This is a genomic window from Sporosarcina ureae (assembly GCF_029267015.1).
Lineage (GTDB): Bacteria > Bacillota > Bacilli > Bacillales_A > Planococcaceae > Sporosarcina > Sporosarcina ureae_D.
Window position 1 is genome coordinate 1 of record NZ_JARIEA010000014.1, and the last position, 50,265, is coordinate 50,265.

The 50,265-nt window shown below is 41.3% G+C and carries 49 protein-coding genes and 3 pseudogenes; 45 read left to right on the forward strand and 7 right to left on the reverse strand.

Annotated elements, in window-relative coordinates:
* Positions 1-9: 9 nt before the first annotated feature.
* Together Q7P97_RS02190 and Q7P97_RS02195 are read left to right on the forward strand one after the other, a co-directional pair.
* Positions 10-159 (forward strand): MepB family protein, encoded by a 150-nt coding sequence (locus Q7P97_RS02190; protein WP_303966072.1) that lies wholly within the window; start codon positions 10-12, stop codon positions 157-159.
* Between the two features lie 496 nt (positions 160-655).
* A complete protein-coding gene (locus Q7P97_RS02195) occupies positions 656-3,298 on the forward strand; it encodes an AAA family ATPase (protein ID WP_303965924.1) in 2,643 nt (880 codons plus the stop codon).
* Positions 3,299-3,461: 163 nt separating this feature from the next.
* Here Q7P97_RS02195 and Q7P97_RS02200 read toward each other — a convergent pair whose 3' ends face one another.
* The 3 genes from Q7P97_RS02200 to Q7P97_RS02210 form a co-directional block, all read right to left on the reverse strand.
* Positions 3,462-6,047, reverse strand: a complete 2,586-nt coding sequence (locus Q7P97_RS02200) for a hypothetical protein (RefSeq protein WP_303965927.1) — start codon at positions 6,045-6,047, stop codon at positions 3,462-3,464.
* A gap of 19 nt (positions 6,048-6,066) precedes the next feature.
* Complete coding sequence (locus Q7P97_RS02205; protein WP_303965930.1) at positions 6,067-6,381, reverse strand: hypothetical protein; 315 nt, start codon at positions 6,379-6,381, stop codon at positions 6,067-6,069.
* Positions 6,382-6,723: 342 nt separating this feature from the next.
* Positions 6,724-7,341 carry a recombinase family protein gene (locus Q7P97_RS02210; protein WP_303965932.1) on the reverse strand — a complete coding sequence of 206 codons (618 nt, stop codon included), beginning with the start codon at positions 7,339-7,341 and terminating at the stop codon, positions 6,724-6,726.
* 669 nt (positions 7,342-8,010) lie between these two features.
* Between Q7P97_RS02210 and Q7P97_RS02215 the strand changes: the two genes are divergently transcribed.
* The gene (locus Q7P97_RS02215) at positions 8,011-8,508 is read left to right on the forward strand and encodes an RNA polymerase sigma factor (protein WP_303965934.1); all 498 of its coding nucleotides are present in this window, start codon (positions 8,011-8,013) and stop codon (positions 8,506-8,508) included.
* Positions 8,498-9,229: a hypothetical protein gene (locus Q7P97_RS02220; protein ID WP_303965937.1), complete on the forward strand. Its 732-nt coding sequence runs from the start codon at positions 8,498-8,500 to the stop codon at positions 9,227-9,229. Before Q7P97_RS02215 ends, Q7P97_RS02220 begins: the two co-directional genes overlap by 11 nt.
* Positions 9,230-9,424: 195 nt before the next feature.
* On the opposite strand, the gene Q7P97_RS02225 is transcribed toward Q7P97_RS02220, so the two are convergent.
* Both Q7P97_RS02225 and Q7P97_RS02230 read right to left on the reverse strand, forming a co-directional pair.
* Positions 9,425-10,690, reverse strand: a complete 1,266-nt coding sequence (locus tag Q7P97_RS02225; RefSeq protein ID WP_303965940.1) for an ATP-binding protein — start codon at positions 10,688-10,690, stop codon at positions 9,425-9,427.
* Between the two features lie 60 nt (positions 10,691-10,750).
* Positions 10,751-11,101, reverse strand: a complete 351-nt coding sequence (locus tag Q7P97_RS02230; RefSeq protein ID WP_369823308.1) for a rhodanese-like domain-containing protein — start codon at positions 11,099-11,101, stop codon at positions 10,751-10,753.
* Between the two features lie 181 nt (positions 11,102-11,282).
* Here Q7P97_RS02230 and Q7P97_RS02235 point away from each other — a divergent pair, with 181 nt between their 5' ends.
* The 4 genes and pseudogenes from Q7P97_RS02235 to Q7P97_RS02250 form a co-directional block, all read left to right on the forward strand.
* On the forward strand, positions 11,283-12,116 hold the full coding sequence (locus tag Q7P97_RS02235; RefSeq protein WP_303965944.1) for a lipoate--protein ligase family protein: 834 nt from the start codon (positions 11,283-11,285) through the stop codon (positions 12,114-12,116).
* 163 nt (positions 12,117-12,279) lie between these two features.
* Positions 12,280-13,722 (forward strand): annotated as a pseudogene (locus Q7P97_RS02240) (vitamin B12-dependent ribonucleotide reductase); the annotation flags it as partial.
* Positions 13,723-13,811: 89 nt separating this feature from the next.
* Complete coding sequence (locus Q7P97_RS02245) at positions 13,812-14,297, forward strand: HNH endonuclease (protein ID WP_303965947.1); 486 nt, start codon at positions 13,812-13,814, stop codon at positions 14,295-14,297.
* Between the two features lie 207 nt (positions 14,298-14,504).
* Positions 14,505-15,623: pseudogene (locus Q7P97_RS02250) on the forward strand (ribonucleotide reductase barrel domain-containing protein); the annotation flags it as partial.
* A 117-nt stretch (positions 15,624-15,740) separates the two neighbouring features.
* On the opposite strand, the gene Q7P97_RS02255 reads toward Q7P97_RS02250, so the two are convergent.
* The gene (locus Q7P97_RS02255) at positions 15,741-16,730 is read right to left on the reverse strand and encodes a DUF1385 domain-containing protein (protein ID WP_303965950.1); all 990 of its coding nucleotides are present in this window, start codon (positions 16,728-16,730) and stop codon (positions 15,741-15,743) included.
* 122 nt (positions 16,731-16,852) lie between these two features.
* Between Q7P97_RS02255 and Q7P97_RS02260 the strand changes: the two genes are divergently transcribed.
* From Q7P97_RS02260 to Q7P97_RS02385, 26 genes are all read left to right on the forward strand, one after another.
* On the forward strand, positions 16,853-17,278 hold the full coding sequence (locus Q7P97_RS02260; protein WP_303965954.1) for a hypothetical protein: 426 nt from the start codon (positions 16,853-16,855) through the stop codon (positions 17,276-17,278).
* 70 nt (positions 17,279-17,348) lie between these two features.
* Positions 17,349-17,795, forward strand: coding sequence for a type II 3-dehydroquinate dehydratase (gene aroQ / locus Q7P97_RS02265; RefSeq protein WP_303965957.1), 447 nt, complete (start codon positions 17,349-17,351; stop codon positions 17,793-17,795).
* Positions 17,789-18,850, forward strand: a complete 1,062-nt coding sequence (locus tag Q7P97_RS02270) for a M24 family metallopeptidase (RefSeq protein ID WP_303966075.1) — start codon at positions 17,789-17,791, stop codon at positions 18,848-18,850. The genes aroQ and Q7P97_RS02270 overlap by 7 nt, the downstream gene beginning before the upstream one ends.
* A 24-nt stretch (positions 18,851-18,874) precedes the next feature.
* Positions 18,875-19,432, forward strand: coding sequence for an elongation factor P (efp, locus tag Q7P97_RS02275; protein ID WP_085426098.1), 558 nt, complete (start codon positions 18,875-18,877; stop codon positions 19,430-19,432).
* Between the two features lie 640 nt (positions 19,433-20,072).
* Positions 20,073-20,282, forward strand: a complete 210-nt coding sequence (locus Q7P97_RS02280) for a hypothetical protein (RefSeq protein WP_029054553.1) — start codon at positions 20,073-20,075, stop codon at positions 20,280-20,282.
* Positions 20,283-20,660, forward strand: a complete 378-nt coding sequence (locus Q7P97_RS02285) for a stage III sporulation AC/AD family protein (protein ID WP_085426100.1) — start codon at positions 20,283-20,285, stop codon at positions 20,658-20,660.
* A 35-nt stretch (positions 20,661-20,695) separates the two neighbouring features.
* A complete protein-coding gene (locus Q7P97_RS02290) occupies positions 20,696-21,595 on the forward strand; it encodes a stage III sporulation protein AE (RefSeq protein WP_303965996.1) in 900 nt (299 codons plus the stop codon).
* 9 nt (positions 21,596-21,604) lie between these two features.
* Complete coding sequence (locus tag Q7P97_RS02295) at positions 21,605-21,772, forward strand: hypothetical protein (RefSeq protein WP_157129904.1); 168 nt, start codon at positions 21,605-21,607, stop codon at positions 21,770-21,772.
* A 64-nt stretch (positions 21,773-21,836) separates the two neighbouring features.
* Positions 21,837-22,259, forward strand: a complete 423-nt coding sequence (locus Q7P97_RS02300; RefSeq protein ID WP_303966001.1) for a SpoIIIAG-related protein — start codon at positions 21,837-21,839, stop codon at positions 22,257-22,259.
* Positions 22,246-22,797 carry a SpoIIIAH-like family protein gene (locus tag Q7P97_RS02305; RefSeq protein ID WP_099693653.1) on the forward strand — a complete coding sequence of 184 codons (552 nt, stop codon included), beginning with the start codon at positions 22,246-22,248 and terminating at the stop codon, positions 22,795-22,797. The genes Q7P97_RS02300 and Q7P97_RS02305 overlap by 14 nt, the downstream gene beginning before the upstream one ends.
* 270 nt (positions 22,798-23,067) lie before the next feature.
* Positions 23,068-23,568: an acetyl-CoA carboxylase biotin carboxyl carrier protein gene (accB, locus tag Q7P97_RS02310; RefSeq protein ID WP_303966006.1), complete on the forward strand. Its 501-nt coding sequence runs from the start codon at positions 23,068-23,070 to the stop codon at positions 23,566-23,568.
* 13 nt (positions 23,569-23,581) lie between these two features.
* The gene (accC, locus tag Q7P97_RS02315; protein ID WP_303966009.1) at positions 23,582-24,928 is read left to right on the forward strand and encodes an acetyl-CoA carboxylase biotin carboxylase subunit; all 1,347 of its coding nucleotides are present in this window, start codon (positions 23,582-23,584) and stop codon (positions 24,926-24,928) included.
* Positions 24,929-24,944: 16 nt separating this feature from the next.
* A complete protein-coding gene (locus Q7P97_RS02320; RefSeq protein ID WP_099625168.1) occupies positions 24,945-25,331 on the forward strand; it encodes an Asp23/Gls24 family envelope stress response protein in 387 nt (128 codons plus the stop codon).
* A 480-nt stretch (positions 25,332-25,811) separates the two neighbouring features.
* Positions 25,812-26,186 carry a transcription antitermination factor NusB gene (gene nusB, locus Q7P97_RS02325; RefSeq protein WP_085426107.1) on the forward strand — a complete coding sequence of 125 codons (375 nt, stop codon included), beginning with the start codon at positions 25,812-25,814 and terminating at the stop codon, positions 26,184-26,186.
* Between the two features lie 77 nt (positions 26,187-26,263).
* Positions 26,264-27,133, forward strand: a complete 870-nt coding sequence (folD, locus tag Q7P97_RS02330) for a bifunctional methylenetetrahydrofolate dehydrogenase/methenyltetrahydrofolate cyclohydrolase FolD (protein ID WP_303966016.1) — start codon at positions 26,264-26,266, stop codon at positions 27,131-27,133.
* Between the two features lie 62 nt (positions 27,134-27,195).
* A complete protein-coding gene (gene xseA / locus Q7P97_RS02335) occupies positions 27,196-28,545 on the forward strand; it encodes an exodeoxyribonuclease VII large subunit (protein ID WP_303966020.1) in 1,350 nt (449 codons plus the stop codon).
* A gap of 2 nt (positions 28,546-28,547) precedes the next feature.
* Positions 28,548-28,790 carry an exodeoxyribonuclease VII small subunit gene (locus tag Q7P97_RS02340; RefSeq protein ID WP_099625171.1) on the forward strand — a complete coding sequence of 81 codons (243 nt, stop codon included), beginning with the start codon at positions 28,548-28,550 and terminating at the stop codon, positions 28,788-28,790.
* Positions 28,783-29,667 carry a polyprenyl synthetase family protein gene (locus tag Q7P97_RS02345; RefSeq protein ID WP_303966023.1) on the forward strand — a complete coding sequence of 295 codons (885 nt, stop codon included), beginning with the start codon at positions 28,783-28,785 and terminating at the stop codon, positions 29,665-29,667. Before Q7P97_RS02340 ends, Q7P97_RS02345 begins: the two co-directional genes overlap by 8 nt.
* A 137-nt stretch (positions 29,668-29,804) precedes the next feature.
* Positions 29,805-31,703, forward strand: a complete 1,899-nt coding sequence (dxs, locus tag Q7P97_RS02350) for a 1-deoxy-D-xylulose-5-phosphate synthase (protein WP_303966078.1) — start codon at positions 29,805-29,807, stop codon at positions 31,701-31,703.
* A complete protein-coding gene (locus Q7P97_RS02355) occupies positions 31,700-32,524 on the forward strand; it encodes a TlyA family RNA methyltransferase (RefSeq protein ID WP_303966025.1) in 825 nt (274 codons plus the stop codon). The genes dxs and Q7P97_RS02355 overlap by 4 nt, the downstream gene beginning before the upstream one ends.
* A 77-nt stretch (positions 32,525-32,601) precedes the next feature.
* A complete protein-coding gene (gene ahrC / locus Q7P97_RS02360; protein WP_085428934.1) occupies positions 32,602-33,051 on the forward strand; it encodes a transcriptional regulator AhrC/ArgR in 450 nt (149 codons plus the stop codon).
* Positions 33,052-33,068: 17 nt separating this feature from the next.
* Complete coding sequence (gene recN, locus Q7P97_RS02365; RefSeq protein WP_303966029.1) at positions 33,069-34,769, forward strand: DNA repair protein RecN; 1,701 nt, start codon at positions 33,069-33,071, stop codon at positions 34,767-34,769.
* A 109-nt stretch (positions 34,770-34,878) separates the two neighbouring features.
* On the forward strand, positions 34,879-35,832 hold the full coding sequence (locus tag Q7P97_RS02370; protein ID WP_303966033.1) for a SpoIVB peptidase S55 domain-containing protein: 954 nt from the start codon (positions 34,879-34,881) through the stop codon (positions 35,830-35,832).
* A gap of 228 nt (positions 35,833-36,060) precedes the next feature.
* Positions 36,061-36,855, forward strand: coding sequence for a sporulation transcription factor Spo0A (gene spo0A, locus Q7P97_RS02375; protein WP_085426115.1), 795 nt, complete (start codon positions 36,061-36,063; stop codon positions 36,853-36,855).
* Between the two features lie 781 nt (positions 36,856-37,636).
* Positions 37,637-39,190 carry a flagellar assembly protein A gene (locus Q7P97_RS02380; RefSeq protein WP_303966039.1) on the forward strand — a complete coding sequence of 518 codons (1,554 nt, stop codon included), beginning with the start codon at positions 37,637-37,639 and terminating at the stop codon, positions 39,188-39,190.
* The gene (locus Q7P97_RS02385; RefSeq protein WP_303966042.1) at positions 39,183-39,902 is read left to right on the forward strand and encodes a glycerophosphodiester phosphodiesterase; all 720 of its coding nucleotides are present in this window, start codon (positions 39,183-39,185) and stop codon (positions 39,900-39,902) included. Before Q7P97_RS02380 ends, Q7P97_RS02385 begins: the two co-directional genes overlap by 8 nt.
* 19 nt (positions 39,903-39,921) lie before the next feature.
* Here Q7P97_RS02385 and Q7P97_RS02390 read toward each other — a convergent pair whose 3' ends face one another.
* The gene (locus Q7P97_RS02390) at positions 39,922-40,164 is read right to left on the reverse strand and encodes a DUF2627 domain-containing protein (protein WP_085426118.1); all 243 of its coding nucleotides are present in this window, start codon (positions 40,162-40,164) and stop codon (positions 39,922-39,924) included.
* 211 nt (positions 40,165-40,375) lie between these two features.
* On the opposite strand from Q7P97_RS02390, the gene Q7P97_RS02395 reads away from it, so the two are divergent.
* The 11 genes and pseudogenes from Q7P97_RS02395 to Q7P97_RS02445 all read left to right on the forward strand — a co-directional run.
* Positions 40,376-41,470: a Leu/Phe/Val dehydrogenase gene (locus tag Q7P97_RS02395; protein ID WP_483315729.1), complete on the forward strand. Its 1,095-nt coding sequence runs from the start codon at positions 40,376-40,378 to the stop codon at positions 41,468-41,470.
* Positions 41,471-41,572: 102 nt separating this feature from the next.
* A complete protein-coding gene (gene lpdA, locus Q7P97_RS02400; RefSeq protein ID WP_303966046.1) occupies positions 41,573-43,000 on the forward strand; it encodes a dihydrolipoyl dehydrogenase in 1,428 nt (475 codons plus the stop codon).
* A gap of 13 nt (positions 43,001-43,013) precedes the next feature.
* Complete coding sequence (locus Q7P97_RS02405) at positions 43,014-44,018, forward strand: thiamine pyrophosphate-dependent dehydrogenase E1 component subunit alpha (protein WP_303966049.1); 1,005 nt, start codon at positions 43,014-43,016, stop codon at positions 44,016-44,018.
* The gene (locus tag Q7P97_RS02410; RefSeq protein ID WP_303966051.1) at positions 44,018-45,001 is read left to right on the forward strand and encodes an alpha-ketoacid dehydrogenase subunit beta; all 984 of its coding nucleotides are present in this window, start codon (positions 44,018-44,020) and stop codon (positions 44,999-45,001) included. The genes Q7P97_RS02405 and Q7P97_RS02410 overlap by 1 nt, the downstream gene beginning before the upstream one ends.
* 18 nt (positions 45,002-45,019) lie before the next feature.
* A complete protein-coding gene (locus tag Q7P97_RS02415; protein WP_303966054.1) occupies positions 45,020-46,342 on the forward strand; it encodes a dihydrolipoamide acetyltransferase family protein in 1,323 nt (440 codons plus the stop codon).
* Positions 46,343-47,453: 1,111 nt separating this feature from the next.
* Entirely contained in the window at positions 47,454-47,822 is a 369-nt protein-coding gene (locus Q7P97_RS02420) for an ATP synthase subunit I (RefSeq protein WP_303966056.1), read from the forward strand.
* Positions 47,823-47,854: 32 nt separating this feature from the next.
* On the forward strand, positions 47,855-48,565 hold the full coding sequence (atpB, locus tag Q7P97_RS02425; RefSeq protein WP_029053448.1) for a F0F1 ATP synthase subunit A: 711 nt from the start codon (positions 47,855-47,857) through the stop codon (positions 48,563-48,565).
* A gap of 70 nt (positions 48,566-48,635) precedes the next feature.
* Positions 48,636-48,848 carry a F0F1 ATP synthase subunit C gene (gene atpE / locus Q7P97_RS02430; RefSeq protein ID WP_029053447.1) on the forward strand — a complete coding sequence of 71 codons (213 nt, stop codon included), beginning with the start codon at positions 48,636-48,638 and terminating at the stop codon, positions 48,846-48,848.
* Positions 48,849-48,993: 145 nt separating this feature from the next.
* Positions 48,994-49,545: a F0F1 ATP synthase subunit B gene (gene atpF / locus Q7P97_RS02435; protein ID WP_369823302.1), complete on the forward strand. Its 552-nt coding sequence runs from the start codon at positions 48,994-48,996 to the stop codon at positions 49,543-49,545.
* A complete protein-coding gene (locus Q7P97_RS02440) occupies positions 49,542-50,078 on the forward strand; it encodes a F0F1 ATP synthase subunit delta (RefSeq protein WP_303966070.1) in 537 nt (178 codons plus the stop codon). The genes atpF and Q7P97_RS02440 overlap by 4 nt, the downstream gene beginning before the upstream one ends.
* 24 nt (positions 50,079-50,102) lie before the next feature.
* Positions 50,103-50,265 (forward strand): annotated as a pseudogene (locus tag Q7P97_RS02445) (F0F1 ATP synthase subunit alpha); the annotation flags it as partial.

The window sequence follows — 50,265 nt, forward strand, 5'->3', positions numbered from 1 at the left end:
AAAGGGAAAATGGCTTTGCGTGTCTATCCTGCTTGGGATCAGCCGACAAGCAAGCAAGCGATGAACACACAGAAGTGGCAGTTGCCTTATTTTGTAGATATGCGTATTGCGGAACCTTTGCAAAGTAAACAGGTGTTGGCGTTGTATGGTTTTGTGTAATCTGAATTACGCGACTTATGTAAGTATTTTACTTGATTTGCAGTACAAGTAGGTTGTTCTAGTGTGTGTAAATCATCTAGTTGAGTGGTTCAAAAGCTGAAATAGTAATAAAGTTAATACCGAATTAAAACATCAAGTGGCATTGGAATTAACCATGCCATTTTGTCGTATGAACAGAGTATAGGATTTATTATGCTATACTAATGATAATTTAAGTTGAGCTTTATTTTTTAACAAATTGACTATTAGTTGCTTTGTGTAGAGCTATTCAACAATCCAGGTGGAGTTAGGATATTAAATAGTGTCAATAGGGAAATGGATATCAAAGATTTAATAATTATGTGATTTGAAAATCATTCCGATTTTTATCAGCTTTTTACGTACGAACTATTGGTTAAGGTAATAGAGGATTGTCTTAACTAATAGGAATGCTACAATTTGATGTATGAATATGTATGGTGATAAAAAGGAAATAACTAACGAAGGAGGAAAAGATATGTCTAAATCTTTAATGGAATTCAAAAGGTTTATAAAAGATACTGAAGCCCAACTTACTGAGTACGAAAAGAAAATAATAGAAATCATTTTGAATAATTTCTCAATGATTTCGACAGTTGGAAGTCCGGGAGGAAAACGTGGGAAACTTCTAGCAGATTTGATAACTAGGTATGATGATTCGAAGAAAGTAGACTTTGTTTTTAATGACTCAAGAATTCAAGCAGAAGAAGGACAGTTTATTCGACTCTCAAAGCTAATCGTTAAGAACTTTCGTGGTTTTACTAATGAAATCGTGTTGGAATTTAAAAACCCCTATACATTCGTATATGGACCGAATGGAACTGGGAAATCAAGTCTCTGTGAATCATTAGAGTATTCTCTCCTTGGTACAATACATGAGGCAGAAGCAAAACGTATAGATATAGGAAGCTATATCAAGAATGTAAATACAGGGAAAGCCGATCAACCGATTCTTAAAGGTATTGATATCAACGGTAAAGAGTTTTCAGTCAAGGCTGATCCAAATAATAATCAATTTTGTTTTATTGAGAGAAATAGAATAGAAGGGTTTTCTCGCGTTTCTGCAAATACGCCTCAAGCCCAGCAACTAAGATTAGCAGCCTTATTTGGTTTAGAAGAATTTAATAACTTTGTTATAAACTTTAATGAGAAACTTGATAATTATCTGGATTGTGTTGGAGAAAAAGCTGAACAACTTGCAATAAAAAGGAAAGAAGTGATGGTACATACAGAGCACTTAGAAAGTATCCCTGGAGAAAAAGATATAATTGATTGCCGAATATCATTATTGCTGTCGAATCATTCAGGATTTGAGAACATAGATGAATTAAAAAGAAAGATTTTAGGTGATGAAGATAGTAAAGGTACTATTCAAAAAAACAATATTGAAATTGCAAAACTAGAAGTTCTTAAAAAAATCACAGATCCGGGAATACATGAATTTCTTGAAGATGCAAAACGCTTAAATTCATTAGTGCTAAAACAGATCAAAGCACAAGAAACACTAATGACTTATAAAGATGAATTATCGTTAAAAGATATGTATGTAGCTATTCTACAAAACAAAGAAAAGTATAAGGATTATTGTCCTGCATGCGAATCTGAATTGTACATTGAAGGAAATCTTGTTGTTCCAAAGAACCCTTTTTCCCATGCCGAGGTTAAAATTAAAGAATTTGAAGCTGCGATAAAATTAGAAAACGAGTTATTGGAGCTTGATAGTGAAATTAATAAGGATTGGCCGCTTCTGGGGAATACACTTTTTCAAATCCTGAAGATGGCTGAGTCCATTAACTTTTCTAATGAAGCCCTCATTGGAACACTATATCGAAAAGTCCTAGAAGATAAAGAAAATGAACAAAGATTAAATGATCTAACAACTATTAACGTTTGCTACGATGATGTATGGCTGGATTTAATAGAACAACACAGCAAATATAACCGAGAAGTTGAGGTTGCTGAAGAACGAATCAATGTAATAAAAACTGAAAATAGTGAGCTTGAAGGGATCTTAGAGGAAATAGCTGCTATTACAGCAACTAAAAAATCTCTAGATGATCGTGAGCGAGTAGGGAAAAAAGCCATTTTGAAATTTGACCAGGTAAATAAGGAGCTTATTGAACAGGCGGAACAAGAGAAGTCCAAAATTGAACGTAATAAGAAGTATAATGAAGCATACATTTCTTTTAAGTTACGTTTAGAAAAATATAATAGACAGCTTCCCACTACTTTAGCGGCTAATCTAAATACTAAATCTCTGGAGTTCTACAATTCAATTAATAGGAATGATCAACCTTTTGATCAGCTCGTAGGGTTAAAACTTCCAGAAAATTCTGGTGATAAAATAATGATTCGCTTTAGGGATGGACAAGATTTAGATGCATTACATATCCTTAGTGAGGGACACATTCGATGTTTAGGACTTGCTATACTTTTGGCTAAAAATGTACAAGATAATCTTCCCATCATAATATTTGATGACGTCGTAAATGCAATTGATGACGAGCATCGGCGGGGGATTGTAGAAACAATATTAGAACATCAGGATATTAAAATTAAGCAGCTAATTATCACGACTCATGGTGAAGAGTTTATGAAGCAATTAGAAAATAGCATTTCCCCTAAAGAATACTCAAAGAAAGTTACGCGCATTGATTTTATTGAATCTTATGATCAAAAGAAGATTACTATAAAATTGGATCTACCCAGAAATTATTTAATGGTAGCAAGGCGAAGATTAGAAGAAGGTCAGGTACGTGATAGCCTAGCAAACATGAGAAGAGGGTTTGAAAATCTTATAAATACTCTTTGGATTCGAATCGCAAAAAAGTATAATGTGCAATTGTCTGTCTCAATGCGTTCACCAGGAAGGCCTCCTGAGTTGATGAGTACTGTTCATGCTTTAAGAGGTTATATTTCAAAAAATGAGATTGAAATTTATTCTGCTCTAATACCACTGTTTGATGAAATGTTGGGGAAACAGCAAAAGTATCCAGTAGAGTGGAGTTATTTAAATAAAGGTACTCATGATGAAGAAAGAAAAGAGGATTTTGACAAGTCAGTTGTAAAAGCGATTTTAGAAATATTAGAGGAAGCAAGCGATATTATAATAAAAAATTAAAATACCTCATACAGTCCATGACTGTATGAGGTATTTTTATGAATTGAAACAATTGCAGAGTCTTATAGGCTTATTTTGTTTTCTGAACTTTACGTTTCACTGGTAAGCTTTGTATGAGGTTTTTTGAATTATTAATAAAAAACGTGATTATCTCTTTTTTAAATTATTTACTTAGCATTCCAAAGTCATAAACCTTTTTCTCTATTTTCAGTTCTAAATTAGTGAATTTATTTCTAAATTCATCTAAACCGTCTATATCATATTTATCGACAATTTTATAAATTTGATAAAAACCAGCATCCCATTGTTCAACATTCCATTCGGGATGTTCTTGATTTGCTATAAAACGATATTTAAATGATTCCTTTAATAGATATACTGCTTGATCATAAACTTCTCTGGCTTGTTCGCTGAAATCAGTGTTTTGAATTTTATTATAAACGAATCGTTCTTCCTTTATAAAACGTAATTGTTCTTCTGTGCTATTTGCTAAATTTTGTTGTGATAATACCAAAATATCCTTGTAGCTCATAAAAAACCATTCATTTTCAATATCGTATAAGTCATCGTGATACCTAACATTAGATAATGACGATTGATAGCTGGCATTGATGTTAAACAGTGAGTAAATTAAACAGTCATTAACAAACTCACTCCATACATCTATATCTATGTCTTCGAGATTAGGGCTCTTAAAGTTATCCATATCATTTAACCAAGAATGCTGTACTGATTTCCTTGCAGCGAATGTGACTATTACACGTTCGAAATTTTCTGGAGTGATGGAAACTCCATTAGCCATATATGCAGATCCACTTAGTATAAAGACATCTCTCTGAGATTTATAAATATTATTTGCTACAGAAACAAAGTAACCTATTGAATTAGAAAGTAATCTCCCACGAAATCCTTTATTTTCATTAACATTAAAGACAGAACTAAATTGAGGGTATGGCATTTCTTTATAATCTCTTCGTCCTTGATTTGGTTCCCTTAACCATTTGGATAAAAATTCATCATTAGAGACTAGTTGGATTGACTTGTTTTCTTTATGAACAATACCACTTTCGGTAGATTCCTCAACGGTGAACTCAAATAGTTCATTATAGTCTTTTTCAACTTTATCTCGTTGCTTATAAACACTGAAAGTTACTGCCCAAATATTTCTAACATCGGAAAACTCTCCTGCATTGAACAACATACCTTTTTTATACTCGAACTGGGAATGCAATTTCTGATTAAAACCTTCCCAGTAACTTCCACCGGCTAAAAATTGTGTTTTACTGAAGAAGGCTATATATACATTGGATAAATTAAAGTCGTCCTTTAATTTTAAAATACGATAAAAGAACTGAGCGTATAGTTGTTGCGAGGCAGCTCCCATTTTGTCATTCAACATGATTTTATTTATTTCTGTTTGTGCTATATTTTCTTTAGATGTTCCACTTGCCCCTGCATCATTCGCTGTAGCGTAGGGGGGGTTAGCAAAAAAGATAATAGGTTTATCATTTTTTAAGTCTTCAAATAATTGCTTAGACATCTTAACTTTATTCGGATCGGTATCAGGATTAATTTCAACATCATCATTCAAAAAATCGTACTGAAAGCTGATTGAGCCTTTGTTGTAGTTACTACCAATGTCTAGCTCTTCTTGATGTAGTGTTGAACTATATAGATTACTGAATTGATAGTCCCTAGTTAGGTTCTTAGCTCCTGCTGCAGGATCCCATACAGTAAAGTCCTGTCGCCAATTATCTCCAATAATCTCAGAAATTATTTCATTTGCTCGGTTTGACCAAATAGTGGGTGTCCAGAAGTCACCTGAAAAACGTCTAGTTGTTTCTTCAATGAGTCTATCTGCTATAGCTCTTAATCTGTCCTGCTCTGCAATTGTGTATTTACGCTCATATCTAGAAAAGAAAGAACTAAAAGCAACAGTATCCAACTTGACTAATCTTCCGTTAGGTAAGTGTAATGTGTTTTTCATTTTTGGTACAGGGTACAAGTGTTTGTCTCCTAGGATTGATTGGATAAATATAGATACTAAAAGGTGAGGTTCTTTAGCAGGATCTAACCCTATTTTAATTTTACGACTGTCAGAGAAAATCATCCTAATAAATTCATCGAACACAATTCTTATGTTTGCTTCAGCTACTCTAATTTTGAACATTTCTCCATCATTGTTTACTAAACTATCAATAGCTTCGAGCACTTCATTAATGTTAAATTGTGGTGCTGCAATATCGAATACAAATGATGATAAATTAGGATCTTCATTTAACTTTCTTAATAAATCGATGTTATGATTTGGGGCATCACTTGGAGCGATATTCCAGTCATAATCTTCATTTAAATAATGATAAAGAACAGGGGCATAGACAACAAACATTTCTTGTTCGTCCCCACTAAAGATAACGTTCGGTAGTTCTTCTCCATTTTGTTCGAATTTTTTTAGATAGTAGACAACTTGTGCTATGATTCTCGCTCTTGTTGTTATCTGTGTAAGAGTTGTCCCCTTTTTGAATTCCATTAGCATTCGTAATACTAAAACAAATCCCCCTGAACGTAGGTAACCATCACTCCCAAAGGGTCTGTTCATTATAGCTCCTTGAGTACCATCAATGTATTTCTTTTGGAAAATCCTTTTGTAGGCTTGTTCTACATCAGCTTCATCTTTAGCATTTTTTAATGATCTTAAAAACTCTTTGTTATCATTTCCCGTTATTTTATTTGTAGATTTTTTATACATTATATTCCCCACTTAGAGTTTATTTTCCTCTTTTTCCGTTTCTACCAAAAGCTTCTTGCATTATCATATTGCTGATTTCTGGTTTATCCAAAAGCTTTTCTATAAAGTTCCCAGCTAGGTCTGTTTGTTTTGTCTCTTCATAAAGTTTAGCTTGTCCAGCAATTTCAGCTTCCATCTTTTCTAAATTATATCTATGCTCCTTTTCAATCTTTTCTAAATCCTTTTCGTGCCTTGCTTCTAGTTTTCTTAGTTCACCTTTACCTTTCCTAACCGCTGCAATGTAGGACGAGAATGAAGTTAAGATAGCTACAATAACTGGAATCCATATATCCAAGTGATACACCTCATTTCTAATGCTTTAAATATACCATTTTATTAATCATACAGATTATATACTTAAAGAGGGGAACCTTTATTTATTACGTAGTGATACCATTCATGAAAATAATTCGAAAGTTAATAATAGAATAAAGGTATTCCTTGGTTACCGTTTGTGACGAGACAAGGTGTTCCGTTAATGGCAGATAAAACAGCATAATGTTGTACTGGCTAATGCAATGAATGCTGGGTATCCCTTACGCCGCAATAGCTCTCGATAATTCAACACGGTTATTTTTTCTGTTCATTTGAAAGACTTAATCATTCTCGATAAAGGAGCTTTTAGGTGCTTCTTATATTATAATGTGCTAGATGTTTCTTCTTCGAGTACTTTCACTAATTTATAAAAACTAGTTTTCTTAACTCCAGATTCCCTCATAGCTTCCACAGCTGTTATTTCTCTAGCTTTCCATTTTCTATAAACCTCTTTAAACTCTTCTGAAAGCAGAACTTTAGGTCTTCCAAACTGAACCCCATTTTGCAATGCCAAATCAATACCTTCACGCTGCCGTTTTCGAATGCGTTCTCGTTCCTCTTCAGCCATCCAGGAAAGGATCTGCAAAACCAGATCTGCAATAAACGTCCCCATACTATCTTTGTATTGCGTCGTATCGAGTAACGGCATATCCATCACAATAATATCGGCTTCGATGTTTTTCGTCAGGTCATTCCATTCCTGTAGGATTTCTTCTTTGTTCCGACCAAACCGATCCAGCGAATGGATATACAATATGTCGCCTCTTCGGATGATTTGTTTAAGCAATTGATAGTTTACACGTTCAAAGTTCTTTCCGCTTTGCTTATCCAAATAAATATCGCGTTCATTAATACCCAATTTTTTCATAGCTTCCAATTGCCGACCTTCATTTTGATCTTTACTACTGACGCGTATGTAACCAAATTTACGTTGCTCCATAATCCACCTCGAAAAGAAATTCTTTTCCCTCATTATACCTGAAAAGCGTCCGCAAAAGTATGTGCAAATTAATGAACGTTCGTAAAGTGTTTCGATACATTTGCGGACAATCTTTTCGCTGTTTTTGAATCCTTTTTAAAGCGTTCATAAAAGTGTACTTTTAGGAACGTGAAGGTTCCGAATTTTTTGTGGATTTGAGAACAATGATAAATCTGAACAGCATCGGAATTTACAATTACAAATATTATACTTAGAAGTTGCAAAAAACTTATTTGCTAGAAAGAGCGAATCTATTAAAAGAACATTACGAAAAAGAATCTGCATTATACGCTTATAGTGCGTATAATTCTAAAACTAAACTATACTTAACCCGAGAGAGATTTGGTAATTAAATTTAACCTAAAGCAATCTAGTGCAAAGATAGTTGAATACTTGAATACCGATATACTAAAGAAGTGCTTAGTTTCTCATTAAACTAAGCACTTCTTTATGTAAAAATAACATATCTAAGTTGTTGTGTTGACGTTTTTCTAATTTTAACACAATTTCATATATTTATGTCTTGATCACTAGTCTAAACGCAGATTATATTAAGTAAAATATAGTTTTTGAAAAATCAAGTCACCATTTCGTATGTTCAAGTGTGTTAGTAGTGAAGGGAGTTGAGGGATGTTGCGACAAAAGTGGTCGGATGAACGAGATGCAAATCGAATGGTTGATACATATGGCAATATGTTATTTAGTATTTGCCTGGTTATTTTATGTAATGAGAAAGATGCAGAGGATGCCGTACAAGATACTTTTATGACGTATTTAACGAAATCTCCAACTTTTAATGATTCGGAACATGAGAAGGCTTGGTTGATAACGATTGCCACGAATCGCTGTAAGAATATGAGAAGGTACAATATTATTCGTAAGCATTTAGATATCAATGATTTACAACTATATTCCAAGAATAATCAAAACCATGATCTACTCGACTACTTAATGAGATTGCCAACTAAACATAAAGTGGTCTTGTTACTTTATTATGTGGAAGGTTATAAAGTCGATGAAATAGCAAAAATCCTTGTCATTACTACGTCAGCCGTGAAAAAGCGATTACAACGGGGAAGAGAGCTTCTTCGAGAAAGATATCGAAAGGAGAATGAATATGGATTTTGAGAAGATTAAAGATGCCGTTACTTCTATTGAAATGTCAAAAGCAATGGAAGATCGTATAAAAGAGAATATGGGAAAGAAAAAACCGAGTTCAGGGAATTATATAAAGTGGATTTCGGTAGCATGTGCATTTGGAATCCTTCTATCTATACTAATCAGCACTTCATTTTTTAATGAAAATGGTAATTTTACGATTACTGCTTATGCATCTACCAATGATGGAAATCAACGTAACACAAAACTCTCATCAGAAAAAGCTACTTTTAAATTATCAACTGAAGATAGAACAGACGGTAGTTTAATTAGTATAAGTGGTGGTGGAGCTAATTTGATATTTACAGATGTCAGACTAGAAATAACTGGAGAACAGATTGAATCCATCACGTATGCGTTAAGCGAAGGCACTTTTGTGGAGGATGTTACATTTACATCTAAAGAGTATGTAGACACAAATTGGTTAGAATCGGAAAAGATAAACTTTATTACTACTGAGCCGGGTTCTGGGCAATTCCAAGGGATAAAGGAAATCGGAAATACGTATACAGTTCAGTATAATGAGCAGGACAAATATGAATATACACTTGCCATTCCTCATGATGGTAAAAATATACTAACTGATGACAAAATAATCGAAGTAGTTGTTAACTATACAGACGGAAACTCTGATCAACAAGATATTGCGGTAACTCAAGAATCAGACTCTATTTCATTAAAACTCCATTAAATTAATGGAATCTTTTAAGACGTGTAGTAGCAGTGCTAAACTGGTTTTTTTATGACTGTTGAATAATCTGCTGAAAAGCTCTCAGAGGATTGATGAATGAAAGAACTAAGACACCGAATTCTTAGGCGAATTCGGTGTCTTTTTGATTTTGGTCACTAAATTGATTACTAGTAATGGCGACATATTTTATGTGTTTCAATACCCAATCGTCGAATCTGTTTCCCAATCATGCCGTGTGGCTTGTCTGTGCTGTTTCTGCAACTGGCGTATACGTTCTTCGTATTGAATAGTTGCTTCATAATGATAGGTTAACGCAATTGACATGTATAGTTCATTCAGCTGTGAAACTGAAAGACCTTTCGCTTGCTTCGCTATTTCCTCGACTTGGTCAGTTGAGAGAATTTTTTTGCGGTCCAGTTTTTCGATATATTGCTTACGCACTGATTCTGTCGGAGACTTGATTTCATACGTGCTGTCAAAACGGCCTGCGCGGTTGATGAGAGCGGGGTCGATACGTTCGGGATAATTGGTCGTCCCGATGATGAACAAGCCGTCACGGACATGTACGCCGTCGAGGATGTTCAAAAATGTGCTTCTCATATGTTCCGGCATCGAGTCGATGTCTTCAATCACGAGAATGGCAGGCGCTAAACGTTCGACGGTATTAAATACTTCCTGAACTGAATGGCTGCCGGTGTATTCTGTAATTTGCCAGTAGACGACAGGTGCGTCGGTTGTTCCCGTAATTGAGCGAACGAGCGTTGTTTTACCGTTACCAGGCGAGCCATATAATAATATTCCGCGCTTATAAGGTAGACCGTATTCTTTAAAAAATGCGCCTCCATCTCGGAAGAATTCATCGATCGAACGGAATAGATCGTTTTTTAAATCTTCATCCAGTAAGACGTCGCTACGTTCGATTTGTGTGCCTGCCGCATATGTCTTTTTCTCCATACCTTCTTCGGTGTCCACCAAATACGTAATATTCGACTTCATCGCGTTCCGCTGTAATTGATTGAGTGACTCGATGAATTCTTTTACATGAGTGGCGGATGGGGCGAATACGGTATGTTCCGACCAGGTGGAGCCAGTTGCCACGTAATAGCTGATGTTGGCGATGGCGATTTCATGTTCGGGAAAGTAGATCAACTGATTGTCGATCGTGTCAGCACTCTGCAACGAAAATGCATTGGCGTCAGGGTCTTGCTGGATTTTTTGAGTCGGAAGCGTCGGGTATATGTGACTGAGTGACTCGAATGGCAATTGCTTGCGTTGAATCAGTTCTGGTAACATCGTTTCAGTGTATGAAGCGAATTCATCGACTTGGATGATTTGCCAGTCTGCAGGTGAACGCTGTTGAAGTGTGTCGAGTATAGCTTCAATGACGACACCATAATATTGGTAGTGTGTCAGTTTTTCGTATTGTGTGGGGTGAAGAGGAACTAAAAAATCTGGTTTCATTACGTAACACTCTCCTTATAAATAAGTAGATCCCCCTTAAAAAAGGAGGATCCATGATGATTATTTTGTTTTAATTTTACCTGACCATTGCTTGAAACCGCCGCGAAGTTGATAGATTTCCGTGCATCCTTTTTTCTTCAGGAATAATGCAGCACGGCCAGTACGGCTTGTGTTTTGATCGTAAAGATAAACCGGCTTATCGGGACGAATTTCTTTATAGCGCTGTGAAAACTGTGTGAATGGGATATTACGAGCGCCTAAAATATGTCCTGCGTCAAAATCTTTCGGTTCGCGCACATCGATTAATTGTGCTTTACGATACCCTTGAATAAATTCTTCTTGTGTTAAAGTAGTCAATGCTTTTCCGACCCGTATGTATGTGATGACAAAATACAAGATGACCGCGAGCACAGCTGCCCCTAAAACATAGTAATTTAAATAACTCAACAAACTTCCTCCTTCATCAATATCTCTATTATAAAGATTATCTAGCATCAGTTCAATCCTAATGATAAAATGAAAGGCGTTATTGTTTTTTTCATTGACGAATTCCTATACTATAAGTGAAGTATGAATACGAAGGAGAATGAATATGACAAAATCCATATGGCATTACGTGGACTCTGGAAAATGCAGTCCATCCTTCAATATGGCACTGGATGAAGCGCTTCTTGACTTGCATAGTCGCGGAGAAATCGGTCCGGTTCTGCGTTTTTACGAATGGGAACCTGCCACATTATCGATTGGCTATTTCCAGCAGATAAAAAAAGATATCGATATGGAAAAAGTAAAAGAATTAGGACTCGGTTTCGTCCGCAGACCTACAGGGGGCCGTGGTGTCCTGCATGAACATGAACTTACATACAGTGTTATTGTCAGCGAAGAATATGAAGGTATGCCCGAAACCGTAACGGAAGCGTATCGTGTCATATCAGGCGGATTGCTCGAAGGGTTCCGCAACTTGGGACTTCAGGCAGAGTTTTCGATTCCTGACAAAGAGGTAACAGAACAGCTACGCAGTCCTAAAAGTGGTGTGTGTTTTGATGCGCCGAGCTGGTATGAGTTGGTCGTCGAAGGAAAGAAAGTGGCGGGCAGCGCACAAACACGTCAAAAAGGTGTCATTTTACAACACGGGGCTATTTTGATGAGTTTAGATGTCGATAAATTGACATCGATCTTCACCTATTCATCTCCTGCACTGAAAGAACGTGTCCGTAGAACGTTACCAGATCGTGCGATTGCGATTGATCGTTTGACCGATCGTGACATTTCAGTGAATGAATGCAAAGAAGCCTTTTCGAAAGGGTTTGAAAAGTCCCTTGATATTTCATTGGAACCACTGGAATTAACCGCTGAACACCTTGCATTGGTTCACAAGATTGAGAAGGAAAAGTATGCGAATGATGACTGGAATTACAAAAAATAAAATTGGTGCTTTGGTTTTATTTTTTTGGGCAAAATGGTATGACATCAACGATTTTAGAATTCTGATGAAAACTGTCGATTGATATACTATTCAATATGTAGTAGATTATTTAATAAGACAAACACTATATGTAGTGTTTGATGCTGTAGAAGGAGGATGTTATATGGTTACGATGTCGAAACAAGGCGAACCATCTTTGAACAAACAACAACTGAATGAGGACATTGCAACGTTTCCTCAAGTGCACCCGATTACAGATGATATGAAGTTGACTCACAGTGGGGTATCACGTCTGGTGATGATCGATCGATATTCATTTAAGGATATGGAAAAGAAGACACTGAAAGAAGGCGATTTCGTCGTTCTGACAGTGAGGGAAGATCCGAAGTTTCCGGCGCGAGGGTTAGGTTATATTACGAAGCTCGACCTAGAGAACAACATAGCGGATATTTGGATTGAGGAAGAGTATCGTTCATCCATCGAAGATATGGACGCTCAATCTAAAGGAATTATTACGCGTCCGCTTGATGTGCTTGAAAAACCTCTTGAAGTGTTCTACGAGCAGATCGCGAAACGTAATGCGACAGGTCTTGCTTCCGTTGAGAAATCGGAAGATCGACGTACAGAGTCGTATAACAAGTTTTATGATCAGTTGAGCGCATTGAACTTCATCCCGGCGGGTCGTGTGCTGTATGGGGCAGGGTCAGATACGGACGTTACGTTCTTCAACTGTTACGTTATGCCGTTTGTTCCTGATTCACGCGAAGGGATTTCTGATCACCGCAAGCAAGTGATGGAGATCATGAGTCGTGGTGGCGGTGTAGGAACGAATGGTTCGACATTGCGTCCACGCAACACATTGGCGCGCGGTGTCAACGGTAAATCATCTGGTTCGGTTTCATGGCTTGATGATATTGCGAAGCTGACTCATTTGGTTGAGCAGGGCGGATCAAGACGTGGAGCACAAATGATCATGTTATCCAACTGGCACCCGGACATTTATGAATTTATCATTTCCAAGATGCAAAATCCGCGAATTTTGCGTTATTTGATCGAAAACACAGAAGATGAAATGATTAAGAAGCTGGCACATGAAAAATTGAATTTCAAACCATTGACAGCACAAGAAGAAGCGATGTATCAAGGTGTTGCAAATTATAAAGAAATCCCCGGTCAAGGTGGATTTAACGCAGCGATCATTCGTGACGCGGAGTTGAAACTCCAAGATGGCGGAACGTATACTGTTCATAATCCAGAATTCCTGACAGGTGCGAACATTTCTGTCACATTAACGGATGATTTCATGAAAGCTGTAGAAGAGAACGCGGAGTATGACTTGCGCTTCCCAGCAGTCGAAAATTATTCACCTGAACAAATGAAACATTATAACGAACAATGGCATGAAGTCGGTGATGTTCGCGAATGGGAACGTCAAGGACATGAAGTGCGTGTCTATCGTACGATCAAAGCCCGTGCATTATGGGATTTAATTAATATCTGTGCTACGTATTCAGCAGAACCTGGCATTTTCTTTATTGATAATGCTAATAATGAAACGAATGCGAAAGCGTACGGACAGCAAGTTGTAGCAACGAATCCGTGTGGTGGACTTCGCCTCACGTTAAAAATTGCGGGATGAAGCGGGAAAGCTGAGAAATAGTATAATTAAATAAATATTAAATTGACGAGGGGCTTATGAAAAAAATATGTAAAGCGTGTGGTATTACTAAATCTGTTAATGAGTTCGAAAAACGAAAAGATAGCAGAGATGGATACAGGCAACAATGTAAAGTATGTAAAAAAAGCCATTCGACTTATTCTAAAGCAAAGTGGGCGGAAGACGATCATATTTCATTTTGGAGAGTTAGATCGTACAGTCTTAACAATGCAAAGGGAAGAAGAACTGGAATTGCCGCGGAAGTAATTATTAACTCTGAGCCGATTTCAGGAGTGGAATTAAAGTTACTCTATGATACTGATCCATGTTGTCATTATTGCAAAATACCACTAAAACGTGAAAACATTGTGTTTGATCATATGCAACCACTATCTAGAGAAGGAAGACATGAAATTAATAATATCGCCATTTCTTGTAGCGATTGTAATAATTTAAAAGGAATTAGAGATATGAAAGAATTCCATGAGTTTCTTCTAGATTATGTAAGTCGATTTTCAAATTAATTATACTTGCCAATCCGAACCGAAGGCTGGAAGTAAAATTCTAGTCAGGGGCAACGCATACCTGGTGATCCTGATTGATAATAATCAGACTATAATCCAGGCACGAGACCGCAACACTGTATGAAAGAAACAGTGAAAATGTATGCTGAACTTACAGGAAGACAACTGTAAGAACTAGAGGATAAAAAGCCTTTAGGATAACAACTGGAACAACCACTTGCACCATATTCTGTCTGTAACTTAGCTGCTGTGAACCTAGCTGAAATGACAGACAAAGAAACTAAAACAGTGAACTTTAAGAAATTAATAGAAACAGTTAAAACAGGTGTACGTATGCAGGATAACGTCATCGACGCGACACCGTATTTCCTTGAAGACAATAAAGTACAAGCCCTTGGCGAACGCCGTGTGGGACTTGGGGTCATGGGACTTGCCGATCTTCACATCTATTGTGAAAAAACATATGGCTCCCCTGAAGGAAATCAATTAGTGGAAGAAGTATTTGAAACAATTGCAACCACTGCTTATCGTGAATCCATCGAATTAGCGAAAGAAAAGGGAAGTTTCCCATTCTTAATCGGTAAAACAGATGAAGAAACGAAAGCATTGCGTCACGCGTTTATCAATTCGGGCTTCATGAAACGCATGCCTGAAGATATCCGTGAAGCGATTCTTGAACATGGTATTAGGAATTCCCATTTACTTACAGTTGCACCTACGGGATCTACAGGAACCATGGTAGGCGTTAGTACAGGCCTTGAACCATATTTTTCCTTTACCTACTACCGCAGTGGCCGTCTAGGGAAGTTCATCGAAGTAAAAGCAGAAATCGTGGAAGAGTATTTGCAAGCTAATCCAGATGCAGATCCAAACAACTTGCCTGATTGGTTTATTTCTTCAATGGAACTAGCACCAGAAGCACATGCGGATGTACAATGTATCATTCAACGCTGGATTGACAGCTCTATCTCTAAAACTGTTAACGCGCCGCGCGGTTACACAGTGAAGCAGGTCGAGAGTGTCTATGAGAGACTGTATAAAGGCGGAGCGAAAGGCGGTACAGTATACGTCGATGGTAGCCGTGATTCACAAGTACTCACTCTAAAAGCGGAAGATAATATCCCCGACACAGGAGAAGAAGTCGAAGTGGCGGAACAGCCAAAAGTTGTGCTCGTCAATACGATTCAGGCACTGCGTTCTACAAATGTTACGATCGGTTCAGAAGTGGGCGATACATGCCCGGTTTGCCGACAAGGCACAGTAGAAGAAATTGGCGGATGTAATACATGTACGAATTGCCAAGCGCAATTAAAGTGTGGATTATAATAAAATGATAGTGAAAAACCCGAATGCGCTTATGCATTCGGGTTTTTATGTAGTGTAAGTACATGTAGATACCAAAGAAAGCCCCAAATGCATAACGCATTCGGGGCTCGTTTTCTCTTATGAAAGAAGAGGTTTCGGCTCATTTGCTTCTTCTACTTTTACTGCAACTTCAGGATTCAGCACTCCGACTCCATGCTCTTCGACTTCCAGTAACTTTTCGAATGAAGCAATGGCAACTTCGACTTGCTTGTCGTCTGGCTCTTTTGTTGTCAGTAATTGCAACCAAAGTCCAGGATAGCCTAGATAACGAAGCACCGGCACGTTACGCACCGCATTCGTCAACTGCAATACTTCAAATGACACACCAAGCACTACAGGAATCAATAAAATCCGGTTCAGAACACGTAACCAAAGCGGATCAGTCGGAACTAGGAAGTAGATGAACATTCCGACAATCACTGTAAACAAAATGAAACTACTACCGCATCGGTAATGTAAACGAGATTGCGATTGAACGTTTTCTACTGTCATTTCCATATTGCTTTCGTAGTTATTGATGACTTTGTGTTCCGCTCCGTGATACTGGAAAACACGTTTGATAAGCGGTGTCAGTGAAATCAATCCAATATAGGTCAGCAACAAGAATAGTTTGAAGAAACTTTCAATCATGATTTGCGCCGTTTTGCCAGGTGCTACAGATTGGAATAACTCTGCTAAGAAAACCGGCACGAGAGTAAAGACGAATTTACCAAATATAAATGATAAAACGCCAACTGCTGCTACTCCGAGAATCATCACAAGTTTCGACGTCTCTTCTTCTTTCGCATGATCCTCTTCTTCGCCAGGCATCACGTCGAAGCGATCACTCGCGAACGTCAAATGCTTGGAACCATTTCCAGCGGATTCAATCAATGCTACAATTCCACGGATTAAAGGAATTTTCTTTAATTTAGTACGAACAGGATGTGATTCTCTCGGTACATGGTAGTACTCGATCGTATCATCTTTACGGCGAATTGCAGTGACCGTATCCTTCTTTCCACCGAACATTACACCTTCTATAAGTGCTTGACCTCCGTATGCTGGAGGAGTTTTCTGTTGGCTCATAACATACCCACACTTTCTGTCGTAAGAAACGATATTCTTATTGTACTAAAAAAACTGAAGTTGCACCATTGAGATGTTTAAAAATGTGTAAATAACCCGACACTGGAAGGGGAGGTATTGTCATGAAAATTACATCAACACATGTTTGGACAGCTGTCATGGCGGCTGTACTAGCTATCATCTCGTTAAAATTCCTTAAAGTATTTAAATTTATAAAATGGTCGCCGATCGGCTGGACTAAGAAATTTCATATGTTTGCAACCTATCCTAGTTGGCTTAAATGGATCATATTGTGGGCAATCTGCTTTTTGCTATTTTTCATTTTATACTATCTCGCACGTCTAACGTTCAAGATTCCGCCCTCGGTGTCTTCATTAATCGTCACAGTCATTGCGATTATTTTCATTGAATGGATAATTCACGTAAAAGCGGATTTGACGATGACGCAGTACATTAAAAAAATATCGATTCCGTTTGCTTGTCTGTTTGCGATGATCTTCCGTTTCGTGATAGGAACGTCTGTCTACATGAAAAAAACATTTGGTTAGAACGGTATTAGTTTGTCCCGCTACCTCATTGTGCTAAAATAGGAAAGAAAAATGAGTGGGAGGGGATTAAGTGGAGCTGTTACTCTTAAATGGTCCAAACCTGAACCGGCTGGGCAAGAGAGAACCGGATATTTACGGTGCGGAAACATTAGCGGATATAGAGAGCCGAATCGAGCGTCTAGCGAATGAGTCAGATGTTACGCTTTCATGTTTCCAATCCAATATTGAAGGTGAGTTAATCAATCGAATTCATGATGCAGGCGATCAAGAAATTGATGGCATCATCTTTAATCCGGGCGCGTTTACACATTATAGCATTGCGCTGCGTGACGCGATCGCATCGATTTCTGTTCCGGTAATTGAAGTCCATATCTCGAATATACATACTCGTGAAGAGTTTCGGCACACCTCTGTCATTGCGCCTGTCGCAGCAGGACAGCTTTGCGGCTTTGGAACAGCGGGCTATGATCTCGCTTTCCAAGCGTTCTTGTTACAACGAGAGGAGAGAAAATATTGAAAATAGAGCAATTAAGAAAGCTATTGGAAGAACAGCAACTCGATGCATTATTAATCACGAACTCATACAACCTTCGTTATATGACGGGTTTCACGGGATCAGCGGGAACTGCCATCATTTCAAAAGATGACGCAGTCTTCATTACAGATTTCCGTTATATGGCGCAGGCTAATGACCAACTAACGGGTTATCGTATCGTCCAACACACGGAAACGATGATTCAAGAAGTTGCGAATCAAGTGAAAGAAATGAAAATCGATACACTAGGCTTCGAGAAAGAAGATCTTAGTTATAGCCAGTTTGAGATGTATGACAAGCAAGTTGACGCAAAACTAGTGCCTGTCGCTGGTTTAGTAGAGAAGTTGCGTTTGATTAAAAACCCTGAAGAAATAGAAGTGCTTAAGCAAGCGGCAGCGATTGCGGATGCAGCATTTGTCTATATTTGTTCAGTCATCCAAGCGGGTAAAACAGAGCTTGAAATCGCTAATGAACTAGAATTCTTCATGCGCAAACAAGGCGCGACGTCTTCTTCATTCGACATAATTGTCGCTTCAGGCGAAAGAGGGGCTTTACCACATGGGGTTGCTTCTGATAAAGTGATTGAGACTGGTGATTTAGTTACAATGGATTACGGTGCCCTCTATAATGGGTATATCTCTGACATCACAAGAACAGTTGCGATCGGCGAACCTTCTGCTAAACTTCGTGAAATTTACGAGGTAACGTTACATGCCCAAGAATTGGGTGTGGAACTGATCAAACCTGGTATGACAGGTATCGAAGCCGATGCAATTACACGCGATTATATTAAGTCCAAAGGCTATGGCGAAGCATTCGGTCATTCAACTGGTCATGGTATCGGAATGGAAGTCCACGAAGCTCCATCGTTATCATTCCGCTCTAACACAGTGCTTGTACCGAATATGGCTGTAACCGTGGAACCGGGAATTTATCTTCCTGGAATTGGCGGCGTGCGGATCGAAGATGATATACTGATCACAGAAACAGGTAACGAACGTTTGACAAAGTCTACTAAAGAACTGCTTATATTATAATCGGTTAAAAATGGAGGAATACGAATGATTTCAGTAAACGAGTTTCGTACAGGATTAACAATTGAAGTGGATGGAGACATTTGGCGTGTAATGGATTTCCAACACGTAAAACCAGGTAAAGGTGCAGCGTTCGTTCGTTCGAAGTTGCGTAATCTTCGCTCAGGTAACGTCAATGAAAAGACATTCCGTGCGGGAGAGAAAGTAGCAAAAGCACAAATTGACAACCGTCGTATGCAGTATTTGTATGCGGATGGCGAGATGCACGTATTCATGGATAATGAGTCATACGAGCAAATCGAACTTTCCGAAAAGCAATTGGAGTATGAGCTGAAGTTCTTGAAAGAGAATATGGAAGTTCACGTAATTACGTACAAAGAAGAAGTACTTGGCGTTGAGTTACCAGTGACGGTTACGCTTGAAGTAGCTGAAACAGAGCCAGGTATTAAAGGTGACACAGCTAGTGGTGGTTCGAAGCCAGCGAAAATGGAAACGGGCGTTGTGGTTCAAGTACCATTCTTCGTTAACCAAGGCGATATGTTGATTATCAACACAGAAGAAGCGGAATACGTTTCCCGCGCGTAAATAAATAGGTAAAACGAGGATGTCCCAGGAATGGGGCATCCTTTTTTGCGTGGAATTAAATTCAAATTCTAAAGTGCTTGTGAATAGTGAGTGAATTTGAGAGTACGAGGGGATTGAAGCTCCAGTTGGGGACGCTTTCCGGTGGGCGTGGCTTGAGCCTCCTCGTCCGCTTCGCTTCCTGTGGGGTCTCAAGGCGCACGCTGATCCACCCGGAGTCGCCCCAACTTCCGCTTCAATCCTACGTTTATAATGGATGGATATAGATCACTTATTGGCGCTAGTGTGTGAAGTGGTGATGTCTTTGAACTAAAATTTAGTTCAAGTGCAGATTTAGTTTTAGATATTTACAACCCGAACTACAGTGAATAACAATAAGTGACTCCCAATTACAATTTGGGGATTGGAGCGGCAAGCGGCGACTCCCGATGGATCAGCCCGACAGGTGAGACAACTAAAGGGAGCTTGCGACCTAGTTGGCTCACCGCGGGCCCATGGGAAAGCGTCCGCCTAGAGCGCAAATCCCATCCCCAACACAAATTCCTCCTATCTCTTTCAATCAACAATGACACCTAAACTTTTATACTTTTGCATATCCAACAACCGTGCTTCATAGAGTGGACTATGGAGGAGGCGTAGCGGGATGGAACTGAATGATTTATTGCGCATCGCCGGCGTCGGATTGGTGATTGGGGTATTGCACGTATTCTTCGAGCAAACAGGCAAGAAAGAATTCTCGTTTTTCCTGTTTTTCTTGGCCTATCTGTACATCTCGATCGAGCTATTGATGTTCCTCAGAATATTCTTCACGGAGATCACGGAATTCTTTAGCTGGCTATCCATGGCGATGTAAATGGCAGTTCTCTTTCAATTATTTGTCGTGTATCTCTTGCTGCTTCTACTTTCATTTGCTGCACCTGCCTTGCACCCCATTCTCTACACCGCGCTGTTCTTACTCGTCACGGTGTATGTGGTGTTCACGGTACTAGTGCCCTTTGGTTCGACATTGATCGAGTTAACAGAAAAAATGCCGTCGCCTTATGCCACGCTATTAGTAGTCAGTGCAGGTCTGTATTATGTGGCAGAAGTTCTGTCGCTTCAGATGAAGGATGAGGGGTACGGGGCATTTGCGCAGTTGTTTCAGACCAGCATGAAAGTAGTCATCATGACGTTGTGGCTACCGTATATCACGCAATTGATCGAGACGATTCACGCGTTCATTCCCTGGTGAGCGAATCCTTACAATACTGAATGGACGAGGCATCTATGCTGAATTTTCTGCAGGAAAGTATCGCCGGTATCATCGGACCATTTTTCTTGTTGCTCATCATGTTGCTCCTAGCATCCCTCGTTGATTTCTTTCTTCCGGCGTTTCAAAAATGGACGAGGTTTCTGTTGCTGATTATGATCTTGGTCTTGCTAATTGAACCAGCGAGGGAGAGTTTTACGCAGATCCAAGTGATCACGCATACGATCGCTTCTTTATTCCTCGGGATGTATCCGTTAATTGCTGCAATGATTTTGGCATCGGGCGCGACGTTTGGCGTCTTGAATTTTCAACCCGCCTTGCTGTTGTTTGCGCAAGGAGCTGTCGTTTTTGCGGATAAGTTTCTGTTGCCAATATTGCTGACGGCGTTATTGTTCGATATCTTCACGCGATTGGTACCGGATATTCCGTTCACGAAAATGGCAGATCTACTGCGTACGTCATTGCTTGCAGTCGTTTCTGCGATGGTGGCAGCCTATTCTATCTTCATTACGGCAGGTGGTGCGCTTTCTTGGACGATGAATGGGGCGTTGAATGAACCGCTGAAGGAGTTGATCAAGCAGAATATTCCCGTCATTGGTTCCCTTTTGACGGATACGCTAGGATCGATCGGGCGTTATTCTTCGGGTGCGACGGCGTACATGAGTGTCTGGCTACTTGTATCGATTTGGACGATTGCGCTATTGCCAGCGGTGCGAATTCTTTGTATTGCGTTTTTATTTAGATGGACCGCAGCAATTATCGAACCGTTTTCACAAAAAGAAGTATGTGGGTTACTGGATGATATTGGTCGTACGTTGTTTGTGTTATGTGCCATTTCGTTTTTGCTGACATTCGCTTTCATCTATACGACGATTTTCATTGTAACGTTCATTAAACTCATGACGTTCGGGAAATGAGGCAAGTGTATGGAAGTATTTTTAGTGGGTCTAGCAAACTTGGTAGTGCTTGCGCTGATTATTCAGCTGCTAGCTAGTCAAGAGATGGAAAGAATGATAATTCCTTTGTGTAAAGTAGCGATCGGCATTTGGATTTTGCAATATTTTCTACAGTTCGCAAGTCATAAGTTACTGTGACGCTACATATTATGCAAATGTAGAATTCGTTTTGGTCAAGTCTCGTTGAGATGGTGATGGAACTATGGAAAAGCCCACAGGGAAACCCCGATTGATCATGATCGGTTTGATGGTTATGGTGGTTAGCGTTTTATACATCACCAGTACGGCGAATGTAGGAGGGGAGAAACAGAAAAAAGAAGAGAAACGCTTGCTGTCAACACTTGAAGAAACACTTGAACAAATGGAAGGGCTAGGGAAAGTGACGGTTTATTTTCATTATGATGAAAAGGAAGAAGAGAGCCCGTTAGCTAATTACTTCTCAGTTTCATCTACTTCGAAAAACCAATCGCCACTGCAGGGGTTGCTTGTCGTAGCGGAAGGGGCAGAAGATCCAGCTGTACGAAACGGACTTTCACAACTCTTAGCCAACGTCCTACAATTGCCTGAACATCGTATCGTCATCGTGGAAATGAAGAAAAGGGGGAATCAACATGAAAGCCAATAAACGAACAGTTTGGTTTTTAACATTACTCAGTCTAGTCGCAGTGATTTCAATCTACTACGTGAAGAATGAATCTCCAATGCCATTTGATGGAATTGCAATCTTCACGAAAGAAACAAAGGACGCAACGAAGTTACTCGAAAAGGAAGGCAAGTCGGAGGAAGTAAAGCCGGTATTTGCTGAATCGTATATTTTCCAGGATATGCGCATGGAGGTTCGCAATGAACGCAGCGAAACTGTGCAGCAGTTGACAGAAAAAATGACGTCCTCTGATTTCTCTGCTGAAGAGAAGAATGAAATTTTCAATGAAATTGCGGATTTAAGAAAAATAAGTTCGACAGAAGCATTGATGGAGATGCAAATCGCAGCGCTTGGTTACCCAGAGGTGTTTGTACGCGGAGAGGGTGATCGCGTCAACGTGACAGTGTTATCGAATGAAAGTCACTCACCGAAAATGGCCGATGAAATCACACAGTATGTGATGTCGAGTTGGGATGGCGCACAAACTGTAAAAGTAGATTTCGCGGAAACAAAAGAATAATGATAAAAGGAAGTCCATGCGGCTTCCTTTTTTGTGTCTGCAAAAAATCCCGAACTCATACTATTTTCTATTTTCAGCATATGGGTAAACCGTTTATTCGACAATAGATAACGCATCGACATGTTTTTAGTTTAATAGTCATAAAATTTGGAAACTAAACTGTATTTTTCAAGAATAATAGAATAATTTGTGTTTTAGCTATTCCATAATTGTTGTAAAACGTCTATCATAGTATACGATAGTAAGAAAAATTAGTTAGGAGAATCAGTTATGTTGAAAATTCAAGAAATTCGCGAAATTATTAAGTTAATTGATCAATCATCCATCCAAAAGTTCACATTTGAATCAGATGGAGGGAAAATTAAACTAGAGAAAAATGGTGGACAAGCCGTAACAACTGTTACTGATTCACCTGCAGCACCAGCTCCAGTTCAGGCTCCATCAGCACCTGTAGCGGTAGCAGCTCCAACTCCGGCTCCAGCACCTGCAGCTCCTGAAGCGCCAGCAGCTGAAGTAGCAGCAGACGAAACATTACACAAAATTACATCTCCAATGGTTGGAACATACTATCAAGCTGCATCACCTGACGCAGAAGCATACGTTAAAAAAGGTGATAAAGTTACAGCTGAATCCATCGTTTGTATCGTAGAAGCAATGAAATTATTCAACGAAATCGAATCAGAAGTATCTGGTGAAATTGTTGAAATCTTAGTGCAAGACGGTCAACTAGTGGAATACGGACAACCTTTATTCCTTGTTAGAGAAAACTAAGGAGGAGTAACTAATGAAAAAAGTTTTAATTGCAAACCGTGGAGAAATCGCAGTACGGATTATTCGTGCATGTAAAGAAATGGGTATCAAAACTGTTGCTGTCTATTCTGAAGCAGATGCAGAGGCGCTACACGTTCAACTGGCAGACGAAGCAGTTTGTATCGGACCACGTCTATCAACAGACAGCTATTTAAACTTCTCAAACGTCATCAGTGCTGCAAAAGCAACTGACTGTGACGGAATCCATCCAGGTTATGGCTTCCTTGCAGAGAACGCAAGCTTCGCAGAACTATGTGAAGAAGTAAATATCGAATTCATCGGGCCAACAGCGGCAGCAATCTCGAAAATGGGAACAAAAGATGTAGCGCGTAATACAATGGCGTCTGCAGGTGTTCCGATTGTTCCTGGATCTGACGGCATCGTGGATGACGCAGATCATGCACTTGAAATCGCAAGAGGCCTTGGATTCCCGGTAATCATCAAAGCAACAGCTGGTGGTGGTGGTAAAGGAATTCGTGTGGCACGTGATGAAGAAGAGCTAGTCAAAGGCGTTAAAATCACACAAAAAGAAGCGGCTGCGGCTTTCGGTAACCCAGGCGTTTATATAGAGAAATATATCGAAGTATTCCGTCACGTAGAAGTACAAGTACTTGCAGACAAGTATGGCAACGCGATTCACTTAGGTGAACGTGATTGTTCTATCCAACGCCGTATGCAAAAACTTGTCGAGGAAGCTCCATCTCCTGCGTTGACTCCTGAAATGCGTGCTGAAATGGGTGAAGCGGCTGTTAAAGCAGCTAAAGCTTGTAACTATCGTGGTGCGGGTACTGTAGAATTCATTTTTGATCATATTAATCAAAAGTTCTACTTCATGGAAATGAATACACGAATTCAAGTCGAGCATCCTGTAACAGAAATGATCACGGGTATCGATTTGATTCAACAACAGCTAAAAGTAGCATCAGGCGAAGAATTGGCATTTAAACAAGAAGATATTAAATTCAATGGCTGGTCAATTGAATGCCGGATCAACGCAGAAAATCCTGAAAAGAATTTCATGCCATCTCCTGGTAAAGTAACGATGTACTTACCACCAGGCGGCTTTGGTGTGCGTGTTGATTCAGCAGTATACCCAGGCTACACGATTCCTCCGTTTTATGACTCAATGGTCGCAAAACTGATCGTTCATGCGGATACGCGTGAGCAAGCGGTCGCTCGGATGAAACGTGCATTAGATGAATTCGTAGTAGAAGGCGTCCATACAACGATTCCTTTCCACGCGAACCTAATGGATAATGAAATATTCCAGTCGGGTGATTTTGATACAAAGTTCTTAGAAAAGTACGACGTCATGAAATAATTGGAGGAGAAGTGTAATGGCTGATAAAACAAATGCATCGTTTGTCGGAATGACACCGTCTGGAGATGCTGCACTCGGACGAGTCCAACTCGCACCTGAAGTACTCGAAGTCATCATTGGCATCGCGACGTCAGAAGTGCGTGGCGTGATTGCCACCCAAGGAAATTTTGCGACAGGCGTTGCAGAAAAGTTGGGTAAGGTAATGTACGGTAAAGGTGTAAAGACCGAATGGGCAGACGAAGGACTAAAAATCGATGTGTATTGCATTATCGAGTATGGCCATTCCATCCCTACGATTGCTACGGAAATTCAAAGCGAAATCCGCCAGGCGATTTATCATATGACTTCGCTTCAGACGCATGAGGTAAATGTCCATATAACAGGCATTCATTTCGAAGACTGAACGGGTTTTTTGAATGAAATTATAACTGAAGACAAACCTCCTACTGATCGTGGGGTTTGTCTTCAGTTTTTTTTTGTGGCAGCTGTAGTTTTTTAGTTTTATCCGCAGGAGTTGCGAGGTGCTATGAGCGGTTGAAGGTTGTCTATGATCACTCAAGCGAATCTATGAGCGCTTGCGGACCGTAATAGAGCACTCAGCACTTGCTATAGAGCGGTTAAGTATGTTCTATGAGCACATAATCGAATCTAAGAGCGAATCCGTTTATCGGTCTTCACCGCAAGCCTATGTGGAAGCGTCCGCCAAGAACGTCGATCAATGTTGCCTTCAACCGTAACCACTATGCTATGCCAATGAAATTTATGAACAACTTGACCGAAAATGCAAACTGGTGACATAAAATCGCTTGATTCTACTAGTTCTTTTCCTGCCTTTTGTGCTATCATTAGGTTTTGAAGATGAGCGGTAGAGGAGATAACGATTATGAAACGACGAGAAGCACGTGAAAAAGCAATTCAAACACTGTTTCAGCTGGACAATAGTGAGATGAACGTGGACGAAGCGATAGGTTATATCGTGGAAACACCACTGGATTCATTCTACGAACAACTAGTTCGAGGTACAGCAGAACATTTGACAGAAATCGACAGTGAAATCACAAATAAATTGGAAAACTGGACCATCGACAGATTGCCGAAGATCGAACGTACAGTGTTACGATTGGCTGTCTATGAACTGCTTCATAATGAAGAAGTTCCGAATCGGGTCATCATGAACGAAGCGATTGAGTTATGTAAGACGTTTGGTGACGAAAAGTCAGGCCGTTTTGTTAATGGGGTACTTTCTAAATTTAAGTAACCGAAATCGTCACTACTAGTAGCAAGCTTGAGCTCGATCAACTTTCAATACAAATAAAAAAGTTTGGTGGGAAAATCATGTCTAGTAAAAAGATTGATGGAAAAGCAATAGGACAAGAAATCCGAAATGAACTAAAAGAAGAAGTCGCGTCTTTAGTAGCACAAGGAGTTCAACCTGGTCTAGCTGTTATTTTAGTTGGAGAAAATCCGGCATCTGAAACTTACGTGAGAAACAAAGAAAAATCCAGCAAGGAAGCTGGTATGAAATCCGTGCTCATTAAATTGCCCGACACCGTGTCAGAAGAAGAACTGTTGGCTGAAGTAGAAAAACTCAACCAAGACGATACGATTGATGGTATTTTGGTGCAATTGCCGTTGCCTAAGCATATTGACGAAAACAAAGTCATCCGCGCGATTAGTCCTGAAAAAGACGTCGACGGTTTCCATCCGATGAATGTCGGTAAAATGTTGATTGGTCAAGAAACGTTTTTGCCATGTACACCATACGGCATCATGCAGTTGCTTGAACGATCAAACGTAGATATTGCGGGCAAACACGCGGTGATTATTGGTAGAAGTAATATTGTAGGGAAACCGATGGGACAACTGCTGTTGCAAAAAGATGCAACGGTAACGTATTGTCACTCCCGTACAGAAGATTTGAAGAAATTTACGTTACAAGCGGATATTTTAATTGTCGCTATTGGAATGGCTAAATTCATTACAGGTGATTACATCAAAGAAGGCGCAGTGGTTATTGACGTCGGTATGAACCGTGATGAAAACGGTAAGCTATGTGGAGACGTTGATTATGAATCAGCGGAGAAGCAAGCGAGCGCTATTACACCGGTACCAGGTGGAGTAGGTCCGATGACGATTACGATGCTATTGAAAAATACTGTCGAAAGTGCGGAGAATAAATTAAAGGCACGTACACAAAATAAGTAATTCTAAACGAGAGACGCTTTCACGAGCGCCTCTCTATACATAAAAGGGCAGGTGACGGAAACATGTCCAATCAAACTTTTTTAACCGTTCAAGCGCTAACGAAATATGTCAAACGTAAATTTGACGCAGATCCTCATTTGCGAAATGTTTATGTAAAAGGCGAATTGTCGAACGTTAAATTGCATCCATCCGGTCATATTTACTTTACGTTGAAAGACGATAAGACGAGAATCCAAGCGGCCATGTTCCGTTCTCGTTCCAATACACTTCAATTTAAGCCTGAAAATGGTATGAATGTACTGATCACAGGAGATGTGACGGTGTTTGAAACGGCAGGATCGTACCAGCTCTACGTACAAACGATGGAGCCAGACGGTATCGGGGCGCTGTACCTAGCTTTTGAACAGTTGAAAAAGAAGCTTCAGCAAGAAGGATTGTTTGAACAACGATTTAAGCAACCCATTCCGCAAGTACCGCAACGAATCGGTATTATTACTGCTGAATCGGGTGCTGCATTACGTGATATGTACTCGACGATCAATCGACGCTTTCCAATGGCGGAGATGCACTTATTCCCAGCTCTTGTGCAAGGTCGTACCGCAGTTCCTTCGATTGTAAAAGCGATTGAACAAGCAAATCGTATGGCGAACGTGGATGTGCTGATTGTGGGGCGAGGCGGTGGCTCTATAGAAGATCTGTGGGCATTTAACGAAGAAGATGTGGCACGTGCTATTTTCTCCAGTCGCATTCCGATCATCAGTGCAGTGGGTCACGAAACGGATACAACAATCGCGGATTTTGTTGCGGATTTACGTGCACCTACGCCGACTGCAGCAGCTGAGATGGCGGTGCCGGACCAACTCCAATTATTCCAACATCTAAAAAATCAACAGCGTTCAATCTATATGGCTGCACAAACATTGATTAAGCAGTTGAATAAGCGGTTAGAAACAGCTCAAGCTGCCTATCCTCTTCAATATCCGGATCGGCTATACCGACCGTTCATCGAGAAAATTGATGGTCTTGAAGATCGATTGCATCGTAGCAGTGTCGCTATCGTCCAAGGGAGACGGATGAATTTTGATCGCTTATTTGCGGGTTTTCAGTACTACACACCCATTCGACGCATCCAGCTTGAACAGCAACAGACAAAACAATTGGAAATGCGTTTGAACCGTGCAGCACAGCAAACCATTACACAACGTCAGCAACATTTTGTGTCACTGATGCGCATGATGCAAGCCCTGAATCCATTACAAGTGATGGAAAGAGGCTTTTCGATCGGTTATAAAGATGATGAAGTGATTAAATCCGTTCAAGATGTAGTGAGCGGCGATCACGTAACGCTTCAATTGGCGGACGGATCCATTTCTACTGTTGTAAAAGAAATCATTCCAAAGGAGGTCGAGTAAGGATGGCAGAAGATAAAGAAATGCAATTCGAGCAGGCAATGCACCAGTTAGAAGAAATTGTACAGAAGTTGGAGGCTGGAGAAGCGCCTTTGGATGATACGATCACATTGTATAAACAAGGGATGGAGCTCTCTGCCTATTGCCAGAAAAAATTACAAAATGCAGAGAAACAATTGATTCGAATGATTGATCAAGAGGGTAATGAATCTTCATTTGACCCGACAGCAGGTGAGCCGAATGAATGAGAAACTACAAGCTTTTGTCGATAAAATGATTCCGGAAATTGAACGGGAATTAACGAATCAATTAGCGAAGCCTGATATTCCGGCTGCTTTGCACGAGTCCATGACGTATTCCATCGCTGCAGGTGGTAAGCGTATTCGTCCTTTACTCGTTATGGCTGTGTTAAATGATCTGAATAAAGATTCGGCAGATGCATTGAAAGTGGCGGCTTCTGTCGAATTAATACATACATATTCATTGATCCATGATGATCTACCTTGCATGGATGACGATGATTTCAGAAGAGGAAAACCTACGAACCATAAAGTGTATGGAGAAGATGTAGCGACACTTTCTGGAGACGCCATGCAAGCAATGGCATTCCAGGCGCTCGCGGACCTTCGTGAAACACCACCTTCAGCTGCGATTGAACTCGTTGGGTTACTCGCGAAAGCTTCAGGTGCACAAGGGATGGTCAAAGGACAGGTCCTTGACATGAAAGGTGAACATCAATTATTACCTTTAGCTGAATTAGAAGAAGTTCATATTCATAAAACAGGCGCATTACTCTCATACTGTATTGAAGCAGGCGCTGTACTAGCACAAGCTTCAGCCGAACAACGTGAGCAACTTAATCGTTTTTCTCACAACATTGGATTAGCTTTCCAAATACAAGATGATATTTTGGATGTTACCGCTACGACCGAGCAATTAGGTAAGCCGGCAAATAGTGATACATCAAGCGAAAAGTCGACGTATCCTTCATTACTTGGATTAGACGGAGCGCGTGAACAATTAAAAGCGCGTCATGAAGAAGCTTTAGATGCGTTACAGTCTATTGGATTAGAAGAGTCAGTTTTGCGTTTGTTAGCGGATTACATCATTGAGCGAAATATGTAATTTGAAACCGTTATATTTGTGTCGTACGTTGTTACTGTTATAATGTAGAAACAAACTATAGCTACTTTTTTTGATGAACAATAAATTGCGGGTACGAATGGAAAGACCTACTTACTAGATGAAGGTGTGTGATCATGATGGATCTAACAACGATTACCAATCCATCTTTTATAAAAGAGCTCGATAAAGAACAATTGGAAGCATTGGCGGCAGATATTCGTCATTTTTTGATTGAGAATTTATCGGTGACTGGCGGGCATATCGGGCCGAATCTGGGTGTTGTCGAATTAACGATTGCATTGCATAAAATATTCGACAGTCCAACCGACAAGTTTTTATGGGATGTAGGACATCAGTCATACGTCCATAAAATTCTGACGGGCCGAGCTGGCGAGTTTGATACTCTTAGAAAATATAAAGGATTGAGCGGATTCCCTAAAATGGCGGAGAGCATACATGATGTATGGGAAACCGGCCATAGTTCAACATCTTTGTCAGCGGCCATGGGAATGGCGGTTGCACGAGATATTAAAAAGGAAAATAGTTTTGTCATCCCGATCATTGGTGACGGAGCTTTGACTGGCGGTATGGCGCTCGAAGCATTGAACCATATCGGTCACGAAAAGACAAATCTCACAGTCATTCTAAATGACAATGAAATGTCTATTGCTCCAAACGTTGGTGCATTGCACTCGATACTTGGAAAATTACGTACGGCTGGAAAGTATAATAACGTCAAAGACGAACTGGAATTCTTATTGCGTAAAATCCCAGCAGTGGGCGGCAGAGTCGCGACAGCTGCGGAACGTGTGAAAGATAGTTTGAAATATTTGGTAGTTAACGGAGTCTTCTTTGAGGAGCTTGGATTCACGTATTTAGGACCGATTGATGGCCATGACTTTGTGGAATTGGAGCGTTCTCTTCAATATGCGAAGAAAATGGAAGGACCGGTATTACTTCATGTGATTACGAAAAAAGGTAAAGGGTATAGCCCAGCTGAGTTAGATAAAATCGGTACATGGCATGGTACAGGGCCATATAAGATCGAAACGGGAGATTTTGTGAAATCCCCTGTAAAAGGTCCCGCTTGGAGTGCGTTAATTTCTGAAACAGTGCGTAAATTGGCGAGAGATGATCGACGCATTGTCGCGATTACGCCTGCAATGCCTGTCGGGTCGAAACTTGAATCTTTCGCTGCAGAATTCCCAGATCGATTCTTCGATGTAGGAATTGCGGAGCAACATGCGACGACGATGGCAGCAGGACTTGCCGCGACTGGAATGAAACCGTTCCTAGCGATTTATTCGACATTCTTGCAGCGAGCATACGATCAAATGTTGCATGATGTGACACGTCAGAAGCTCAATGTCTTTATAGGTATTGACCGTTCGGGGCTTGTTGGTGCGGATGGAGAAACGCATCACGGTGTATTTGACATTGCGTTCTTGCGTCATTTGCCAAACTTGGTCATCATGATGCCGAAAGACGAGAATGAAGGTCAACACATGGTGAAGACCGCTATCGATTACGATGAGGGCCCAATCGCGCTTCGTTTCCCACGTGGAAATGGTTATGGTGTACCGATGGATGAAGAGCTTCATACGATTCCAATTGGTACGTGGGAAGTTTTGCAAGAAGGTGAAGACGCGACGATCTTGACATTTGGAACTACAATTCCAATGGCGTTCGCTGCGGCTGAACAACTAAAAGCACAAGGCAAAAATGTCGCGGTTGTGAATGCGCGTTTCATTAAGCCGATGGATACGGATTTACTGGATGAGCTATTTGCTAAAGGTAAACCGATCATTACGATTGAAGAAGCTGTACTTGCTGGAGGATTCGGCAGTGGTGTGATGGAATATGCAGAACAAGTCGGTCATACAGGTACGATCTTTGAGAGAATCGGTATACCGGATGAATTCATTGAACACGGCGGTGTGGATAAATTATTAATTGAAGTCCATATGACACCAGATCATGTGGCGGAAGTAACTGCAGCGGCTATTAAGCAAGCAGCGGAAAGAGAAAGAGTATGAGTGGTGCACCTGTGAAAAAAGAGAGAGTGGATGTATTGCTTGTGGAGCGTGGTTTGACAGAATCACGCGAGCAAGCAAAACGTTCCATCATGGCGGGACTTGTATACACTGAGACGTCTAGAATTGAAAAAGCAGGAGAGAAAATCGCGGTTGATGCGCCATTGACTGTAAAAGGTCCTGCGATTAAATATGTAAGTCGTGGTGGCTTGAAATTGGAAAAGGCATTGGTGTCTTTTCCTATTTCCGTGAAGGAAAAGATTGTTCTCGATATCGGTGCTTCGACAGGCGGCTTTACAGATTGTGCACTGCAAAACGGAGCGAAACATTGTTACGCGCTAGATGTAGGCTATAATCAGCTCGCTTGGAAGATCCGACAGCATGATCAAGTGACAGTGATGGAGAGACAGAACTTCCGTCATGCGACTGTTGATATGTTTACGGAAGGATTGCCGGAAGCTGCGACAATCGACGTTTCATTCATTTCGTTATCACTAATTTTGCCTGCTCTAAAGAAAATTATTGTACCAGGCGGACAAGTTGTGGCGCTCGTAAAACCACAATTTGAAGCCGGTAAAGATAAAGTCGGTAAAAAAGGGATTGTCCGTGATCCTGCTATCCATCTTGAAGTCTTGGAAAAGATTGCTAAGATGGCAGTGGCGGAAGGATTTTCCGTTAAAGGGGCTACGTATTCGCCTGTTACAGGGGGAGAAGGTAATATAGAGTTCTTGTATTATTTAGTAGCTGAAGACGAAGCGACAACTGATTTCACAACAGATGACTTTAAAAATTTAGTCAAACAGGCTCATAATGATTTAACATAACGCGCAATGAGTTGCGCGTTTTTTATATGATTAGTATACTTTTGTTTATGAACCCAAGACGATCGGAGTGAATGAAATTGAATAAAGGACAACGGCATCTACGTATTAGAGAAATTATTACGAATCATGAAATTGAGACACAGGATCAATTGGTCGAAAGTCTGAAAGATGCTGGAGCAGATGTTACGCAAGCTACAGTTTCGCGTGATATTAAAGAAATGCACTTGATTAAAGTACCTTCTCCGTCAGGGAATTATAAATATAGCCTGCCGCCGATCCACCGCTATAATACGGAAGAGAAATTGAAGCGTATGCTAGAAGACGCGTTTGTCGGAATCGATAGTGCCAGTCACTTCATCATGCTGAAAACGCTTCCCGGCAATGCACAGGCAGTGGGGTCGCTTGTCGACAACTTGGACTGGGATGAAATGCTTGGAACCATTTGCGGCGATGATACATGTTTGATCATTTGCCGTGAAGAATCTCAAACAGAGTATGTAAAAGATAAACTATTATCAATGCTATAAGTGAGGTGAGGATTTCTTTGTTAAGCGAACTTTCGATTAAAAACTTTGCTATTATTGAACAACTTGAAATCGCATTTGACGACGGATTAACGGTGTTGACGGGTGAAACAGGTGCCGGGAAGTCAATTATCATCGATGCTGTCCAACTACTCGCTGGTGGCCGTGGATCACAAGAATTCATTCGCCATGGTGCAAAAAAAGCTGAGCTTCAAGGACTTTTTACTATCGATCAAAATGTCCAAGCTGTGTCAGAGAAATTGTCGGAATTCGGCATCGATACAGAAGAAGGTATGGTGATTTTACGTCGGGATATTAGCGCCAGCGGGAAATCCGCTTGCCGTGTCAATGGTAAACTTGTAACGATTGCTATATTGCGTGAGATTGGTTCATTGCTAATCGATATTCACGGACAGCATGAAAATCAAGAATTGATGAATGAAAAGCGCCATATTCATTTGTTGGATTTCTTTATTGGTGAGCCAATTGAGCGAGCTATGTCGACCTATACCGAACTTTATGATAAATATAAAAAACTTCAGCAACTTATTGCTACAAAAACACAAGACGAACAACAAATTGCACAAAAGATTGATCTGTACAAGTTCCAATTGGAAGAAATCGACGCGGCTAATTTAATCGTTGGTGAAGAAGAAGCACTGGAGTCTGAACGTGTGAAGCTCCAGCACTTTAATCGTCTATTTGATCGCTTGAACACGTCATACGAAGCATTATCGTTGGAATCGCATGGTCTTGACTGGGTTGGTAATTCGATGAGTGATCTTGAAGAAGCTGCGTCAATTGATGAAGAACTCAAAACTATATCTGAAACGGTCAATTCGTCATTTTATGCGCTACAAGATGTCTCGCATGATTTAAAACGCATGATTGATGGCATGGAATTCCAGCCGGATCGATTGGAATTTGTCGATGATCGATTGGCATTATTTTTGACGTTGAAGCGTAAATACGGAAAATCACTAGAAGATATTTTGATTTATCGCGATAAAATTGCAGATGCACTCGATCAACTTGTCAATCGTGACGAAAGATTGCATCAAAATCAGGAATTATTGGCACAATACGTAGAAGATCTCGAAATCGAAGCAAATGAATTATCCATTATTCGTAAAAAAGCGGCGCTGTCCCTCGAAAAAGGAATTGAAGAGCAACTAAAACAGTTATATATGGAAAAAGCGACATTCAAAGTACAAATCAGTCAAAAACAACCGCATCAATTTGACGCCAATGGATTTGACGAAGTGGTATTTATGATTTCTACGAACTTGGGTGAACCACTTAAACCGTTAGTACGCGTGGCGTCGGGTGGCGAATTATCTCGAATGATGTTAGCGTTAAAAACCATTTTTTCTCAACATCAAGGTGTGACATCGATCATTTTCGATGAAGTGGATACCGGTGTGAGCGGACGTGTAGCGCAGTCTATTGCCGAAAAAATTTCCATGATCTCTAGTCATTCACAAGTGTTATGTATTTCGCATTTACCACAAGTAGCTGCAATGGCCGATCATCACTATTTGATTAAAAAAGATGTACATGACGGTCGGACAACTACGGCAATTCATGATGTTATGCAAAGAGAACGAACGGAAGAATTATCACGCATGCTTTCAGGTGCAGAAATTACGACGTTAACGCTTCAGCATGCAGAAGAATTATTAGTATTAGCTGAACAGCGCAAACAGGAATTTCGTAAATAAAGTGTAATGTACAAGGTTTTCCATGGGAATGGGTACTGTTTATTTTACCCTTTCATACTTTCCCGACGAAAGGACATACCAAAGGTATCTTTCGTTGAGGAGGTGAAACATGGGATGGAATAAATCTTTCAAAACACTTTTAGCTCTTGTCTTGATGCTCTGCCTTGTGCCTGGAATTTCATTCGCCGAAGAAGAAACGCTCATTCCAATGGGAGACTCCATTGGTATTCAAATGGATTTGAGCGGGATTTATGTAACGAGTGACGTCAAGATCGATCAGCAGGAATGGCTGAAAAAAGGCGATATTATTCGCCAGTTGAACGGTAACGATATGAAGCAACTTGTTAATTTTGAACGTGCTGTGCAAAAGGACAGCGCTACGATGATGCTCGACATTTTGCGAAATGGTAAACATGAAACCATACAAGCAGATCAGTCGCTCATTAAGCGCGCCACACCCTTCCTAAAGGACCGAACGGAAGGTACCGGCACATTAACTTACGTCGACCCGAAAAGTGGAACATACGGAGCGCTGGGACACCAGATCATTGATAGTACGTTACAGTCTGCTCCGCCGTTTGAAAAAGGCGCCATTTATTTATCGGAAATTAGTCAAATCAAGAAAAGCTCTCCAGGATTTCCGGGATATAAAATTTCCTCCATTATTGATCAGAATAAGTTCCTCGGAAATATTCAAATCAATAATGTGTATGGAATATTTGGTAATTGGAAAAATGCATACAATAAAGTATTGGCTGAACCCCTTGAAATTATGCAGCCGTTTGAATTGATGATCGGTCCAGCAGAAATATTTACTACGGTGGAAGGTTCTACTGTAGAGAAATTCACCATCCAAATTACGAAGATAGAAGAAGAACAATTCCAAATCCAAGTAACTGACAAAAATTTATTGAGTAAGACGGGTGGGATCTTGCAGGGAATGAGCGGGAGTCCTATTATCCAAAGCGGTAAATTTGTCGGAGCCATTACGCATATGTTTGTGGACGAGCCGGAAAAAGGGGCCGCGCTTTTCCTGAAAACAATGCGAACAAATGAAAAGTAAAAAAAGCAGCCTGTGCGTAAAAATGCACAGGCTGTTTTTTCGTATATGTGTTCGATAAGAAGAAAAGCGAAGAAAGTCGAAATAGGTAGAAAGCATCGTTCATAAGTAACATTTCATCCGAATTTTTAAGATAAAGTAGTAATTACCAAAAATATGACTTACGATAATAAGAGAAAAACAGCGGGAAAACGAAATGTATCGCCGATCTTAAATCAGGGGGAATGAGTAATGGAAAAAGTGAAAGTGGCAATTGCTGACGATAATAAAGAACTTGTGAAAACGATGATGTCTTATTTTGAAAAGCACGACGAAATAGAGGTAATTTGGACAGCGAATAATGGGCAAGTGTGCTTGACAATGTTAGAAGAAGAACGTCCTGACATTTTATTGTTGGATATTATCATGCCACATCTCGACGGTATTGGGGTACTGGAGACGTTGAATGAGACGAATAAAATGGGGGATATGCAAATCATGATGTTGACGGCGTTTGGACAGGAAAATGTCATGTCACAAGCCGCGACACTTGGCGCTTCGTACTTCATGTTAAAGCCTTTCGAATTCGACCGACTGATCGGACAAATCTTTAAGGCAGCTGGAAAGCCGAAGAATACTATGCCTACGTTTGTCGTGCAAGAATCTCCACAGCAAACAGGTGTAGTGACGCAAAAGGTACTCGATACTGCGATTACGTCGATGATCAAAGAAATCGGCGTGCCCGCTCATATTAAAGGTTACGCGTTTTTACGCGAAGGCATACAGATGGTGTATAGTGATGTGGAATTGCTTGGTTCCGTCACGAAGATTCTGTATCCGGATATCGCGAAGAAGTACAATACGACACCGTCTCGCGTCGAACGAGCGATTCGCCATGCGATTGAAGTGGCGTGGAACCGTGGAAATTATGACTTGATTTCGAAGACGTTTGGTTATACGGTGCATCATTTGAAGAGCAAGCCGACGAATAGCGAATTTATTGCGATGATTGCGGATAAGATCCGTTTGGAGCATATGGTGAGCTAACGTAGTGGAAAAGTAAATAAGGAATGACGTAAACCAACTAATCGGGTGTGTTAGTTGGTTTTCATTTGTTGAGGGGAGTGGGTGGCGAAGATACGTTAGGGGATTTGCGCTCTAGGCGGACGCGTTCTGGAGGGGCCGCGCTGAGCCAACCAGTCGCTGCGCTCCGTTGGTTGTCTCACCTGTCGTCCTGATCCTCCCAGAGTCGCCGCCTGCCGCTCCAATCCCTTGCAATGTCAGTGGACAACACTATTTATTGTGCATTGAATATAGGCTTGTAATCTATTTTGAAACTGAATAAGTTAAGACAAAACAATAATTCATACAATACTGACAGTGAGTGATTTACGTACCCCCCACTATCAATGTAGGATGGAAGCGGAAGCTGGCGGCTAAGTGCAAAGATGTGCTCCTAACGCTTCGCTTGTACTCGCAAAAGCCGTCCTTCGTAACGGCTCTTCCCGCAGGATCAGCTCGAAAGGAGAGACAACCAAAAGGGAGCTTGCGACCTGGTTGGCTCACCGAGAGCCCATGGGAAAGCGTCCGCCAGCTGGAGCTTCCATCCCATCGTACTGACTAAGTAACTCACCTCTTTTAAGTATTTGATTTTGACTTAAACTAGGCTATAAGCGAATCTAGGAATAAAGTCAGTATTTTTTTATAGCACAATGAAAAAGAGCGAATGCTGTGAGGAATGGCTTATTTACAGGGGTTAAACGCAAAAAGTGCTATCTCTAGCGCGTTGATATCTTCTATACTAGTAAATAAAGAGGGAGGGATTTCGTTGTTAGTAGAGAATGATTACTTCGATCTTCTAGAAGTGAACAACACTATCATGATGAACACCAAAAAAGCGGGATATTCACTAAAGTCATTTGACGCGCTGGCTGCCGATATTCCGAGGCTGAAACTGAACTCGTTCAAGGAGCTGATGAAAGCTCTTCAAACGGTGGGCGTGCATGAAATCGGCACGTATTCCGCTCCTTGTGAAGTATATATATCACCAAGCAAAATGAAGGTGGAACTGTATATTCATGCAACTAATGAAGAGTTTCTTAAAGATAAAGAACAATTTTTGAAACAAGCCGAAGAGTTGCTTGACCAAAAAGAAGTTAACTATGACAAAGAGAGTCTGCTTAACTTGGCATATCTACCAAGTAATCCGTTGGTTATTGCAGTAGGCAAAGAACCGGTTAAAGGGGAAAGTGCACAGGTCGAATATATCGCGATGCCAGACCGTAAACCAAACCTTCGAGATGACGGTTCTGTCGATCACTATGAACTGAATTTCGTGACATCGATTGCGAAAGATGAATGGTTAGGGGAAAAGACGCCTGCTAAAGAAGGATTTGAAGGTTATAACGTTTTTGGTGAACCGATAGCGGCTAAAAAAGGCGAAGACATTAAATTGGTCTATGACCGTAAATCAGTCGGAGAGTTTGAAGAAGACGGAAAGATCGTCTTGCGTGCTTTGCATGGCGGTGCCTTGGAAGAACTGAACGGTGCAATCAGTGTCGGTAAGCAATTAATCATTCCGGAAGATGTAGGTACCAAAACGGGTTCGATTACATTTGACGGATCTGTCCGTGTAATGGGAACGGTCTCAGCTGGCTTTTCTGTCAATGCGACAGGGGATATTTCCATCGAAGGAAGAGAAGGCGTGACAAACGCCAAAGAAATCTATTCTGAAGAGGGCGATGTCTATATTAAAGGCGGCGTGTTCGGTGGAGGAGAAACGATTATCAAGGCAAAGAAAAACGTATTCGTGAAACATGCGAACAACTGTAAAATCTATGGAGAGCAAGTCAATGTCGGTCTCTATTCACTTGGTTCCGAACTATACGGGAACCATATTTGTGTCGATAAACATAAAGGCCGGATCATCGGTGGTCTTGCGGAGGCGTTATTTTCTATCGAATGTGCAACGGTCGGAAATAGCTCTGAACGTTTGACGAAGCTGATTGTCAAAGGCGTCAATAAAGAACTGGAGCTCGAAGAAATTCAACAATTGGCAGAAAAGCTAAAAACGGAGCATGCGGAACTGAAGAAAATCCAGCTGACGGTTGATAAAATGTCCAGTGTTAAAGCGAGCCTTCCGGAAGGCCAGTTTGAAATGCTTGAAAAGACCTTGCAAGCAAAGCAACAACAAATTATGTCGCTCGATCAGACGATTAAAAACAAGTTGCAGCTTGTGCAAGTAGCTAGCTCACCCAAAATAGAAATCACGCGAGAGGCATATCCGGGCGTGCAAATAGTAATAGGTAGAAAAGTGAGTATGTTGAATCGTATAACGAAAGGCGTTTTCGAATTAACGAGCGAAGGAGTATTGAATGTCTGACAGTCAAATATTTGCCCATCGCGGCGCTTCTGGACATTACTTTGAAAATACGATGCGTGCATTTTGGGGAGCCGTACAAAAAGGTGCGGATGGAATTGAATTGGATGTTCAACAGACGAAGGACGGACAACTGGTCGTTATTCACGATAATGAATTAGTGCGTCTTGCTGGAATTGACCAGCGCATTGATCAATTGACATCGCAAGAACTGCAACACATCAAAATTGGCAAAAATGGATATCGCCGAATGTTTGGTCATTCCGTTCCTACATTATTTGATGTGGTCTCTTTCTGTGCGGAGCATAACTTAGCACTAAATGTCGAATTAAAGGAAACGGTGTACGGGCAAGTAGCTGTACTAGAACAAATACTTCATTACGTAGAACCGTTATCAGCCGTACATCTTTCCTCTTTCGATTATGAAACAGTGCGCTTAGTAAAAGAGCTGGATCGTAACATGGAGACTGCTTTATTACTTCGAAAAAAAGCGGTGGACTGGCAGAACCTTGCTTCGTATGATGTAGATGCATTTCATTTTCATAAGCGATTATGGAAAGATTCGTATATGAGTCATTTGGTTGAAAGTGGAAAGACGTTGCGGATGTATGGAATAACGGGGACGGAATCGTTTTTATCCAAGACACCTGAAGTAACAGGTTGGATTACAGATTATCCTAAACGTGTCCGTAAAAAAATAAAAGGGCCAAGGTAACTGCTGTACCTTGGTCCTTTTATTTCAAGTCCTTTTTAAATCTGTCAGCTGCTCGTCCACTTCTACGATCGCGGCGCAATAGGAAACCTGCAAAAAATCCAAGACCCGCGGCAAATAGTATGAATCCGCCTAAAAATTGCATCCAAATGAATGGGAATGGCGAAAATAAGTGACCGAACAAGGAATCACGCATTAGTTTTATTCCCAGGGCCGCTGCAATCCCTGGAATTAACAGCACAATAAACGCAGCAAGACGCACCATATGATTCAACCCCTCACTTATTTAATTTTACCGTGTGGTCATAGATTGTCAAGGACTCTGCCATCATGTACGATATAGGTAGATGGTTTACAAACACCTCGTGAGAATGATGTCCAAAATGTGTCAGAGTTGCATTCTCGCGACAAGAAATTTAGAATCAGTACCATACGCACGAATCTTTAAAGTCTTTTACTAGCCTGGAGGGATATTGATGGAATTATTTACGTACATGGAAGATCACGACTATGAGCAACTGGTACTTTGTTACGACAAGACATCCGGATTGAAAGCAGTAATCGCGATTCACGATACGACGCTTGGACCAGCACTTGGTGGCGCACGCATGTGGACGTATGCAAGCGAAGAAGCAGCTATTGAAGATGCATTGCGTTTGGCTAAAGGCATGACGTACAAGAACGCTGCGGCTGGTTTGAACCTTGGTGGCGGAAAGACAGTTATTATTGGAGATCCTAAAACAGATAAAAACGATGAGCTTTTCCGTGCATTGGGTCGTTACATAGAAGGTCTAAACGGACGATATATTACAGCAGAAGACGTAGGGACAACTGAATACGATATGGACATGATCCACCTGGAAACAAATTTTGTTACAGGTATCTCTTCAGGAGAAGGTACTTCAGGAAATCCATCACCCGTTACTGCACTCGGTATTTACAAAGGAATGAAAGCCGCTGCGAAAGAGGCATTTGGCGATGATTCACTTGAAGGCAAGACGATCGCAGTTCAAGGTGTTGGAAACGTAGCCTACACAATGTGTGAGTATTTGCATGCTGAAGGCGCAAAGTTAATCGTTACGGATATCAATGAAGCGGCAATACAGCGTGCAGTAGACGCATTTGGTGCAACGGCTGTTGCGCCGGACGATATTTATTCACAAGAAGCTGATATTTTTGCTCCATGTGCTCTCGGTGCGGTCATCAATGACGAAACGATTCCACAATTGAAAGTAAAAGTAGTTGCAGGTTCTGCCAATAACCAATTGAAAGAGCCGGAGCACGGTGATCGCTTGCATGAAATGGGGATCGTCTATGCTCCAGATTACGTAATCAACTCAGGCGGCGTGATCAACGTGGCTGACGAATTGATCGGCTACAATAAAGCGCGTGCACTAAAGCGTGTAGAAGGAATTTACGACACAATCTTAAAGATTTTCGCTATCTCTAAACGCGACGGTATTCCATCCTATCAGGCTGCTGACCGTTTGGCGGAAGAGCGAATTGCAAGAGTTGGCGCAACAAGAAGCACATTCTTGCGCAGTGAAAAAAGTATTATATCAAATAAGTAAGTTACAGGAAGAGTCATAGCGGTAGGCGGGAGATATATGCCCACCGCTTCACTCGCCTGTTCATTTTTATGTGAATGCTGTAAGCGAAAGGAGTCCTTTGCGTTGAGTAAAGAATATGATGTAGTAATTTTAGGCGGGGGAACTGGCGGATATGTTGCGGCCATTCGCGCGGCTCAACTAGGTTTGACAACAGCCATTGTAGAAAAATCCAAGCTCGGTGGTACGTGTTTGCACAGCGGATGTATTCCAAGTAAAGCGATGCTGAAAAGTGCGGAAGTCTATCGCGTGACACGTGAAGAGGCAAATGAATTTGGCGTGAATACTGGTGACGTTTCTCTGGACTTCTCACAAGTACAAAAACGTAAAGGTAAAATCGTTGATCAACTGCATGCAGGAATTGAAGGCTTGATGAAAAAAGGAAAGATCGATGTCTATCACGGAACGGGTAGAATACTAGGGGCTTCTATTTTCTCGCCAATGCCCGGAACTATTTCCGTAGAAATGGACAATGGTGAAGAGAATGAGATTCTAATTCTTAAAAATCTCATAATTGCAACTGGATCGAAACCAAGATCATTACCAGGACTCGAAGTGGACGAGAAATCCGTAATGACATCCGATGGAGCTTTATTAATGAATGCGCTTCCATCTTCAATTACGATCATCGGTGGAGGAGTTATCGGTATCGAATGGGCGTCTATGCTAGTGGATTTCGGTGTGGATGTAACGGTGCTTGATCGTCTTGACGAGATACTAGCGACGGAGGATAAAGAAGTTGCGGTTGCTATGCATAAAGCGCTCAAAAAGCGTGGTGTGAAATTCATTTTAGGTGCAGAGATTTTAACAGATTCATTGCAGAAAAATGATAGTGACGTGACGATTTCCTATAAACTCGGTGATGAAGAGCAATCTATCACGAGCGAGAAAATGATGGTGTCTGTTGGACGCGCTCCGGTTATCCAAGATATCGGTTTGCAAAACACAGATATTCAAGTCGATAAGGGCTCGATTCAAACGAATACACATTATCAAACAAAAGATGACCATATATATGCAATCGGTGACGTGATTGGCGGACTTCAACTGGCACATGTGGCAGAACACGAAGGATTGCACGCGATCGAACATATTGCTGGAAAACGACTAGATCCGATGAATTACGATTTGGTACCACGCTGTGTTTATTCGTATCCTGAAACGGCGGCAGTTGGCTTGACGGAGCAACAAGCGAAAGACCAAGGGTTCGATGTGAAGATCGGCAAGTTCCCGTTCAAAGCAAACGGCAAAGCATTAGTAAACGGTCATGCAGATGGTTTCGTCAAAATTATTGTGGACCAACAGACAGATGATATTATCGGTGTCCATATGATGGGTTCGCATGTAACGGATCTAATTTCTGAAGCGGGCTTGGCGATGGTGATGAATGCAATTCCTTGGGAAATATCCTCGGCTGTCCATCCGCACCCGACATTATCAGAAGCGTTCAGTGAAGCGGCATTAGCAGTTGAAGGGCTAGCCATTCACATGTAAAGGAGGAAGTGGAATGAGTAATCGGCATATTGAATTGGGTTTGACAGATGAAGATGTGTTACAGATGTACGAGACGATGCTGATGGCACGTCGTTTAGATGAGAGAATGTGGTTACTGAACCGCGCGGGGAAAATTCCATTTGTCATTTCTTGTCAAGGACAAGAAGCAGCGCAAGTAGGGGCTTCATTCGCTCTCAATAACGAAAAAGATTGGATCGCACCGTATTACCGCGATATGGGAGTTGTCTTGCATTTCGGCATGACGCCGAAAGAATTGATGTTATCGGCTTTTGCCAAAGCAGAAGACCCGAACTCGGGCGGACGGCAGATGCCAGGTCACTTTGGCCAACGCAAGAATCGTATCTTGACAGGATCTTCACCTGTTACAACACAATTACCACATGCTGTCGGCGTAGCATTAGCCGCGAAAATGAATAAACAAGATTTCATCACGTTCGTAACGCTTGGAGAAGGTTCTTCCAATCAAGGAGACTTCCATGAAGGCATGAACTTTGCGGGTGTGCACAAATTACCGACCGTAATTATGGTGGAAAATAATAAATATGCAATCTCTGTACCTATAGAAAAACAAATAGCGTGTGAAAACGTTTCTGATCGTGCGATTGGTTACGGTATGCCGGGCTATACAGTAGACGGACGCGATCCGTTGACAGTGTATAAAGTGGTGAAAGAGGCTGCGGATCGGGCTAGAAACGGAGACGGGCCAACGTTGGTTGAAGCGGTATGTTATCGATTGACGGCGCACTCTTCTGATGACGATCAACGTCAATACCGTGATGCACAAGAGTTGGAAGACGAAAAGAAAAACGATCCGTTATTATCATTCATTCACTATCTACAAGAAGTACATGTCTTGACAGAAGAGAAGTTTGAAGAGATTGAAGAGCGTGTGAAACAACAGGTCGACGAAGCGACAGAGTATGCGGAACAGGCGGAATATGCGAAGCCTGAACACGCACTGCGCCATGTCTATGAAGAAAAGGGAGGCGAAGTATAATGGCCAATCGTTCATTTATAGATGCGATCAACCTGGCAATGAGAGAAGAAATGGAACGCGATGATCAAGTATTCGTTCTCGGTGAAGACGTCGGACGTAAAGGCGGCGTGTTCAAAGCAACAACGGGTCTATACGATCAGTTCGGTGAATACCGTTCGCTAGATACACCATTAGCCGAGTCTGCGATAGCGGGTGTGGCGATAGGTGCTGCGATGTACGGTATGCGTCCAATCGCAGAAATGCAGTTTGCTGATTTCATCATGCCTGCGGTCAATCAAATCGTCTCAGAAGCCGCGAAGATTCGTTATCGTTCGAATAATGATTTCACGTGTCCAATCGTGATTCGTGCTCCATTCGGTGGTGGCGTTCACGGAGCTCTTTATCACTCGCAGTCCGTCGAATCGATGTTTGCTTCGACACCTGGCTTGAAAATTGTCATCCCATCCACACCTTACGACGCGAAAGGCTTGCTAAAAGCGGCAGTACGCGACGAAGATCCCGTATTGTTCTTTGAACATAAGCGAGCGTATCGCCTGATTAAAGGGGAAGTACCGGACGATGATTATGTATTGGAGATCGGTAAAGCGGATGTGAAGCGTGAAGGTGAAGATCTCACGATTATTACGTATGGTTTGTGCGTTCATTTTGCGCTACAAGCTGCAGAACGTTTAGCTGAAGACGGTATCTCTGTTCACATTCTCGACTTGCGTACAGTATATCCATTAGATAAAGAAAGTATTATCGAAGCGGCTTCAAAAACCGGTAAAGTGCTATTAGTGACAGAAGACAACCTAGAAGGCAGCATCATGAGTGAAGTTTCCGCTATCATTGCAGAAAATTGTTTATTTGAATTGGATGCGCCAATCAAACGACTAGCAGGACCTGATGTACCTGCGATGCCATATGCCCCTTCTATGGAAAAGTTCTTTATGATGAATCCTGAAAAGGTCGAAAAGGCAGCAAGGGATTTAGCAGAATTTTAACTAAGGAGGCGTAACGAAATGGGCATTGAAAAAATTACTATGCCGAAACTGGGTGAAAGTGTTACAGAAGGAACCATTGAAAAATGGCTCGTCGCTCCCGGTGATAAGGTAGCTAAATATGATTCGCTTGCAGAGGTAACGACTGATAAAGTTACAGCGGAAGTACCTTCTTCATTCACAGGAACCATCACGGAAATCATCGCAAAAGAAGGCGACACGATTGAAGTGGGTGAAACGGTTTGTTTAATTGAAATTGATGGTGCGTCAAACGAGCCAGTGCGTGTCTCGGCACCTGAAGTAGAAGTTCCAGTTGAAAAACCGGCTGAGAAACCTGTACAGCAAGCGCCAAAAGCGAAGCCTGCACAACCTGCGACTGGTGGCAAAGCAGCGGGTAGATATTCTCCAGCTGTATTAAAATTGTCTCAGGAAAACGGCATTGATTTGTCGCAAGTAAGTGGTACGGGGCGTGAAGGACGCATTACGCGAAAAGATATTCAAACGTTTATTGAAAACGGCGGGGCAGACTTACAGGCAGCGCCACAAGAGGCTCCTGCTCAAGAAGAGCCGCTACAAGAAGTTGCATCTTCCGATAAAACTGTCACTGAACAAGCGGGATCGTCGAACGTTAAGCTTGAAAACGGAGATGTCGCTATTCCGGTAACGAGTGTACGCCGCGCGATTGCGAATAATATGGTTCGTTCCGTAACCGAAGCGCCACATGCATGGATGATGATAGAAGTGGATGTCACAGAACTTGTCTTATTGCGTGATAGCGTAAAGAAGGAATTCAAAGAAAAAGAAGGCTTCAATTTGACGTACTTCGCATTTTTCATCAAAGCTATTTCACAAGCTTTGAAAGAATATCCGGAAATGAATTCGATGTGGGCAGGCGATTCGATCGTCATGAAAAAGGATATCAACATCTCGATTGCCGTGGCAACGGACGATGCGTTATTCGTTCCGGTCATCAAAGAAACAGATGAAAAGACGATCAAAGGAATCGGTCGTGAAATTCACGAGCTGGCAGGGAAAGTGCGAAATGGTAAGTTGAAGTCGACGGAAATGCAAGGTGGCACGTTCACTGTCAACAATACGGGCTCATTCGGTTCTGTCCAGTCGATGGGGATTATCAATTATCCGCAAGCTGCTATTTTGCAGGTAGAGTCGATCGTCAAGCGTCCGGTTATTATGGACAATGGCATGATGGCTGCGCGTGATATGGTGAATCTGTGTCTGTCGCTTGATCACCGTGTGCTCGACGGCCTCGTTTGCGGGCGTTTCCTAGCGCGTGTGAAAGAGTTGTTGGAAGGCATGGCGAAAGATAAGACTTCAGTATATTAATAAGTAGCGACCTCCAAACTTGGTTTGGGGGTTGTTTTTTGAAATCGTTTAAGTTAGAAGATGGTGTTTGGGGAAATAGAGTGAGATGGTGAGTGGCAAGTGTGAGTGGTTCGGGATGGAAGCTCCAGTTGGGAGATGCTTTCCCATGGGCCCGCGGTGAGCCAACTGTTCGCTGCACTCTCTTAGTTGTCTCACCTGATCGGGCTGATCCTGCGGGAAGAGCCGTTACGAAGAACGGCTTTTGCGAGTAAAAGCGAAGCGTTAGGAGCACATCTTTGCACTTCGCCGCCAACTTCCGCTTCCATCCTACGTTGATAGCACGGGTACTTAGAACCCTCATTGTAGGTAGTGTGTGAATTATTGTTTTGTCTTTACTTATTTAGATTCAAGTATTGAAGTTCAAAACCTATTACAACACTTACTTTAATGCACAACAAAAAGTGTCTCCTCCTTACATTGCAAGGGATTGGAGCGTAGGAGGGGGCGACTCCGGGAGGATCAGCGTGTGCCTTGAGACCCTGGACGTAGCGAAGCGAAGGAAGCGGCTCAAGCCACGCCCTCCGGAAAGCGTCCCCCTCCGAAGCGCAAATCCCCACCCCAACACATTGCCAACTTTCAAATTTAGCAACCCAATATAATCCAAACTATTTAAACATTAAATCTTTAAACAAATAACAAGCAAAACCATACCAAAAGTCCTTCAAAACCGTTATACAAAGCCATCAAACAAATATGTCGAATGTTTGACAAAGAGAACACATTGTGAATTTATTCACTAGAATCAATTGACATCAAAAAGCCCCTATTGTATGCTAACAAAGGGTAAGATTGATAAGGAACTCATACATAAATTGAGTACAGAAATCATGTTTCAGAGGTTTCAAGTCTTCACTCAGAAACGCAAAATCCTAAACCATTATGGACGTCGCACATAGCAACGTCACCTGGTGAACGGAAAATGCGATTCACTTACAATTTCCAGGTTCCTTTGCAAGGAATCTATGTCGTTGAAAGATGATCAAAACGACAAAGACTCATCTCTCGACAACTGTCGAGAACTACTGAACACTTCAGACGCTGTTATCCAAAATACGAATTGGGAGAATCGACAATGCAAAGTATGCAGGAAATTTTTACACAGCAAAAGAAGAGTTTCTTTTTTTTGCTTGCATTGTTCGTGCTCGGCTGGTTCTTCTTGGACTACCGTACCATCTTCGCGGGACTCATCTTAGGTTCACTTTTCGGAATGTATAACTTTTGGATTCTCGTTCGACGTATGGAGCGGTTTGACCGATCTATTACGGAGGAAACACGTGCGAAGTCACTAGGTATGGGCTTGCGTTTTGCATCAGGTGTAGCGGCTACGGCCATTGCACTCGTTATGCCGGAAGAGTTTGATCTGATCAGCACGGTAATCGGGTTAATGATACCCTACGCATTGCTGTTTACTGGTCATCTGCTGTTCCAATGGAAGCAATGACACTTTACTAGCAAGGGGAGGTGAACAAAAACGTGAATCATGAAAATCCACAGTTTATTTTATTCGGGATCGGGTTTAACCCATCGAATATACTGATGTTATTTGTAACGTGTCTGATTGTCTTCTTGATTGCAGTTGCATCTACACGGCGGCTTCAAATGAAACCTACGGGTATGCAAAACTTCATGGAGTGGGTCATGGACTTCGTCAAAGGCATCATCAAAAATAACATGGACTGGAAAACGGGAGGCCGCTTCCACGTACTAGGCATCACTTTGATCATGTTTGTATTCGTTGCAAATATGATTGGACTTCCATTCGCAATCGTGTGGGATGACCAACTTTGGTGGAAATCACCGACAGCCGATCCAGTTATCACGTTAACCCTCGCTGCTACAGTTGTTGCGTTAACGCATTACTATGGTGTGAAACAACTCGGAATGGGCAAGTATTTGAAAACATACTTCCAGCCGATTCCATTCTTGGCACCATTGAAGATCATTGAAGAATTCGCAAATACGTTGACACTCGGTCTTCGTCTTTACGGTAACATTTTCGCAGGTGAAATCTTAATTGGTTTGCTTGCAACATTGGGTGCTTCAAGCATCTTCGGTCTTGCCGGAGCTGTTATACCAGCACTTGCATGGCTCGGATTCTCGGTATTTATCGGGGCAATCCAAGCGTTTATCTTCGTTATGTTAACGATGGTCTATATGGCTCACAAAGTCAGCACAGACCACTAAACATATATTTACCCCGGAATAGGGGAACAAAACTACAAAGAATATTAGGAGGAAATACAAAATGGCAGGTATGGGATTATTAGCAGCAGCTATTGCAGTTGGTCTAGGAGCACTTGGTGCAGGTATCGGTAACGGTTTGATCGTTTCTAAGACAGTTGAAGGGATCGCTCGTCAACCAGAAGCACGTGGCGTTCTACAAACAACAATGTTCATTGGTGTTGCATTGGTTGAGGCACTTCCAATCATCGCAACAGTTATCGCGTTTATCGTAATGAACAAATAATTTTCGTAATGATGGCGAAGCACGTAGAAATAGGTCTTCGCCATGCTTTATGTGGTAAAACTTATGAATGAAATGAACATAGAATACATCTGCTTCGGCAGAAGAACGAAACAAAGAGTCATGAGCTCTTGAAGGGAGTGAAACAATCGTGTTGGATACCTTCGTCCTCTTATCAGCAAACGCTGACGCAGGATTTTTAGCTAGCTTAAACCAACGTCTGAACCTAGGCGATATTATCGTCACTGTAGTATTTTTCACGATTCTCATGGTACTTCTAAAGAAGTTTGCATGGGGTCCGTTAATGGGTGTGATGGATCAACGAGCGCAATTAATCGCTACCGAGATCGAACAAGCCGAAACAAGTCGTCAAGAATCTGCAAAGCTTCTTGAAGAACAGCGTGCTCTATTGAAAGAAGCACGTGAAAGCGCACAATCTATTGTAGAAAATGCGAAAAAACAAGGTGATACTCAACGTGAAGAGCTGATTATGGCTGCACGCGCTGAAGCGAACCGTATGAAAGAATCTGCAACTCTTGAAATCGCTACTGAAAAAGAGAAAGCAGTTGCAGCAGTACGCGAAGAATTCGTATCTCTTTCTATCTTGGCTGCGTCTAAGGTTCTTGGGAAAGAAATTTCTGAGGAAGATAACCGCGCATTGATCGAAGAAACGATTGTGAAGGCAGGCGAAGGGCGATGAGCCAATCGGTAATCGCAAAACGTTATGCCGTAGCATTGTTTGAAGCCGCACAGGAAAAGCAACAAACTGTTTCCGTGCAAAGTGATTTAAAAGAATTGCAAAAAGTCTTCGCTGCAGAAAAGCAGTTTGACGAACTATTAGTTTCGCCAAAGTTCTCACCAGAACAGAAGAAAGAATTGATGGGACAACTATTCAATGGAGCAAATCAACTTGTATTGAACACACTATATGTGTTGATCGATGCAGGTCGTATCGGAGAAATAGACAATCTAATCGAAGACTTCCTGGAACTTGCTAACGAAGCTTCCGGAGTTGCCGAAGCGAAAGTCTACTCTACGCGTTTGCTTTCTAATGAAGAAAGTTCAGCGATCTCTACTGCCTTTGCGCACAAAGTAGGGAAACAATCATTGCATATTCAAAACGTAATTGATCCAAGCTTGATCGGTGGCATTCGCCTTCAGATCGGCAATCAAATTTACGATAGCAGTATTAGCGCTAAATTAGCGCGTCTTGAACGTCAATTAATCAATTAATTTGAATTAAGAGGGGTGACATACATGGGCATCAAAGCTGAAGAAATTAGCGGTCTGATCAAACAGCAGATCGAAAATTATCAGTCTGAAATGGAAGTAAGTGAAGTAGGTACTGTAATCCGTGTAGGTGACGGTATCGCACTTGCTCATGGCCTCGACAATGTCATGGCGGGGGAACTTCTTGAGT

Excerpts from the sequence above, each read along its gene's own strand:
- Q7P97_RS02255 (WP_303965950.1), bottom strand. The coding sequence starts at position 16,730 with ATGAGCCAACAGAAAACTCCTCCAGCATACGGAGGTCAAGCACTTATA.
- Q7P97_RS02345 (WP_303966023.1), top strand. The coding sequence starts at position 28,783 with ATGAATGAGAAACTACAAGCTTTTGTCGATAAAATGATTCCGGAAATT.
- Q7P97_RS02225 (WP_303965940.1), bottom strand. The coding sequence starts at position 10,690 with ATGAAACCAGATTTTTTAGTTCCTCTTCACCCCACACAATACGAAAAA.
- Q7P97_RS02190 (WP_303966072.1), top strand. The coding sequence starts at position 10 with ATGGCTTTGCGTGTCTATCCTGCTTGGGATCAGCCGACAAGCAAGCAA.
- folD (WP_303966016.1), top strand. The coding sequence starts at position 26,264 with ATGTCTAGTAAAAAGATTGATGGAAAAGCAATAGGACAAGAAATCCGA.
- Q7P97_RS02195 (WP_303965924.1), top strand. The coding sequence starts at position 656 with ATGTCTAAATCTTTAATGGAATTCAAAAGGTTTATAAAAGATACTGAA.
- Q7P97_RS02385 (WP_303966042.1), top strand. The coding sequence starts at position 39,183 with ATGTCTGACAGTCAAATATTTGCCCATCGCGGCGCTTCTGGACATTAC.
- xseA (WP_303966020.1), top strand. The coding sequence starts at position 27,196 with ATGTCCAATCAAACTTTTTTAACCGTTCAAGCGCTAACGAAATATGTC.
- Q7P97_RS02305 (WP_099693653.1), top strand. The coding sequence starts at position 22,246 with ATGAAAGCCAATAAACGAACAGTTTGGTTTTTAACATTACTCAGTCTA.
- accC (WP_303966009.1), top strand. The coding sequence starts at position 23,582 with ATGAAAAAAGTTTTAATTGCAAACCGTGGAGAAATCGCAGTACGGATT.
- dxs (WP_303966078.1), top strand. The coding sequence starts at position 29,805 with ATGGATCTAACAACGATTACCAATCCATCTTTTATAAAAGAGCTCGAT.
- Q7P97_RS02235 (WP_303965944.1), top strand. The coding sequence starts at position 11,283 with ATGACAAAATCCATATGGCATTACGTGGACTCTGGAAAATGCAGTCCA.
- accB (WP_303966006.1), top strand. The coding sequence starts at position 23,068 with ATGTTGAAAATTCAAGAAATTCGCGAAATTATTAAGTTAATTGATCAA.
- nusB (WP_085426107.1), top strand. The coding sequence starts at position 25,812 with ATGAAACGACGAGAAGCACGTGAAAAAGCAATTCAAACACTGTTTCAG.
- spo0A (WP_085426115.1), top strand. The coding sequence starts at position 36,061 with ATGGAAAAAGTGAAAGTGGCAATTGCTGACGATAATAAAGAACTTGTG.
- Q7P97_RS02290 (WP_303965996.1), top strand. The coding sequence starts at position 20,696 with ATGCTGAATTTTCTGCAGGAAAGTATCGCCGGTATCATCGGACCATTT.
- Q7P97_RS02285 (WP_085426100.1), top strand. The coding sequence starts at position 20,283 with ATGGCAGTTCTCTTTCAATTATTTGTCGTGTATCTCTTGCTGCTTCTA.
- Q7P97_RS02410 (WP_303966051.1), top strand. The coding sequence starts at position 44,018 with ATGGCCAATCGTTCATTTATAGATGCGATCAACCTGGCAATGAGAGAA.
- Q7P97_RS02220 (WP_303965937.1), top strand. The coding sequence starts at position 8,498 with ATGGATTTTGAGAAGATTAAAGATGCCGTTACTTCTATTGAAATGTCA.
- Q7P97_RS02415 (WP_303966054.1), top strand. The coding sequence starts at position 45,020 with ATGGGCATTGAAAAAATTACTATGCCGAAACTGGGTGAAAGTGTTACA.
- atpE (WP_029053447.1), top strand. The coding sequence starts at position 48,636 with ATGGGATTATTAGCAGCAGCTATTGCAGTTGGTCTAGGAGCACTTGGT.
- Q7P97_RS02245 (WP_303965947.1), top strand. The coding sequence starts at position 13,812 with ATGAAAAAAATATGTAAAGCGTGTGGTATTACTAAATCTGTTAATGAG.
- Q7P97_RS02295 (WP_157129904.1), top strand. The coding sequence starts at position 21,605 with ATGGAAGTATTTTTAGTGGGTCTAGCAAACTTGGTAGTGCTTGCGCTG.
- Q7P97_RS02355 (WP_303966025.1), top strand. The coding sequence starts at position 31,700 with ATGAGTGGTGCACCTGTGAAAAAAGAGAGAGTGGATGTATTGCTTGTG.
- Q7P97_RS02320 (WP_099625168.1), top strand. The coding sequence starts at position 24,945 with ATGGCTGATAAAACAAATGCATCGTTTGTCGGAATGACACCGTCTGGA.
- Q7P97_RS02405 (WP_303966049.1), top strand. The coding sequence starts at position 43,014 with ATGAGTAATCGGCATATTGAATTGGGTTTGACAGATGAAGATGTGTTA.
- Q7P97_RS02280 (WP_029054553.1), top strand. The coding sequence starts at position 20,073 with ATGGAACTGAATGATTTATTGCGCATCGCCGGCGTCGGATTGGTGATT.
- Q7P97_RS02390 (WP_085426118.1), bottom strand. The coding sequence starts at position 40,164 with ATGGTGCGTCTTGCTGCGTTTATTGTGCTGTTAATTCCAGGGATTGCA.
- Q7P97_RS02200 (WP_303965927.1), bottom strand. The coding sequence starts at position 6,047 with ATGTATAAAAAATCTACAAATAAAATAACGGGAAATGATAACAAAGAG.
- Q7P97_RS02300 (WP_303966001.1), top strand. The coding sequence starts at position 21,837 with ATGGAAAAGCCCACAGGGAAACCCCGATTGATCATGATCGGTTTGATG.
- Q7P97_RS02395 (WP_483315729.1), top strand. The coding sequence starts at position 40,376 with ATGGAATTATTTACGTACATGGAAGATCACGACTATGAGCAACTGGTA.
- Q7P97_RS02340 (WP_099625171.1), top strand. The coding sequence starts at position 28,548 with ATGGCAGAAGATAAAGAAATGCAATTCGAGCAGGCAATGCACCAGTTA.
- Q7P97_RS02215 (WP_303965934.1), top strand. The coding sequence starts at position 8,011 with ATGTTGCGACAAAAGTGGTCGGATGAACGAGATGCAAATCGAATGGTT.
- Q7P97_RS02440 (WP_303966070.1), top strand. The coding sequence starts at position 49,542 with ATGAGCCAATCGGTAATCGCAAAACGTTATGCCGTAGCATTGTTTGAA.
- Q7P97_RS02370 (WP_303966033.1), top strand. The coding sequence starts at position 34,879 with ATGGGATGGAATAAATCTTTCAAAACACTTTTAGCTCTTGTCTTGATG.
- efp (WP_085426098.1), top strand. The coding sequence starts at position 18,875 with ATGATTTCAGTAAACGAGTTTCGTACAGGATTAACAATTGAAGTGGAT.
- Q7P97_RS02420 (WP_303966056.1), top strand. The coding sequence starts at position 47,454 with ATGCAAAGTATGCAGGAAATTTTTACACAGCAAAAGAAGAGTTTCTTT.
- Q7P97_RS02210 (WP_303965932.1), bottom strand. The coding sequence starts at position 7,341 with ATGGAGCAACGTAAATTTGGTTACATACGCGTCAGTAGTAAAGATCAA.
- Q7P97_RS02260 (WP_303965954.1), top strand. The coding sequence starts at position 16,853 with ATGAAAATTACATCAACACATGTTTGGACAGCTGTCATGGCGGCTGTA.